The 57671-nt window shown below is 50.3% G+C and carries 51 protein-coding genes and 2 rRNA genes (2 of these 53 only partly in view); 37 read left to right on the forward strand and 16 right to left on the reverse strand.

Annotated elements, in window-relative coordinates:
• The 11 genes from ACO064_RS14975 to typA form a co-directional block, all read left to right on the forward strand.
• Positions 1-103: ribosomal RNA gene (locus ACO064_RS14975) — 23S ribosomal RNA — on the forward strand; it begins 2807 nt to the left of the window's first position.
• Between the two features lie 128 nt (positions 104-231).
• Positions 232-343, forward strand: a 5S ribosomal RNA gene (gene rrf, locus ACO064_RS14980).
• Positions 344-701: 358 nt separating this feature from the next.
• Entirely contained in the window at positions 702-1334 is a 633-nt protein-coding gene (locus tag ACO064_RS14985) for a TetR/AcrR family transcriptional regulator (RefSeq protein WP_421828074.1), read from the forward strand.
• Positions 1309-2706, forward strand: coding sequence for a TolC family protein (locus ACO064_RS14990; RefSeq protein WP_421828075.1), 1398 nt, complete (start codon positions 1309-1311; stop codon positions 2704-2706). The genes ACO064_RS14985 and ACO064_RS14990 overlap by 26 nt, the downstream gene beginning before the upstream one ends.
• Positions 2707-2754: 48 nt before the next feature.
• Entirely contained in the window at positions 2755-3885 is a 1131-nt protein-coding gene (locus ACO064_RS14995; RefSeq protein WP_421828077.1) for an efflux RND transporter periplasmic adaptor subunit, read from the forward strand.
• Between the two features lie 60 nt (positions 3886-3945).
• Positions 3946-7371 (forward strand): efflux RND transporter permease subunit, encoded by a 3426-nt coding sequence (locus ACO064_RS15000; protein ID WP_421828078.1) that lies wholly within the window; start codon positions 3946-3948, stop codon positions 7369-7371.
• Positions 7372-7441: 70 nt separating this feature from the next.
• A complete protein-coding gene (locus ACO064_RS15005) occupies positions 7442-8719 on the forward strand; it encodes a metallophosphoesterase (RefSeq protein ID WP_421828079.1) in 1278 nt (425 codons plus the stop codon).
• Between the two features lie 12 nt (positions 8720-8731).
• A complete protein-coding gene (locus ACO064_RS15010; RefSeq protein WP_421831026.1) occupies positions 8732-9580 on the forward strand; it encodes a dienelactone hydrolase family protein in 849 nt (282 codons plus the stop codon).
• A gap of 119 nt (positions 9581-9699) precedes the next feature.
• Entirely contained in the window at positions 9700-10017 is a 318-nt protein-coding gene (locus tag ACO064_RS15015; RefSeq protein WP_421828080.1) for a hypothetical protein, read from the forward strand.
• Between the two features lie 162 nt (positions 10018-10179).
• Entirely contained in the window at positions 10180-10389 is a 210-nt protein-coding gene (locus ACO064_RS15020) for a hypothetical protein (protein WP_421828081.1), read from the forward strand.
• 207 nt (positions 10390-10596) lie between these two features.
• Positions 10597-12411: a translational GTPase TypA gene (gene typA, locus ACO064_RS15025; protein ID WP_421828082.1), complete on the forward strand. Its 1815-nt coding sequence runs from the start codon at positions 10597-10599 to the stop codon at positions 12409-12411.
• 55 nt (positions 12412-12466) lie between these two features.
• Here typA and ACO064_RS15030 read toward each other — a convergent pair whose 3' ends face one another.
• The 7 genes from ACO064_RS15030 to ACO064_RS15060 all read right to left on the reverse strand — a co-directional run bounded on the left by ACO064_RS15030 (position 12467) and on the right by ACO064_RS15060 (position 19073).
• A complete protein-coding gene (locus ACO064_RS15030; RefSeq protein WP_421828083.1) occupies positions 12467-12682 on the reverse strand; it encodes a DNA-directed RNA polymerase subunit alpha C-terminal domain-containing protein in 216 nt (71 codons plus the stop codon).
• A gap of 235 nt (positions 12683-12917) precedes the next feature.
• On the reverse strand, positions 12918-13508 hold the full coding sequence (locus ACO064_RS15035) for a hypothetical protein (RefSeq protein ID WP_421828085.1): 591 nt from the start codon (positions 13506-13508) through the stop codon (positions 12918-12920).
• Between the two features lie 11 nt (positions 13509-13519).
• The gene (locus ACO064_RS15040) at positions 13520-14815 is read right to left on the reverse strand and encodes an LVIVD repeat-containing protein (RefSeq protein ID WP_421828086.1); all 1296 of its coding nucleotides are present in this window, start codon (positions 14813-14815) and stop codon (positions 13520-13522) included.
• Between the two features lie 203 nt (positions 14816-15018).
• Complete coding sequence (locus ACO064_RS15045; RefSeq protein ID WP_421828087.1) at positions 15019-15471, reverse strand: META domain-containing protein; 453 nt, start codon at positions 15469-15471, stop codon at positions 15019-15021.
• On the reverse strand, positions 15468-16715 hold the full coding sequence (locus ACO064_RS15050) for a serpin family protein (protein WP_421828088.1): 1248 nt from the start codon (positions 16713-16715) through the stop codon (positions 15468-15470). The genes ACO064_RS15045 and ACO064_RS15050 overlap by 4 nt, the downstream gene beginning before the upstream one ends.
• A gap of 124 nt (positions 16716-16839) precedes the next feature.
• On the reverse strand, positions 16840-18531 hold the full coding sequence (locus ACO064_RS15055; RefSeq protein ID WP_421828089.1) for a hypothetical protein: 1692 nt from the start codon (positions 18529-18531) through the stop codon (positions 16840-16842).
• On the reverse strand, positions 18528-19073 hold the full coding sequence (locus ACO064_RS15060; RefSeq protein ID WP_114407768.1) for an RNA polymerase sigma factor: 546 nt from the start codon (positions 19071-19073) through the stop codon (positions 18528-18530). The genes ACO064_RS15055 and ACO064_RS15060 overlap by 4 nt, the downstream gene beginning before the upstream one ends.
• Positions 19074-19210: 137 nt before the next feature.
• Here ACO064_RS15060 and ACO064_RS15065 point away from each other — a divergent pair, with 137 nt between their 5' ends.
• A complete protein-coding gene (locus ACO064_RS15065) occupies positions 19211-20089 on the forward strand; it encodes a sugar phosphate isomerase/epimerase family protein (protein WP_421828090.1) in 879 nt (292 codons plus the stop codon).
• Between the two features lie 255 nt (positions 20090-20344).
• On the forward strand, positions 20345-23134 hold the full coding sequence (locus ACO064_RS15070; protein WP_421828091.1) for a PVC-type heme-binding CxxCH protein: 2790 nt from the start codon (positions 20345-20347) through the stop codon (positions 23132-23134).
• A 92-nt stretch (positions 23135-23226) separates the two neighbouring features.
• On the opposite strand, the gene ACO064_RS15075 is transcribed toward ACO064_RS15070, so the two are convergent.
• Complete coding sequence (locus ACO064_RS15075) at positions 23227-24576, reverse strand: UDP-N-acetylmuramate--L-alanine ligase (protein ID WP_421828092.1); 1350 nt, start codon at positions 24574-24576, stop codon at positions 23227-23229.
• A 329-nt stretch (positions 24577-24905) separates the two neighbouring features.
• On the opposite strand from ACO064_RS15075, the gene ACO064_RS15080 reads away from it, so the two are divergent.
• Both ACO064_RS15080 and ACO064_RS15085 read left to right on the forward strand, forming a co-directional pair.
• Positions 24906-26396 carry an arginine decarboxylase gene (locus ACO064_RS15080; RefSeq protein WP_421828093.1) on the forward strand — a complete coding sequence of 497 codons (1491 nt, stop codon included), beginning with the start codon at positions 24906-24908 and terminating at the stop codon, positions 26394-26396.
• 68 nt (positions 26397-26464) lie between these two features.
• A complete protein-coding gene (locus ACO064_RS15085) occupies positions 26465-26596 on the forward strand; it encodes a hypothetical protein (RefSeq protein WP_421828094.1) in 132 nt (43 codons plus the stop codon).
• Here ACO064_RS15085 and ACO064_RS15090 read toward each other — a convergent pair whose 3' ends face one another.
• The gene (locus tag ACO064_RS15090) at positions 26597-27118 is read right to left on the reverse strand and encodes a D-glycero-alpha-D-manno-heptose-1,7-bisphosphate 7-phosphatase (RefSeq protein WP_421828095.1); all 522 of its coding nucleotides are present in this window, start codon (positions 27116-27118) and stop codon (positions 26597-26599) included. It lies immediately after the preceding gene.
• 180 nt (positions 27119-27298) lie between these two features.
• Between ACO064_RS15090 and ACO064_RS15095 the strand changes: the two genes are divergently transcribed.
• The gene (locus tag ACO064_RS15095; RefSeq protein ID WP_421828096.1) at positions 27299-28402 is read left to right on the forward strand and encodes an OmpA family protein; all 1104 of its coding nucleotides are present in this window, start codon (positions 27299-27301) and stop codon (positions 28400-28402) included.
• A gap of 97 nt (positions 28403-28499) precedes the next feature.
• Here the strand turns inward: ACO064_RS15095 and ACO064_RS15100 are convergent, their stop codons facing one another.
• On the reverse strand, positions 28500-31175 hold the full coding sequence (locus tag ACO064_RS15100) for a valine--tRNA ligase (protein ID WP_421828097.1): 2676 nt from the start codon (positions 31173-31175) through the stop codon (positions 28500-28502).
• Between the two features lie 215 nt (positions 31176-31390).
• Here ACO064_RS15100 and ACO064_RS15105 point away from each other — a divergent pair, with 215 nt between their 5' ends.
• The 12 genes from ACO064_RS15105 (at position 31391) to ACO064_RS15160 (ending at position 40962) form a co-directional block, all read left to right on the forward strand.
• Positions 31391-32317, forward strand: a complete 927-nt coding sequence (locus ACO064_RS15105) for a DUF72 domain-containing protein (RefSeq protein WP_421828098.1) — start codon at positions 31391-31393, stop codon at positions 32315-32317.
• A 147-nt stretch (positions 32318-32464) separates the two neighbouring features.
• Positions 32465-33133 carry a hypothetical protein gene (locus tag ACO064_RS15110; protein ID WP_421828099.1) on the forward strand — a complete coding sequence of 223 codons (669 nt, stop codon included), beginning with the start codon at positions 32465-32467 and terminating at the stop codon, positions 33131-33133.
• A gap of 175 nt (positions 33134-33308) precedes the next feature.
• Positions 33309-33896, forward strand: a complete 588-nt coding sequence (gene hisH, locus ACO064_RS15115) for an imidazole glycerol phosphate synthase subunit HisH (protein ID WP_421828100.1) — start codon at positions 33309-33311, stop codon at positions 33894-33896.
• A 62-nt stretch (positions 33897-33958) separates the two neighbouring features.
• Positions 33959-34678 (forward strand): 1-(5-phosphoribosyl)-5-[(5-phosphoribosylamino)methylideneamino]imidazole-4-carboxamide isomerase, encoded by a 720-nt coding sequence (hisA, locus tag ACO064_RS15120; RefSeq protein ID WP_421828101.1) that lies wholly within the window; start codon positions 33959-33961, stop codon positions 34676-34678.
• A 101-nt stretch (positions 34679-34779) separates the two neighbouring features.
• A complete protein-coding gene (gene hisF / locus ACO064_RS15125) occupies positions 34780-35541 on the forward strand; it encodes an imidazole glycerol phosphate synthase subunit HisF (RefSeq protein WP_421828102.1) in 762 nt (253 codons plus the stop codon).
• Between the two features lie 4 nt (positions 35542-35545).
• Positions 35546-35848, forward strand: coding sequence for a DUF6922 domain-containing protein (locus ACO064_RS15130; protein WP_421828103.1), 303 nt, complete (start codon positions 35546-35548; stop codon positions 35846-35848).
• Positions 35803-36417, forward strand: coding sequence for a nucleotidyl transferase AbiEii/AbiGii toxin family protein (locus ACO064_RS15135; RefSeq protein WP_421828104.1), 615 nt, complete (start codon positions 35803-35805; stop codon positions 36415-36417). The genes ACO064_RS15130 and ACO064_RS15135 overlap by 46 nt, the downstream gene beginning before the upstream one ends.
• Complete coding sequence (gene hisIE / locus ACO064_RS15140; protein WP_421828105.1) at positions 36410-37024, forward strand: bifunctional phosphoribosyl-AMP cyclohydrolase/phosphoribosyl-ATP diphosphatase HisIE; 615 nt, start codon at positions 36410-36412, stop codon at positions 37022-37024. Before ACO064_RS15135 ends, hisIE begins: the two co-directional genes overlap by 8 nt.
• Before the next feature lie 97 nt (positions 37025-37121).
• Positions 37122-37457 (forward strand): phage holin family protein, encoded by a 336-nt coding sequence (locus ACO064_RS15145; protein ID WP_114407755.1) that lies wholly within the window; start codon positions 37122-37124, stop codon positions 37455-37457.
• Between the two features lie 124 nt (positions 37458-37581).
• Positions 37582-38361, forward strand: coding sequence for a hypothetical protein (locus ACO064_RS15150; RefSeq protein WP_421828107.1), 780 nt, complete (start codon positions 37582-37584; stop codon positions 38359-38361).
• Between the two features lie 50 nt (positions 38362-38411).
• On the forward strand, positions 38412-38966 hold the full coding sequence (locus tag ACO064_RS15155) for a TIGR00730 family Rossman fold protein (protein WP_421828108.1): 555 nt from the start codon (positions 38412-38414) through the stop codon (positions 38964-38966).
• Between the two features lie 469 nt (positions 38967-39435).
• On the forward strand, positions 39436-40962 hold the full coding sequence (locus ACO064_RS15160; protein ID WP_421831027.1) for an OmpA family protein: 1527 nt from the start codon (positions 39436-39438) through the stop codon (positions 40960-40962).
• Positions 40963-40969: 7 nt separating this feature from the next.
• Here the strand turns inward: ACO064_RS15160 and ACO064_RS15165 are convergent, their stop codons facing one another.
• Positions 40970-41575 (reverse strand): DinB family protein, encoded by a 606-nt coding sequence (locus ACO064_RS15165; RefSeq protein ID WP_421828109.1) that lies wholly within the window; start codon positions 41573-41575, stop codon positions 40970-40972.
• Between the two features lie 220 nt (positions 41576-41795).
• Between ACO064_RS15165 and ACO064_RS15170 the strand changes: the two genes are divergently transcribed.
• The 6 genes from ACO064_RS15170 (at position 41796) to ACO064_RS15195 (ending at position 49723) form a co-directional block, all read left to right on the forward strand.
• Positions 41796-42512, forward strand: a complete 717-nt coding sequence (locus ACO064_RS15170; RefSeq protein WP_421828111.1) for a hypothetical protein — start codon at positions 41796-41798, stop codon at positions 42510-42512.
• A gap of 190 nt (positions 42513-42702) precedes the next feature.
• The gene (locus ACO064_RS15175; RefSeq protein ID WP_421828112.1) at positions 42703-44274 is read left to right on the forward strand and encodes a hybrid sensor histidine kinase/response regulator; all 1572 of its coding nucleotides are present in this window, start codon (positions 42703-42705) and stop codon (positions 44272-44274) included.
• Between the two features lie 40 nt (positions 44275-44314).
• Positions 44315-47920: a response regulator gene (locus ACO064_RS15180; protein ID WP_421828113.1), complete on the forward strand. Its 3606-nt coding sequence runs from the start codon at positions 44315-44317 to the stop codon at positions 47918-47920.
• A 45-nt stretch (positions 47921-47965) separates the two neighbouring features.
• Complete coding sequence (locus ACO064_RS15185; protein WP_421828114.1) at positions 47966-48331, forward strand: response regulator; 366 nt, start codon at positions 47966-47968, stop codon at positions 48329-48331.
• A gap of 10 nt (positions 48332-48341) precedes the next feature.
• On the forward strand, positions 48342-49151 hold the full coding sequence (locus ACO064_RS15190; protein WP_421828115.1) for a CheR family methyltransferase: 810 nt from the start codon (positions 48342-48344) through the stop codon (positions 49149-49151).
• On the forward strand, positions 49133-49723 hold the full coding sequence (locus ACO064_RS15195) for a chemotaxis protein CheB (RefSeq protein WP_421828116.1): 591 nt from the start codon (positions 49133-49135) through the stop codon (positions 49721-49723). The genes ACO064_RS15190 and ACO064_RS15195 overlap by 19 nt, the downstream gene beginning before the upstream one ends.
• Positions 49724-49740: 17 nt before the next feature.
• Here ACO064_RS15195 and ACO064_RS15200 read toward each other — a convergent pair whose 3' ends face one another.
• Positions 49741-50517, reverse strand: coding sequence for a hypothetical protein (locus tag ACO064_RS15200; RefSeq protein ID WP_421828117.1), 777 nt, complete (start codon positions 50515-50517; stop codon positions 49741-49743).
• A gap of 266 nt (positions 50518-50783) precedes the next feature.
• On the opposite strand from ACO064_RS15200, the gene ACO064_RS15205 reads away from it, so the two are divergent.
• Positions 50784-52415 carry an amidohydrolase family protein gene (locus tag ACO064_RS15205; protein WP_421828118.1) on the forward strand — a complete coding sequence of 544 codons (1632 nt, stop codon included), beginning with the start codon at positions 50784-50786 and terminating at the stop codon, positions 52413-52415.
• 70 nt (positions 52416-52485) lie between these two features.
• Here the strand turns inward: ACO064_RS15205 and ACO064_RS15210 are convergent, their stop codons facing one another.
• The 4 genes from ACO064_RS15210 to ACO064_RS15225 form a co-directional block, all read right to left on the reverse strand.
• The gene (locus ACO064_RS15210; protein ID WP_421828119.1) at positions 52486-53133 is read right to left on the reverse strand and encodes a DinB family protein; all 648 of its coding nucleotides are present in this window, start codon (positions 53131-53133) and stop codon (positions 52486-52488) included.
• 108 nt (positions 53134-53241) lie between these two features.
• Positions 53242-54042, reverse strand: coding sequence for a hypothetical protein (locus tag ACO064_RS15215; RefSeq protein WP_421828120.1), 801 nt, complete (start codon positions 54040-54042; stop codon positions 53242-53244).
• Positions 54043-54198: 156 nt separating this feature from the next.
• On the reverse strand, positions 54199-54981 hold the full coding sequence (locus ACO064_RS15220) for a hypothetical protein (protein ID WP_421828121.1): 783 nt from the start codon (positions 54979-54981) through the stop codon (positions 54199-54201).
• Between the two features lie 98 nt (positions 54982-55079).
• Positions 55080-55706, reverse strand: coding sequence for a hypothetical protein (locus ACO064_RS15225; protein ID WP_421828122.1), 627 nt, complete (start codon positions 55704-55706; stop codon positions 55080-55082).
• Between the two features lie 433 nt (positions 55707-56139).
• Here ACO064_RS15225 and ACO064_RS15230 point away from each other — a divergent pair, with 433 nt between their 5' ends.
• Positions 56140-57567: a serine hydrolase domain-containing protein gene (locus tag ACO064_RS15230; protein ID WP_421828123.1), complete on the forward strand. Its 1428-nt coding sequence runs from the start codon at positions 56140-56142 to the stop codon at positions 57565-57567.
• Positions 57564-57671: the start of an SDR family NAD(P)-dependent oxidoreductase gene (locus ACO064_RS15235; protein ID WP_421828124.1), read on the forward strand. The gene runs 723 nt beyond the window's last position; 108 of the gene's 831 nt are visible here — the first part of the coding sequence; it begins with the start codon at positions 57564-57566; its stop codon lies beyond the right edge, outside the window. Before ACO064_RS15230 ends, ACO064_RS15235 begins: the two co-directional genes overlap by 4 nt.

Below are 57671 nucleotides of genomic sequence, written 5' to 3' on the forward strand. Positions count from 1 at the left end.
GTCTTCTATGAAGGACGTTAGAGACGATGACGTTGATAGGCGGCAGGTGCAGGGCGTGAGAGCGCTAGAGCCGAGCCGTACTAATGACCTGAAGGTCGCAGGATACGACGACTTGAGAGTGCTTGCAGCAGGTTTGTGATTTCCTTTTTTCTTAAAGATACACACCAAGACACCAGCGTTGACAGATCAACCCGAATCCAAGCCGGGAAGCTAAGTCAACCCAAGAGCTGGGATGGTGGCAAGGGTGCGGGGGAACACCTCTTCCCATACCGAACAGAGCCGTTAAGCCCCGTTACGCCGATGGTACTGGAGTCACTTCCGGGAGAGTAGGTTGCCGCCACCACAGATTACCACGCTCCCCGCTACGGCGGGGAGCTTTTTTTGTGACCAATATCTACAGAAATATATAAAAAATCATATTTATTAGTTAAATTGTAATTTAATACATGCCTTGGTTACTCTGCGCAATTATTATAAGTCTCCAGGATCAATCCAATGAAAACCGGGTATTTACCTTTCGTCTCTGAAAAACCCGTGGTTCATCCGGGAAATTAGCCGCTTCACGCCTTAATTATTGATAAAAATCGGTAAGAAACTGACCTTTGTCATGTCTGTCTACTACCAGTGCCTATAAGAAACTGAGGAAACTATGAACTTTAAAATAGTTTCCTCAGTTTATGGCTTAAAATAGTCCTATAGCGTTGGAGATCAAAGAACGAATTCTGTTAAAGGCTGAAGCTTTGTTTTGGAAATTCGGTACCCGTAGTATTACCATGGACGACATCTCCCGGGATGTTGGTATCTCTAAAAAAACACTCTATCAGCATTTTACCGATAAAGATGACATTGTGTACCAGGTCATGCTGTATCGGCTGGAGAAAAATCGCGAAAATGTAAGTTGCTACATGGCAACGGCTCATGACCCGATTGAAGAAATCCTGCTGGCGTCGGAGATGATGCGGCAACATTTAGCCGAAATGAATCCGGCCTTGTGGATCGATGTGCAGCGCCATTATCCAAGAGCGTGGGAAGTTTGTACGGAATTCAAAGAGAAATTCTTGCTCGAATCGATTCGGAACAATTTGAAAAGGGGTATTGAGCAGGCGTTGTACAGACCTGAAATCGATGTAGAGATTATGGCCCGTTTGCGAATGGAATTGATACGCATGGCATTTGACACCGATGTGTTTCCCCGGGGCGTAACGGCCATGATAGAAGTTCAGATTCAACTACTGCATCATTTTGTTCGCGGCATACTTACCGAAAAAGGAATCCTTATCTACAACCAATATGTTAAAGAACACCAGAATGACCCCGCTTCTACGACTTTGTAAACCCCTCTATAGTTTAGCGTTGACACTCGGTTTTTTCGGCTCGGCGGTAGCGCAGACCCCACGCGATTTCTCATTGAATGATGCGATCAATTTTGCAACGCAACAGAATCTGAATGTCAAAAATACGCAGTTGGATGCGTTGAGTGCCGAAGCCCGTATTAAAGAAGTTAAAGGACTCGCTTTGCCGCAGGTCAACGTGGGCGGTACGGTTACGTATAATGCCATTATTCAGAAATTTATCTTTCCTGCGGGCGGTTTTGGTGCTCCGGCCGATTCAACGGGTGGTAGTGGCAGCAGCGGAGATGATGTAACGGCTATTCCATTCGGTGTAAAACTTCAGGGAAACGTATCAGCCAACGTGAATCAGTTGCTTTTTGATGCTGCGTATAAAATTGGTTTGAAAGCTGCTTCGACCTACCGGGAACTGGCTCAAAAGAACATTACGGCTTCAAAAATCAACGTAGCCGAACAGGTCGCCAAGGCTTATTATGGTGTTCTGGTCAGCGAAGAACGAATGAAACTGCTCGATTTGAATATTTCCCGGGTCGACACGCTGTTGCGCGAAACCCGGGCGATGAACACCCAGGGATTTGTTGAAAAAATTGATGTAGACCGGCTGGAAGTTCAGTTGAACAACTTGAAAACGGAACGGCAAAATGTGAAGAATCTGGTCGATCTGAGCTATTATCTGCTGAAATTTCAGATGGGATTGCCCATTAACGCGCCCATTCAGTTGACGGATCGGATTGAAACTTACAGCCAAAGGGATCTGGATCGGGCAGCGGTTTTGGATTCGGCTTTCGATTATGGCCAGCGCATCGAATTTTCGACCCTGCAGACGCAGATCAATCTGGCCGATCTGGACCTGCAAAGCATTGCAAAGCAATATTATCCACGACTAACGGCGGCCGCAACCTACGGGCATAACAACGGCCGGAACAATTTTGGCGATTTCTGGACCACGCAGTGGTTCAATTCAGCAGCTATTTCGGTAAACCTGAATATCCCGGTTTTTGACGGCTTTCAGAAGCGGTATGCGGCCCAGCAACGGAAAATAACCGTCGATAAGGCCCGACAAAGTGGCGAACTGCTCAAGAATTCCATCGATTTGCAAATCCGGCAGGCTACCGTTATGCTGTCGAATAACCTGCAAACACTTCAAAACCAGAAAAGGAATCTGGATCTGGCGCAGGAAATCGTGCGGGTGACCCGAATCAAATACAAAGAAGGTGTTGGTTCCAACATTGAAGTATTGAACGCCGAAACCTCTTTCCGGGAATCGCAAACCAATTACTTCGCTTCGCTACTGGACTACATGATCACGAAAGTCGATCTTGATAAAGCCTTAGGAAAATTGTACACCGGTCAGTAATCTCCCTTCACATTCACACTGTTCAAAACAGTTTTATTGATAACCCCTATGAAAGCATACTACATCATCGGATTGGCAACCACCTTACTTCTTTCCTGCTCATCGGAAAAGAAGTCGGATTTGGCTTCTAAAAAGCAGGAATTAGCCGATCTGAAAACGCAGCAGACCGAATTGACCACCAAAATCAAGGCACTGGAGTCGGAAGTGGCCAAACTGGACCCGACCCAGGCCGAGCAGGTAAAAGTAAAAGACGTAGTAGTGGCACCCTTGTCGGCAACCACATTCAAGCATTTTGTGGAGTTACAGGGTACGATCGATGCCAAAAACAACGTTCAGGTAACGCCCAAATCGGGCGGGGCCGTCACGGCGGTTTACGTCAGGGAAGGGGATGCGGTAAAAGCCGGTACGGTTTTGGCTAAAATCGACGATCAGATTCTGCGCGAATCCGTTGAAGAAGTCCGGAATCAATTGTCGTTAGCCAACACGGTTTTTGAAAAGCAGGCCAGTCTCTGGAAACAGCAGATCGGTACGGAAATTCAGTATTTACAAGCCAAAAATAACAAAGAAGGGCTGGAAAAACGTCTGGCTACGTTGAACGTTCAATTGTCGCAATCAAGCGTGACCTCGCCGATTTCGGGCATCGTGGATCAGGTGAACGTGAAAACCGGAGAAACGGCCATGCCGGGAATGGGCATTGTGCGGGTGGTGAACCTGTCGCAACTGAAAGTGGTCGCTAAAGTGGCCGATTCGTATGCTGGTAGCGTTCGGAAAGGGGACGCTGTCGTTGTGCGTTTCCCGGACATCAACAAAGAACTGACCACCCGCATCAGCTTCGTTTCAACAACCGTCGATCCCTTGTCCCGGACGTTCAGCATCGAGGCCCCGCTGCCATCAGATAACAGCCTGAAACCGAACATGCTGGCGCAGGTAAAGATCAACGATATTTCGAAAACAAAAACGATTGTCATTGATCAAAACCTGGTTCAAAACACGGAAAATGGCCAACTGGTTTACGTGGCGGTTTTGGAAGGAAACAAAAAACTGGCCAAAGCCCGTCAGGTAAAAACCGGGTTGAGCTACGGCGGACAAGTTGAAATTATCACCGGGCTGAATTCCGGCGATCAGCTCATTACGCAAGGCTATCAGGAGTTAGTTGATGGACAACCGATCAATTTCTAAAAACAGATCAGCACCCGGATTGAACCGCAATCCGGGTGCTGATCCCATCTAACCAAGGCCATGAAATTTGAACAATACAAAACCCTCGGTTTTACCAACTGGTGCGTTGAAAACCGGACGGCTATTTACATCTTCACGTTCATCATTACACTGGGCGGGTTGTTTGTGTACAATAACTTGCCGAAAGAGCAGTTTCCGGATATTAAAATACCGCAGATTTATGTCAATACCATTTACCTGGGAACGGCCCCGGCCGACGTTGAAAACACGATTAACAAGCCGATTGAGAAGCAGTTAAAGTCAATTTCGGGCGTTAAAAAGATCAAGTCGAACGCGCTGCAGGACGTGTCGGTGATTCTGGTCGAATTTAATCCGGATGTTCAGGTGCCGGAAGCCTTGCAACGGGTGCGGGATGCCATCGACAAAGCCAAGCAGGATCTACCCCAGAAGATGGATGCAGGACCGACGGCGCAGGACGTGAATTTCTCGGAGTTTCCGATCATGAACATCAACCTGGCCGGTAACTTTTCGCTCAAGCGCCTGAAAGAATACGCGGAGGACATGCAGGACGCCATTGAAGCCATGCCGCAGATCAGTCGGGTGGATATTGTGGGCGCACTGGAACGCGAAATTCAGATCAATGTGGATTTGGCCCGGATGCAATCGGCCGGTTTAGCCTTTTTCGACATTCAGCAGGCGGTTCAGGGCGAAAACATAAACGTATCGGGTGGTGAGCTAAATGTGGCGGGTGTGCGCCGGACGTTGCGGGTGAAAGGCGAGTTTAGCGAGATGAAGCAGTTGCAAAATCTCCAGATCCGAACCGCAACGGGTGCTACCGTTCGTCTGGGCGATGTGGCCGATGTGCAGGATAGCTTTGAGGAACAGCAGGATTTTGCCCGGCTGGATAACAAATCCGTCGTAACATTGAACGTCATCAAGCGATCGGGGGCTAACCTGATTGCGGCCGCTGACCAGATCGAAGAAACCATCAAGGAATACAAGGCAAACCGGTTTCCGGCCGGACTCGACATTCGGGTGACGGCGGATCAATCGGAACGGACACGGGCCGATATTCACGATTTGATCAACACCGTTGTGCTGGGGTTCATTTTTGTGGTGCTGGTTTTGATGTTCTTCATGGGCGTTCGCGACGCTATTTTCGTTGGTTTGTCAGTGCCCTTGTCGGCTTTGGTAGCCTTTGTCTGTATGCCCATCGTCGGGCCGGCCGTCGGCACCCTGTTTACGCTGAACACCATCGTTTTGTTTGGCTTTCTGCTGGGCCTGGGTCTGGTAGTGGACGACGCCATTGTGGTCATCGAAAACACACACCGGTTATTCAATGAGCACAAAGACTGGGACATCAAGAAGGCGGTGAAAGCGGCTGCGGGCGAAGTGTTCATCCCGGTATTTTCCGGAACGCTGACGACCATTGCTCCATTCTTCCCGCTGTTGTTCTGGCCGGGCATTGTGGGTGAGTTCATGAAGTTCCTGCCTTTAACGCTCATTCTAACCTTGTTCGCTTCGCTTTTTGTCGCTTATGTCATGAACCCGGTTTTTGCCGTAACCTTCATGAAACGGCACGACGAGGACAATCATGAAGATAACCAGGGATTTGCCACAATTCGTCGGCCGTTGATGATTCTGGCGGTTTTGGCCGGCCTGGGCTACGTGATCGACCGGGGCATCGGGAATTTGTTCCTGTTTGTGCTGATTCTGTATGCCTTCAATCACTATGTGCTGACGCCCCGAATCATCGTACCCTTTCAGGAACGCTTGTTGCCAGCGTTGAAGAATGGATACCGGAAACTCATCTCATGGATCTTAACGGGTTGGCGGCCAATCTGGACCATCGTTGCGGTATTTATGCTATTGGTCGGGACGTTTTTCCTGATGGGTGTTTTTCCGCCGAAAGTCATTTTCTTCCCCAGCGGTGATCCGGATTACGTGTACGTCTATAATGTGATGCCGATTGGGACGGATTCGCGTGTGACGGATTCAGTTACAAAAATCATTGAGAAACGGGTGTTCAAAGTACTCGATGAAAATAAAGCAACGGATATAGTGAACTCGGTAATTGCCAACGTAGGTAAAAACGCCGGGGATCCTTTTAACCCCGACCGCTCGGACACTCCGCATAAATCGAAAGTGACGATTGCGTTTGTAAAAAGTTCAAACCGGCATGGCCTCTCGTCCGAAACAATTTTGAATAAAGTGCGAGCCGCCATGCAGGGCATTCCGGGTACCGAGATTTCGGTTGAACGCGAAAACAGCGGCCCACCGACGGGTAAACCGATTGCCATTGAAATTGCCGGTGAAGAATTTGCAACCCTGCAAAAACTGGAAAAACAGCTTCGGCAACGGATTACTGCATCGGGCATCAAAGGCATCGACCAGTTGAAGTCGGATTTGATTACCAACAAACCGGAAATCGTCATCAACATCGACCGCGATAAAGCCGAACGCGAAGGTATTTCGTCGTCGCAGATTGCGCTGGCGGTTCGGACAGCCTTGTTTGGTACGGAAGTGTCGAAATTCCGGGATGCGAAAGACGAATACCCGATTATGGTTCGGCTGAAGCAGGATGATCGCAGCCAGATTGAAAGGCTGTTGAGCCTGAACATCGTTTACCGCGACATGAATGCGGGGGGGCAACTTCGTCAGGTACCGATTCAGTCGGTGGCCAACATTGCCTATTCGACGACCTTTAGCCAGATTAACCGGATCAATCAGGAGCGGGTCATTACGCTCAGTTCGGATGTGGTGCCGGGGTATAATGCCAATGAGATTGTTCAGGAAATTCAGCAATTAGTAACCGATACCGAAGTGCCGAATGGCTACACCGTCCGGATGGGTGGCGAGCAGGAGGATCAACAGGAGTCGATGAACTTCCTGGTGTCGGCTTTCGGATTAGCCATGTTGCTGATTTACCTGATTCTGGCCACGCAGTTCAACTCCGCCGTAAAACCGCTGATTATCTTCTTCACGATTATTCTTTCGTTGATCGGGGTGTTGCTGGGCTTTATGGTAACGGGCAAAACATTCTCGGTGGTTATGTCCGGGGTTGGTATCATCGCTCTGGCGGGGATTGTGGTGAAAAACGGTATTCTGCTGATCGAGTTCATCGAAGAGTTGCGCGGACGTGGGATTCCGTTGCGTCAGGCGATTATCGATGCGGGCGGTATTCGGTTGACACCAGTATTGCTGACGGCATCGGCGGCTGTCTTGGGTCTGATTCCGCTGGCGGTGGGTCTGACCGTCGATTTTGTAGGGTTGTTCCGTGATTTGGACCCGCACATCATCATTGGGGGAGACAGTGCGGTGTTCTGGAACATTCTGGCCTGGACAATCATCTACGGCTTGACTTTCTCAACGGTGTTGACGCTGGTCATCGTGCCCTGTATGTACTGGGTGAACGAACGAATCCGGGATAAATTCAAGGAAAGAATAGCGAAGAAGGAACGTGAGCCGGAATTGGTAAACGAATAAGTAAAGTACTAACTGTAAACCAAAAACCCACAGTGTCTGTTAACGCTGTGGGTTTTCTTTATGCACCATTATGAATCGCATCGTTCTTTTTTTTGTCGTATCCGCCATCCTGTTGCTCATTGACTGGTACGTATTTCAAGCCATCAAAACCGTCACCCGTTCGGCCACCGAAAACACCCAGCGGATTGTCTCGATGCTCTATTGGGGTTTTACGGGCGTAACCATCCTTACGTATCTGACCATGCAGTTATTACCGCCCGATGCCGTTGGCAGGGTGGCGCGCGGTTTTATCTATACGGCGATCCTGGTTCCCTATTTTTCGAAAGTCTTTGCTGTTCTGTTCATTTTCATAGATGATCTGGGCCGTTTTGTGCGGTGGGTGGCTTCCCTGTTTTACAGTCACGATGTTCGCGCAGCGGTCAATGATACGAGGCAACCGAACATTCCAGCCACTGATGTAATTCCACGTTCCGAATTTTTGATGAAAACCGCCCTCATTGCGGGGGCTGTTCCGCTGGTGGCGTTTACCTACGGAATTGTTTCCGGCGCACACGATTACCGCATCCGGCGCATCCGGTTATCACTCAAAAACCTGCCTTCTGGCTTCGACGGTATGAAAATTGCCCAGCTTTCGGATATTCATTCCGGCAGTTTTTTCAACAAAGTGGCCGTGAAGGGGGGCGTTGACATGCTGCTGCGCGAAAAACCGGATGTTGTTTTCTTTACCGGTGATCTGGTCAACAACACGGCAGATGAGGTGGAAAATTACATCGACATCTTCAATAAAGTGAAGGCCCCGCTGGGGGTTTATTCGACTTTGGGCAACCACGACTACGGCGACTACGTAAACTGGCCAAATGCACAGGCGAAAACCCAAAATCTGAACAACCTGAAAGCGGCTCACAAACTGCTCGGTTGGGATCTGTTGATGGACGAGAACCGCATTTTAGAACAAAATGGCGACAAAATCGCTTTAGTAGGTATTCAGAACTGGGGTTCGGGACGTTGGCCCAAATACGGGAATTTAGAGAAGGCCCGCCAGGGAACGGAAGACGCCCCGGTGAAGCTGTTGCTCTCCCACGATCCCAGCCATTGGGATGCCCAGGTAAAACCGCAGTTTTCGGATATCGACGTTATGTTCGCGGGTCATACCCACGGAATGCAGTTTGGGGTCGAAATTGGCAATGTCCGCTGGAGCCCGTCGCAATACGTCTATAAACAATGGGCAGGTTTGTATCAGGAAGGTGAACAATATCTTTATGTGAATCGTGGATACGGGTATCTGGGCTATCCGGGCCGGGTTGGGATCTTACCGGAAATCACCATTTTTGAATTGAAAAAAGCATAAACCTTCTTGATGATGAAAAAGATTTTTCTACTGGCCTGCGGGCTTTTTGGCTCGCTGACCTTGTATGCCCAGGCTCCGTCCTGCTGTGACCAGCCTGTTGCTCAGGTATCCAATGACATGGCTTTGCTGGCCAGCAACCAATCGTTTGTGATGCTGCACGAAGAACCGCTTCCGTTCACCTACCAGAGTGCGGCCGGTGAAATGGTGAAATTCAAAACGGCGGATGGCACCGAAGCCAACGGATTTCTGCTCAAAGCCGCTAATCCGTCCAACAAATGGCTGCTTGTTTATCAGGAGTGGTGGGGGCTGAATGACTACATCAAGCAGGAAGCCGAAAAACTCTACAATGACCTGAAAGACGTGAACGTGCTGGCCGTCGACATGTACGATGGCAAAGTAGCCACCACGCGCGAAGAAGCCTCCAAGCTGGTGCAGGTGCCGCGCGAACGGTTGGGCGCGATCATGCAGGGTGCTATTGCCTACGTAGGGCCACAGGCGCAGATTGCCAGCGTCGGCTGGTGTTTCGGTGGAGGCATGTCGCTGCAATCGGCCATTCTGGGCGGGAAGCAAACCGTCGGTTGTGTGATGTATTATGGACAACCGGAAAAGAACGTGGAGCGGTTGAAAATGCTGAATACCGACGTATTGGGTATTTTTGGTGCCAAAGACTCCGGGATTCCGCCCGCAACCGTAGCCGAGTTTGAGAAAAACATGAAGGAGGCCGGCAAGCAAACGACCATCCAGATGTATGATGCGCCCCATGCTTTTGCCAACCCGAGCAATCCGGGTTTCAACAAGGAAGCCACGGCGGATGCGTACCAGATTACCTTGAATTATCTGAAAACCAAGCTAAAAGTCTAGCTGCGGATTTGGGGTCGACTCCGAAAAACGAACAACTTTTTCAGTTTATGCGTTAAACCTATGTGTACCAAACGAGTCTAACAGACATTGATAAAGTGAACCTGTAGACTGTTATCATCATGAAAACGCATCATCTGATTTCAATGCTGGCGATTGTCCTGATCGGTTCTGTTCTGACCAGTTGTGCGCCCTCCGTGGGTGTCGGCGTCAGGACCGATTATGGCTATGGACCCAGTTACGGGTATGGATATAGCCCTTACCGGTATGGTTACCGTCGTCCGCCGATTATCGTAACCCCTCCGCCGAGGGTCGTTTACAAGTCGCATCCCCGCCGGTATCGCGAACCGCAATACCGCAATAGCTATCGAAATAACAACCGTCGCGGAGCTCCGCAGCAATATGGCTATCGTTCACAACGGAGTCGCGGACCCCGGTAAGAACTTCAAAAACCGTCTCGAAAGGGGCGGTTTTTAGTTTTAAACCGGATCGGTCCGGTAGAAAGGACAAATGCAGCCGGGAGGAATAGAAAAAACTTGCTCTTTTTTACGTACTTTTCGTAAGTCTTTGCGTTTATAGAGATAGAAAGGCCGATAAAACGTATGAAAAAGCTATTGTTGCTGGGAGTTACCCTGTCTATGCTGCTGCCACTGGAAGCACCGGTTGAAGCAGCCGTTGTAAAATCAGCCCAGAGCGAACTAAAAAGTGAGTTAGTCTATAAACGGAAGAAAGCACGCGGTTACAAGAAGAAAAAAGGCTTCATGTGGGGATTGTTTCGCAAGAAAAACTCGTGCGGTTGCCCAAAGTTTTAATTCGTACGGATCGTAAATTGTACTTATAGCCGGGGCAACCCGGCTTTTTGTTTTTCAGTAGGTTAATAAATTGTAAAATACTACTATTCAGCTAAAAAATCCGTATCTTTGCACTTTAATTGAAAAGACAAAAGAGAATAGCGAAACGACTGATGAGTTTGCTGGTTTCTGTGCTCTCTTGTCTAAGTGCTATTGTCTCAAAAAAGTATGCAATCCATTCGCAACATAGCTATTATAGCGCACGTTGACCACGGTAAGACTACGTTGGTTGACAAAATTATTCATGCTTCCAAGCTCTTCCGGGACAACCAGGAGTTTGGTGACCTGATATTAGATAATAACGATCTGGAACGGGAGCGGGGCATCACCATTGTCTCCAAAAACGTTTCAGTCCGGTACAATGATGTTAAAATCAACATCATCGATACACCGGGTCACTCCGATTTTGGCGGAGAAGTAGAGCGCGTGCTGAAAATGGCCGATGGCGTTTGCCTGCTGGTCGATGCGTTTGAAGGCGCTATGCCGCAGACCCGGTTTGTATTGGGCAAAGCCCTGCAATTGGGCTTGAAACCCATTCTGGTTGTTAACAAAGTCGATAAAGAAAACTGCCGCCCGGAAGAAGTTCACGAAGAGGTGTTCGATCTGATGTTCAACCTGGGAGCAACGGAAGAACAATTGGATTTTCCGACGGTTTACGGATCATCGAAACAAGGCTGGATGGGTCCGGACTGGAAAACACCGACCGACAACATCACCTACCTGCTGGATACGATTGTTGAGCACATCCAACCCGCGCCCGTTATTGAAGGAACCCCGCAAATGCAGATCACGTCGCTCGATTACTCGGCCTTTGTAGGTCGGATTGCCATCGGGCGGGTGGTTCGCGGAACGCTGAAAGAAGGTGCCAACATGGCGCTGGTGAAAGTTGGCGATGTGATTAAGAAAGTGAAAATCAAAGAACTGCAAACGTTCGAGGGCCTTGGTAAACAAAAGGTAGCGGAAGTGCAGTGTGGTGATATCTGTGCCGTAACCGGTCTGGAAGATTTCGAGATTGGCGATACACTGACCGATCTGGAAAACCCGGAAGCCATCGAACGGATTGCCGTCGATGAGCCAACGATGAACATGTTGTTTACGATCAACAACTCACCGTTTTTTGGCAAAGAAGGCAAGTTTGTAACCTCGCGCCACCTGCGGGAGCGGTTATACAAGGAAATTGAGAAAAACCTCGCCCTGCGGGTTGAAAATACCGACAGCGAAGACCGGTTCCTGGTTTATGGACGCGGGATTCTTCACTTGTCAGTTTTGATCGAGACCATGCGTCGGGAAGGCTACGAATTGCAGGTTGGTCAGCCCCGGGTGTTATACAAGTATGATGATCACGGAAACCGTCTGGAACCAGTCGAAACCCTGGTCGTGGATGTTCCGGAAGAAACCGCCGGAAAAGTGATCGAACTCGCAACCCAGCGGAAAGGCGAGTTGCTGATTATGGAACCGAAAGGCGATTTACAGCACTTAGAATTTGAAATTCCGTCGCGTGGGCTGATCGGGTTGCGTTCCAACGTCCTGACCGCTACATTCGGTGAGGCCGTTATGACCCACCGGTTCAAGAGCTTTGAGCCGTATAAAGGAGCCATTCCGGAGCGGATCAACGGTTCACTGATCTCGATGACGAGCGGAGCGGCTACGGCCTATTCGATCGACAAATTGCAGGATCGCGGTATTTTCTTCATCGAACCGGGCGACGAAATCTACACCGGTCAGGTAATTGGTGAACACAACCGCCAGAATGACATTGTCGTAAACGTGCAGACCGCCAAGCAGTTGACCAACATGCGGGCTTCCGGCTCCGATACCAACGTTCGGATTGCGCCGAAAGTGTCGTTCTCGCTGGAAGAGTCGATGGAATACATCCAGAAAGATGAATACCTGGAGGTGACGCCGAAGTCGATGCGGATTCGTAAAATTTTCCTCGATGAAAACGAGCGGAAACGGAATCAGAATAAATTTGAAATGGCCTAAAATAGAAAGCCCCGGAACACACACCGGGGCTTTTTATTTACCGACTTTCTTGATTTTACTTTCTCCCGCCCTGCGCGAATGAAAGATTTCGGTTCGTTAAGGCGGTTTTCAGGGTTTGTAGTGCATTTTTTCCAATGCCGTGCAGTGCCATGAATTCCGTTTCACTTAGGTTGACCAGTTGTTCCAGTGTTGTAATTCCGGCATTCGCCAGAGCGCGTTGGGCCGGTTTTGCCAGTTGATCGAACGGGTGACTTTCAGCTTTTCCTTTCATATCCGGGTTTGTTAGCAACCCCCAAATGTACCCTCCCGAAAGCATACGAATGCGGTGCGAATGCGACACATTGCAGGTGATTTGCGTCAGGAACGGGTGATTAAAGCTGCTTTACGACTTGTAAACCAATGGCCGATCCGGTTTCGACAGCAGGACTATACACTTTTTGATCGCTGCGTTTTTTTGTACGCACTCACGATAAGTAAAGAGCGAAATTTCATACGGAGAAGAGTTTTCAGAAACTGAGTCCCAGTCGAAAAGCAATCCGGTTATAAACCCGGCTCTCGTATTTATGAATTTCATTCCACCCCAGCGGTTTGTCGGCAGTGGCTTCCTGCCGTTTGTAATTGAGTGACAGAATGAAATTCGTATTCTGCGGACGCCCGATCCGGAAGCCAATGCCGGGAGCAATCACCCATCCTCCCCGGGTTTCATAGCCTGTCGGGTCTTCGTTCAGCCACGCAAAACCGTAGCCGGTATCCAGGCTGGTGAATACCCGCAGATTCTTCTGGCCCGGCTGGGCCAAATCGTACCGTACTCCCGCGCAAACCGGCATCAGCAGGGCCGCATTGTACCAATCGACGCCCACCGTTCCGCCTACGGCCAGTTTGGGGCGGAGTTGAACGCCGTTAAACGTCTGTGCGGTGATGTTGTGTCTTTTGCTGACGTTTTCAGAGGCCGTATTGACGTTATAACGGACTTGTCCAAACAAGACACCGAATTCGGTCATGTTCGTAAAAACAGGCTTAAACGGGCTTTTTTGTGCGTAAAGCGGAAGCGCGAACAGGCACAGCAGCCAAACGGTTTTGCTACCAATCTTTTTCATGGATGAGTTGGTTAGCTGGCCGGATAAGGGCGTTGTACGGGAATTTTGCTCAACAGTTTCAGTTTGCGCGGATTGCTGTAGTCATACTGGTAAAAACCATCCCGGCCGATCAGCAGCAGTGATTTCCCGAGCGGGATTACATCGTAAGCCTGAAATCCTTCCAGATGCTCCAGTTGATCGATTTTCAGCGGGTCGGCAGCATTGAACGTTTTCAGACCATAGGCTCCTTCGCAGATGAACAAGTTTGGAAAATCGATGCCCAAACCGTGCGGATTTTTCATCGCATAACTTTTCAGCAGACGGGGGCTATACAGATTCGACACATCCACCACATCGAGTTGATTGGTGAAGCCCTGACAGGTAGTTCCTGAACGCAGGGTTACATAGGCTTTGTCTTCATGAACCACCACCGGATCGCAGACGGTGGCGTGCGCGAAGGTCGACATCCGTACCGGTTTTTCGGGGTTGCTGTTGTCGTAAATGTGCATACCCGACTGGGCGCCGATGAAGAGTTTATCTTTGTAGGGGAAAATCGTTTCAATACCCCAGCCCATGCTGATTTTATTGCCTTTCTTTGGGTCCGAAGGGGTTTTGATGTCGAACAACTGCATTTCCGACTGGCTAACGGTATACAGGTAGTTGTCATAGAGCGTAAACCGGGCCATCGAACCGCCGGTTCCGTTCGTGCTGGGAGCAGGTGAACCGGTCGCACTGTTGAAATTCTGAATACCGCCCCGCATATCGGTCGCCCAAAGGCAGTTGGTGCAACCGCCGTTATTGACACTGCTTTCGCAATCTGTATTGACCGTTTGCGTAACGTACTCCACTTTCTGATCGTTGATGATTGCCTGCTGAGCGTTCAGGCTCCAGTAGCCGCCGTCGAACTGCCCATTTTGAAAGACATCGGTAACCCGGTTGAGTTCGCGGATGTTCTGCGGGTCGCGGATGTCGAACGCCACCAGGTCCATGAAACTGTCGGCATACAGAATGTTGTTGCGGATGGCCATGTCGCCGTTGCCCGGAATGCGCAAAAACGCGACGGTTTTCGGGGCCGACGGATTCCGGTTGTCGATCACATGGATGCCTTCCTTGATTTCGTTAATCAGCAGAAAACCGTCTTTGGTATAAATTTTACCCGGATTGACCAGCGTCCGGGGTTGTTCGGCCTGTACGCCCTGGCGGATTTGGGCTACAGTGAACGTTCGGGGTGTGAATTGTCGGAAAGTGCGGGTTTCTTTGCATTTGTCGGTGCAGCCGTTCAGCCCCACCAGCAGAACTCCGAGCAGGAAGTAAAGAGTACGTCTCATAGCAACAGGTTGTTTAGGGATATGCTCCACTGACCCTATTGACACTGAAAGAGTTGGAATAAAAGCATAAAAAAATTGCCCGGCAGGCAGAGCCGCCGGGCAATCCGGTTTGCACAATGAATCAGAGGTCAAAGTTTTATTGGAGGAGACCGGCAGGTAGGTGTGGATACGTACCGGCCCCGTTCCATATTTTTCAGGTTGTATTATTTTTCTTTTTCGTAAACCAGTTCGCCGGAAGCTTCTCCTTCCGCAATCAGCCGCAGCCGGTTACCGGCAAATTCGTATCGTTTTACGGCCTGTAGTTTTTTGAAATAATCGGTTTCAAACTGCATGGCATCCGCCGGACCAGCCATTTTAGTAGCGCCAATGGCACTCATCTGCACGGCACTGGAAGTCGACGAACCCGTCAGCGTGGCAAAGTAGTGGTTGACCGATGAACGTCCCCCCACTTTGTAAGCCACCCGGTTAGTGATTTCGCTACTCGCCGAATCGGGAGCCAGCACCAGCGTTACCGCAAAGTTGGAAGCCGGTTCAATCAGCTTATAGGTGCCGGCAATGGCGGTGGTGGACAGAGGTTGAATAGTGGTTTTGGTTTTATCGTTGCAGGAAGCTGCGATGAACAGAATACCGGCAACGAGAAGGGCGATGATTTTCATGGCAGTGTTGTTTCCGGATTGACAATTTTACCCATAAACAAGACCGAGCCCGTTCCTTTTTCCGTAATCAAAAAGACAAAAGGACGATCACAAATGAGCGACGGTCCCGCAGACGTAACTTCAACACCAATGCTGGTTACAGCAGCGGCTTCGGTGCCTTTTTCATCGACGGCCACGTAGGTGTTTTGCTTCACGTAACTCACCTGCAAACCCTGGCCGGCGCTGATGCCTGAAAAGTTGGCAGCGTTCGAAAAAGCCGACGGCATTCCCATTTTCGACAACGCGTCGTTGAGGGTCGCTTCATACTCCATCGTAAACTTCGGCAAGCCCACCGCCACTTTGCTTTCGCGCATGTTCTGCTGCAAGTCGGCCCATTCGGTTGCGTTCAATGTGTTGATGATCGCATCGGCTGAGGAGCTTTCAGTCGGCACCAGAACCGTCATTGAATACGTTCCATCGCCATACGGCAGTTCAAAAGCGCCGTAGGTGGGGCGGAACGCATGGCGAAGGCTGGTCGTCATGTTCATCATCTTCACCTGTTTCTGCGAACCGGAAACCAGGGTAAAAGGAGAATCAAAAGTGTTTTTCGTCTCAAACTGGTATTTCCAGTCGCCTTTGAAATACAGCGCATTGAGCAGAAACAGAACTTGCTCGGGCTTGATCTCCTGAATGACTTTTTTAATCTTAGCGTTCGTATTATCACTGGCCCACTGGTTGATTTTGTTGATAACCGGGGTCGGATTGCTGAAATCCTCACCGGAAATCCGGGCATTGAACGTTTTCTTCGTGACGTCGAGATACGACGGTTCAACGGAAAAACCGTTGCGGTACCAAATGGAGTTGGCCAGTTTTGTTGTTACTTTCGGATCAGCGGTGGGCAACCCTTTCAATAAAAACTCATAGGTTTGGTTTGCATCAGCCAGCGAAACCCCTTCCAGGTGCATCGCTTTTTTCATTTCATCCGCCGTTTGACCCGCGGCCCCGTTCAGCAACATGCCGAGGGCCATGTGCAGACTCAGCGGTGAAACAAAAATATTTTCGTCCTTCTTCTGATCTTCGTTGACACGCTTCAGAAAGTCGAAGGAAAAATCATTGGTTTTTTGAGCAAAGGCACGTGCTTCCGGAGTCGACGTTAAACCGCCGGTTCCCGGATTATTCGGTGTCGTATCGTTTTGGCAACCGCTTATTGTCAACAGCGAAACCGTTGCCATCAACAGGCTGGAAACAAAAGGTATTCTTCTCATCACAATCGGGTTTTGTTAAACCATGTGGAGCGCTCACAATACAAAGACCCGATTGGAAAAGAATTGGTTGGAAGGGGGTTGAAAAAAAGAGAAGAAAAATGAGAATTTGTCTGATAACTACCTTTTAGAAGTGGTAATTCAGTCCAAACCCAACCCCGACAGCCTGCGGACGAACCTGGAGTTGCGCGTCGGATTGCGTACCATTTTGCAGCGATTGCTGGTAGGACCCCGTCAACGAACCGGACCAGTGGTGGGTGGGGTGGTAGCTGACGCGTAAACCGGCCGTACCCGCCAGCGACATGGGGCGATAGACCTGGTCGCCGGGGTTGACTTCCAAAGCCCCATTGACCGTATTTTTCAGAAACACATTGGCCATCAAACCGCCCAGCACGGAATAGCTGATCTTGCGCTCGGGCAAAATGTGGTAGCCGATCTGAACCGGAACCTGCAAATACTGAAAATCGTTGGAAACCACCTGATCAGAGGGAGTTGGAACGACTACCAGCGATGACGGATTGTTCAGATTCGCTTTGTCGGCATAGGAGGGCAAAAAGTTGTTATTCGGGGACGACGCCAACTGCGGAACTGATGGGCTACTGTTTCGGATGGCGTTTACGAGTAAATTTTCGGTTTGGTTCGTAAATACGTTGGTGACCGTTGCATTGTTCCGGGCCTGTGACCGGCCATTCAGATACTGAACCCCGGCTTCGACCGACCAGTGTTTGCTAAACTGAAGACCAGAACTGGCCTGCCACGCCATTGAAATCTGCGCCTGGTTTTGCAGCGGAGAAACCGCCTGGCGACTGCTCTGCTGAACTGCATTACTGGCAACATAGGCCTGATTGAAACTGGACTGAACGCTGGTCATCGGATTGAACGACATCGGCGTTGCGGTTAAAGCCGCCCAGTACTCATTTTTCGATCGGCCTTTTTCCTGTGGTTCGATCGTGGTTTCCGGAGCGCGATACCAGATGATCCGGCTAATCGGAGCCGGGTTCTTCAAGGTTACCAGCTTGCTTTGTATGTACGAAGCTTCGTAGGCCAGTTGTGTATCGGCAAGCCCGTTGCCGGTTTCGCGCGGTAGGGCGGCTTGGACTGGTGTTGCCGTTTTCGTGATTCGTTCTGACGACTGAAATGTACCCGTCGTGAGGTCCGGCGAATTGGTTCCGGTTCCCCGGCTGACTCCCGAAGGTTGATTCGCCCGGCGGTTTTCAGCAAGCCGGTTGGCATTGGAGCGGCCGCCGGTCAGCGACCCACGCGCAGTCAGAGGTGATCGCCGGGTTGACAGACGTTCCGGTGCAGCGGTTTTTCGTTCTCCCGTCAAAACGGACTGGTCTTTGATCATTTGATCAATCGTCGTGGCGGTTTCCGAGTGTTCCAGTTCGGGGACAACGGGGATGCCGGACGGCGTATTTTTGGCATCAGCCCGGCGGTTTGCGGCCAGGGCTTCATCGGTTTTACCAGCGTATTCGGGCTTGCGGTCTGCGTCGGACGTGGTTGTTGCTTTCTCTTGTTTGGCGAGTTGATCCGCCGTTGCGCTGGATGACGAATCGCTTTGGCCAGCCACCGGCTGAGTCGTATCCGTCGTGTCGATGGACTGTATGGCCCACCAGCCGATCAAAAGAGCCATAATAGCAGCAGCCACACTGTAGAACCAGGGTTTTGCCCGGGGCCAGAGTGGGATGATCGGTTCCGTTTCTTCTTCGTCTAACCGACGCGCAATCCTGTCCCAAAGCTCATCGGATGGGCTTTCGGCAGCATCTTCGAAGATACTTCGCCACTCTTCATTTAATTCTTCTTCTTTAGAGAGACTCATTTCGGAATTGGACGCTCGTTCTGAATCTTTTGTTGCAGCAGCATGCGGGCACGCGAAAACTGCGATTTGGATGTTCCTTCTGAAATATCTAATAATTCCGCAATTTCCGGGTGTGTATACCCTTCAATGGCGTACAGGTTAAATACGGCCTGGCATCCCGGCGGGAGTTCCTGCACCATCTTCAGTAGTTGCTGGTAGTGCAGACCCGATAGGCTGTCTTCCGTCTGCGGTAATGTATTGGGCGGCACATCCTCCAACTCGGCCGGGTTCTGCCAGGGCTTTTGTTTGCGGATGTGCTTCAGTGCCGTATTGATCACAATGCGTTTCAGCCATGCTTCCAGCGGGCACTCAAACCGAAATGTATCAATATGTTGGAACGCTTTCACGAAGGAATCCTGCAGCACATCTTCGGCGTCGTCGCGGTTTTTGGTATACCGTTGGCTGACCACAAAGAGCTTCCGGGCGAATAACTCGTAGAGTTTTCGCTGAGCAGTTCGGTCCTTATGTCGACAGCCGTCAACTAACGCTCGTTCATCCAACATACTAATGCAACACTACTGACCCCAACGCAAGTCTGACGGTTGGAAAGGAATTAAAATAATTTTTGGCCTAACCCGCTGGCAACGAGTGAATATAACTTTTAGCCTGTACTTTTGAACAAATCTATTCCTGAACATTCATGAACCGACGTACGGCTCTTCGGCAAACTCTGGGTTTCATTGGGTTGAGCACCACGGCTTCCCTGCCCGGATTGAACGCTAAAAGTAGTTTACAAAACCCAAACAACCAACGGTTTCGGGTCGGGGCCTGCGACTGGTCGATCGGTCAATCCAGTAAAATCGAAGCCTTCGACGTGGCCAAAACCATCGGCCTCGACGGCATTCAGGTGAATCTGGGTTCCGAAAAAAACGACATGCACCTACGCCGGAAAGACCTCCAGAAAGCCTGGCGTGAAGCCGCCAAACGAACCGGCGTTCAGATCGGTGGTCTGGCCCTGGGCGAACTCAACAACATTCCCTACAAATCTGATCCGCGGGCCGAGCAATGGGTGCAGGACAGCGTCGGGGTGGCCAAAGCCCTTGGTGCCAAAAACATCCTGCTTGCCTTCTTTAACAAAGGCGATTTGAAGAACGATCCGCAGGGAACCCAGGTAGTGATTGAACGGTTGAAGGCCGTGGCTCCCAAAGCCGAAAAAGCGGGCATTGTTCTTGCAATCGAATCATGGTTGAGCGCCGAAGAACACATGGCCATCATCGACGCGGTGGCGTCGCCCGCCGTGAAAGTATATTACGATGTATGTAACTCCACGGTTATGGGATATGACATTTTGAAGGAAATCCGGTGGCTTGGGAAGCAAAAACAGATCTGTGAATTCCACTTTAAGGAGAATAGCTATCTCCTCGGGCAGGGCAAGGTGAATTACCCGGAGGTTCGGAAGGCCATCGACGACATTCAGTATGGTGGTTGGGTTCACATCGAAGGTGCTGTGCCAGAGGGGAAAAACATGTTGGAAAGTTACACTTATAATAATAAGTTTGTAAGAGAAATTCTGGCGTAGCGGATTAATGTTACTGTTCCACGGTTTTCTGCAATTAGTACTTATTATAATAAGTTTGACTGGTCTTAAATGTTGTTTTTCAGGTAATTATTCCACGTGGAACACTAAAAGATGAAGATTACTATTCCTGCCCCCTCCCGGTTTTTAAGCGCATCAATCCTATTGGGAACCCTGATTTGGGTCCTTCCACTACGGCAACAGTCACTCCCTGCCGTTAGCCTATTTTCGGAACCGGTCGAGCCTGCCCGCCGGGGAATGATCGTTGGATCCGACTCCAATACACTCTATCTGCCCGACGATCTGGAAGCGACGGTTTGGGCCGAAGCGCCGATGTTCTACAACCCGACGAATATCGACGTCGACGCCCGGGGCCGGATCTGGGTAACCGAAGCCGTCAACTATCGGAACTTTAACAACAAACCCGAAACCCGGCTCGACCACCCGAACGGCGAGCGCGTCATGATTCTGGAAGACACCAATGGCGACGGAAAAGCCGACCAGTCCAAGGTCTATGTCGAAGATAAAGACCTGGTGTCGCCCCTGGGCATTGCGGTAATTGGCAACAAGACCATCGTCTCCGCAGCACCGAATCTCATCATTTATACTGACGAAAACGGCGATGATAAACCCGACAAAAAAGAGGTTTTTCTGACCGGTTTTGGCGGACTCGATCACGACCATTCGCTGCATGCCCTCGTGGCCGGGCCAGATGGCAAATGGTATTTCAATACCGGGAATGCCGGGCCGCATATCGTCACTGATAAGTCCGGCTGGACGCTCCGGTCGGGGAGTCTCTACACCGGCGGAACTCCCTACAATAAACTCAACAAAGGCAACCGGATCAGCGACGACGGCCGGGTTTGGGTAGGCGGTTTAGCGCTCCGCGTCAATCCCGACGGAACGGGTCTGAAAGTGATGGGTCATAATTTTCGGAACAACTACGAAACCGCCCTCGATTCCTACGGGAATATGTGGCAGAACGACAACGACGATCAGGTGGTCGCGTGTCGGACGAGCTGGCTCATGGAGGGCGGGAACATGGGGTATTTTAGCCAGGATGGAACCCGGTATTGGCAGGGCGACCAGCGGCCGGGTCAGGACATTCCGACGGCCCACTGGCACCAGGAAGATCCTGGCGTGATTCCGGCGGGCGACATCAGTGGGGCCGGTTCGCCAACGGGCATGGTTTTCTACGAAGGCGACCAACTTGGTGAAAAGTACCGGGGAATGCTGCTGAGTGCCGAAGCCGGCCGGAACGTTATTTTTAGCTACAAGCCCGAACCGCAGGGCGCTGGCTACCGGATGCCCCGGACCGACTTCATCAGCACCTTTCCGAAAGTGGATGAAAACTACAAATGGAACGACATCACTGACGACATCCGCAAATGGTTTCGCCCGAGCGACGTGACGGTCGGAACCGATGGCGCGTTGTACATTGCCGACTGGTTCGATCCGGTGGTGGGTGGACACCAGATGAAAGACAAGAAGGGGTACGGACGGATTTACCGCATAACGCCCAAAGGCAAAAACCTGAAAGTGCCGGTGATCAATACCGACAAAACGAAAGGGCAGATTCTGGCATTGACGAACCCCGCCACCAACATTCGATTGCTGGGTTTTGAGAAATTGAAGGTGCAGGGCGACAAAGCCGTAAAACCTGTTTCCAAACTGTTGACCGATCCAAACCCGTATCACCGCGCGCGCGCCATCTGGCTGCTTTCTCAACTGGGGCCAAAAGGGCAACGGAAGGTTGAAGAATTGTTGAAATCGGATCAGGTGGACTTGCGTATCACCGCGTTCCGGGCGCTGAAGCAAACGCAACCCGATGTGGTGGCGCTGGCCCGGAAGGTGGTCAATGATCCGTCGTCGGCGGTGCGTCGGGAAGTGGCCATTGCCTTGCGCGATGTGCCGTTTGAGCAGTGTAAAGACTTGCTGGTCAAACTGGCGAATGGCTACGATGGCATCGACCGGTTTTATCTGGAAGCCGTCGGCATGGCAGCCGATCAAAAAGAAGAAGCCTTGTATGCCGCGTTGAAACCGGCCATTCCGGCGAACCCCGTCCAGTGGGATCAGAAAACCGCAAACCTGATGTGGCGGCTTCATCCGGCCAGCACAGCGGAGTTGATGAAGCAACGGGCTATGGCGCCAACCTTGACGGCTGATGCCCGTAAACAGGCCATTGTGGCCCTCGGATTTATGAAAGACCCGGTAGCCGCCCGGGCCATGATCGATTTGTCGAAACAGGCGGACAAAACCGTTGCGCAGCAAGGCGAGTACTGGGCCAATTTCCGCCGGTCGAACGACTGGGCGACGTTGCTGAACTGGGAGGAGGTGATGCCGCCGAAATTGTCGGAACCGGAACAGAAGGCCCTGGCCATGCGGCAAAAACTGATGGAAGAATACACCAGTGCCGAAGATAAAGTGAAACTGGCCAAAGAAATGGCGGCTAGTCCGGAAGGCGGGAAACTACTGGTGGGGCTGGCGGCCGAAAAGAAATTGCCCGAAAATCTGAAACCGGCGATCAGCGAGGTGATTTTTACCAATTCCGATCAAAGCGTGCGGACGATGGCGGGCGACTACTTTACGCGCCCCGGCGGTTCGGCGACATTTTCGCAGAAAAAGATCGAATCATTGTCTGGTAATGAAACCGCCGGACTAACGGTTTTCAAAGCGAACTGCGCGACCTGTCACCGGCATGGGCAGCAGGGAAAAGACATCGGCCCGGAGCTAACGAAGATTCACCAGAAGTTTGATCGGAGCGGTTTGCTGGATGCCATCCTGAATCCCAGTGCGGGCCTGGCATTCGGCTACGAACCGTGGTTGATTACCACCAAAAATGGCCAGACCTACTATGGTTTTCTGATTAGCGACGGACAAGAGGCCCTGGTGGTGAAAGATGCCGCCGGGCAGAAGCACACGCTGCCAACAGCCCAGGTTGCGTCCCGCAAGCAGTATAGCACGAGCCTGATGCCTGACCCGGCTTCGCTTGGGCTTTCGGAGCAGCAACTCGCGGATTTGGTGGCGTATTTGTTGAAAAAGTCTTGAACCGGGATTACGCGGATTAAAGGATGAAGAGGATGGCTGCCGCAATCTTACTTTTTATATCCTCTTCATCCTTTAATCCGCGTAATCTTAGTTCAAGACAGTTTCAGCCCGCCGAACGTTCCGGAACTCATAAACAGGTAAACCGTAGGTTGGTCGTTCGCCAGACTTTTCAGATAGTTTTCCAATTCTGCGGAATCCGTAAAGACCTGCAAATCGGGGCGGTCGAAAGCGGTTGCAATCTCGGCTGCGTCGATCGGGTCGAGGTGTTTGATTTCCAGCGTGTGCGGGCTGTAAAAAATGACGGCCACATCGGCTTTGTCCAACTTATCCCGGTATTGTTTCAGGAAGGTTTTGTTCAAACTGCTAAAGGTGTGCAACTCGACACAGGCGACCAGCCGCCGGTCGGGGAACTGCGCTTTCACAGCCGCCGTGGTGGCTTCCACTTTGGAAGGAGCGTGGGCAAAATCCCGGAAGACGAGGGTTGAGCCATTGTCTTTCACTTTCTCCAGCCGCTTGCTGGCACCTTTAAACGTCTGAATGGCCGCGTAGAACATTTCCTCCGTAATGGCGAGGTGGTCACAAATGGCCAGCGCACCGCTGATGTTCTTTAGATTATGTTCGCCAAAAACCAGAACCGGGATGTCGCCGTGTTGTTTGGAGACCAATACGGTTTTGCCGTTTTCGATCCGGTACGGATGCACGTCATACGGCTGGCGGGTCACATCTTCCCGTTCTTTCAGTGCAATAACATCCAGCATATCGTCCGTATCATCAAAAACGATGGTACCGGATTTCGACATGGCATCGGCCAGGAGTTCAAACTGGTGGACATATTGTTCATACGTCGGATACAGGTTGACATGGTCCCAGGCAATTCCGCTGATGAGAACCATGTGCGGGTGGTAATGCAAAAACTTCGGACGCGGGTCGATCGGGGAGGTGCCGTATTCATCCCCTTCGATAACAATAACGGGCGCGTCGGTGGTCAGTTTGACCATCGTCTCGAATCCTTCGATCTGTGCACCCACCAAATAGTCAAAATTCCGCTTATGATAGTGAAGTACATGCAGAATCATGGCCGTAATGGTGGTCTTGCCGTGGCTACCCGCGATAACGATACGCTGCTTGTTCTGGCTTTGCTGATACACAAATTCCGGGTACGAATAAACCGGCAGCTTTAGTTCCTGCGCTTTTTGCAATTCCGGGTTGTCGGCGCGGGCGTGCATGCCCAGAATGACGGCATCCAGTCCGCTGTGAATGGCATCGGGATTCCAGCCGATTTGCGCGGGCAGCAAACCGTACTGATCAAGCCGTGCGTGGGAGGGTTCGTGAATTTCATCGTCGGAGCCGGTAATCTGGTGTCCCTGTTTGTGCAGCGCAATCGCGAGATTGTGCATGACGCTGCCGCCGATGGAAATAAAATGAATGGTCAATGGCTTCATTCTGTCGAATATGTGGCGCTAAAAATACAAGTTCTTTTCATTTGAAACCGAAAAGTTGACGAGATGGCTGAAAAACCGTTCGTTCTTTTAGCGACCCTGACACAACGCCGTAAAATTTAACATAAACTCCCGAATCAAAACCCCCGTTTTTTCGTTTTTAGTACTGCGAGTAGACATCCACGCAGCAGCTTGACAATCAGGCGCGCAGTCTGTGTTACATTTTGTTTTTGTAAACCGGTTCCTGCCCCATTGCAAAGCTGCTCTTTTTATGCCATTTTCGCAGTCTTTTTTCGAAACCAACAAAACTCTTTTATGCTTCTGCCGAAAGGATGAAAAGCTACAACGACCTGATCGAACAGACCTTTGAATTCCCGACTCTCGAATTCAAAGTTGAGAACAATCATCTGCTGTTCAACAACGTTCCTTTGATGGAAATTATCAAGCAGTATGGAACACCGCTTAAACTGACTTACTTACCCAAAATTACCGAGCACATTGAACACGCCCGCATGTTGTTCAAGAATGCCATGAAGCGGTATAATTACAAGGGAACGTATACCTACTGTTACTGCACGAAGTCGTCGCATTTTCGTTTTGTGCTCGAAGAAGCCTTAAAAAACAAGATCCATTTAGAAACCTCATCGGCTTTCGATATTCCGATTATCCGGGAATTGCACAAAGACGGAAAGGTGGACAAGAATACATTTATCATTTGTAACGGTTACAAAAGACCGTTGTATACGCAGTACATCAGCGAATTGATTAATGAAGGTTACAACGTTGTTCCGGTGTTGGATAACCTGAAAGAAATAGAAGCCTACGAAGATGCGGTGACGGCCGAAACGGTCAATCTGGGCATCCGGATTGCCACCGATGAAGAGCCAAACTTTGCTTTTTATACCTCCCGGCTCGGCATTCGCTACAGCGACATCAATGAACTCTACCGCTCGAAGATTCAAAACAGCGGAAAGTTCAAACTAAAAATGCTGCACTTTTTCATCAATACCGGGATTAAGGACAGTGCCTATTACTGGAGTGAACTCAGCCGGTTTATGTATAAATACTGCGAACTGAGCAAAATCTGTCCCGATCTCGATTCCATCGATATTGGCGGGGGTATGCCGATTCAGACCTCGTTTCAGTTTACGTACGACTACCAGGCGATGGTCGATCAGATCGTGGAAAGCATTCAGTGGATTTGCAATAAAAGCAATGTTCCCGTGCCGCACATCTTCACGGAGTTCGGCAGTTATACGGTAGGAGAGAGTGGCGCCGTTATATACAAAGTGATCGACCAGAAATTGCAGAACGATAAGGAGTTGTGGTACATGATCGATGGTTCGTTCATTACACAATTGCCCGATTCGTGGGGTTTGGGACAGAAATACATCATGCTGTCGGTCAATAACTGGGATAATCCCTATCAGAAAGTCAATCTGGGCGGTTTGACCTGCGACTCGCACGATTTTTACAATACGGAAGCCCACAGCGCCGATTTGTACCTGCCTATTTTTGAACGGGATACGGAAGACCAGTACATCGGGTTTTTCCACACGGGTGCGTATCAGGAGTCGTTGGGCGGTTACGGTGGCATTCAGCATTGCCTGATTCCGGCACCGCAGCACGTGATCGTGGACCGGGACAGTGAAGGCAATCTGACCACGCGGCTTTTTGCACCCGAACAGGATAGCGAAGTAATGCTGAAAATTCTGGGTTTCAAACAAACCGCCACGCCGGTGACGCTTGAGATCGAAGCCGCTAAAGCAGCGGACGAAGAACTGGAACAGCCGGTTGAAGAATTAGAAAAACAGGAAAATTAAAGTAGCACAGTTTTTGCCCTGTCCACAAAAGCCACCCGGTTTTTGTGGACAGAAAAAATTAACCAGCAATGAAAAAGATCAGCATGATTCTGGGTCTGATGGCCCTTGTATCGCTCAGTTCGTGTGCACGCAGAGCGTGTCCGGCTTATGACAGCCATTTGCAACAGAAGCAACCGGTTTCGACCGAACAACTCGCTTAATCAGCAGGCAGCGTTAACCACCATTTTTGACGCTTCCAGCAGATTGGGAGCCTGTTGGTCGCCAAAGGGGCGCTCCGGCATTTCGTGCGTAATATGCAGCGTCCGGACACCGACCCGCTGACCGGCCTGTATGTCACGGGGTGCGTCGCCAATCATCCAGGATTGGCTGACGTCGATATTGTATTTGGCAATGGCTTTTTCCAGCATCAACGAATCGGGCTTCCGCAACAGCGACTGCGAATCGAAATCGGGGTGGTGCGGACAATAATAAATGTCGTCGATCAGGTTACCGCATTGATCCTGGAGGTACTGATGGCACTGCATGACATCGTTCCGCGAGTACAGACCACGGGCAATACCGGCCTGATTGGTAACGACAATTAGTAAATAACCGGCATTTTTCAGGAGTTGCAGGCCTTCAACAACTCCCGTCGGAATAATAAAATCTTCAATCCGGTAAACGTAGTCAGTCCGGTCTTCATTCAAAACGCCATCCCGGTCTAAAAAAATGCACTTGCTCATGTGTGTGGAATTGTGGGTTCCGATCGTAGTCCTATCAATATCGCCAATAATACACTATAAATAGTATTTTAAGCGAAACAACTAGAAATAAAAGAATAATTTTTCACTTTTTGTTAACAAAAAGTGAAAAAGACCGCGTTTAGTAAGAGCAGGTCTATACGTTACAACGGGCGAGAGGTGATGAACGACATGATAAAACGGAGCTTTTTGATTTTGTGGTTGCTCAGCCTGGGTTGGCTGTTGCCTGCTCAGGCTCAGAAAATCATTCAGCGTGATCTTAATCCTCCTCAACGAATGGTGGATGGCGGTGGGCAGGTGACAAAAGTGGAGTATACCAACCATAAAATGATTGTCTATTTTGTCTCTGACAATCAGATCAGGGCGCCCCGGCCCCGGTTGCAGTATGCACAAAGTTCTCAGACGGTATACGGACCGGGTCATCCCAATTCCTGGCGGCTTTACGATAAAAAGGGAAACCGTGAATACGCCCTGCTCTACGTTAAAAATATAAAGGCGGTTTTGGAAAATGGACAAATTGAAGAAGTTGCTATTTTAGACCAACCGGAAGCTGCCCAGTTTGATTTTGCGGTCAAGATATCCTGTGAAGCGCATTTTGAACGACCGGGCAAAGGGGTGCAGTTGGTTGATCTGGTTGAGGAAGATGTCCGGTTTTACAAGAGCCAAACCCGTTCACAACAACCTTACAATGTTTATGATTTGCGTATAATCGCCTACAAAGACGATCTGCGAAATGCAACGCCACCCGCTCGAAAACCGCCGGTAAAACCGAAACCCAAGGCAACAACGCCACCCGTTCAAAAACCGGCCCCGAAACCGGCTCTGAAGGATTCAGTTGTGGCCCAGACACCACCGAAAAAAGAGACACCCAAGCCGGCACCCGCCGAAAAAGTGGAAAATTTTGGATCAAAGGTTGAAGCGGGCCGGACCTACCGGTTGAATAACCTGCTGTTCAAGCAGTCGGCGTATGAAATCGAACCGGAATCGTATCCCGAATTGGATTCCCTTCTGTCCATCATGACGCGAAACCGTACGATGGAAATCGAACTGGCGGGTCATACCGACAATGTAGGCGATCCGAAATTGAACGTGGCTTTGTCGCAGAAACGCGTTGATGCCGTTAAAAGTTATCTGACCAACAAAGGCATTGCGCCATCGCGGATTCAAACCCAGGCGTATGGGGGCAGCAAACCGATTGCCGACAATTCGCGCGAGGAAACCAAGCGGCTGAACCGGCGGGTGGAGGTGAAAATATTAAGGGAATGAAAAATGTTAAATGATGAACGCTAAATGTAAAAGTTAGGAGGCTAAGCACTCGTTAACTTTTACATTTAGCGTTCATCATTTAACATTTGAAATTTCCTTACAATACCGCCAGATTTTCCTCCAGCGTTTTGATTTTCGCTTCGGCATCGGCGAGTTTCTGCCGTTCGCGGTCGATGACATCCGGTTTGGCATTGGCCACGAATTTCTCGTTTGAGAGCTTTTTCAGAACCGACTCCAGAAACCCTTTCGTATAAGCCAGCTCCTTTTCAATGTTCGCCCGTTCCTGCTCCACGTCAATTTCGCCCGCGATGTTGACAAAAAACTCGACGCTGCGGATCATGAACGAAAGGCCGTCGGCTTTTTCAGTCACGTAACTGATATCAGAAACCACCGCCAGCTTTCGAATCAAACCTTCCAAAGGTGTAAACCGGTTTTTATCGTCCGTTTTGATGGCTACGGGCAACTCAGTTTTTGGGTTGATCTGCTTGCTGTTGCGAACATTCCGAACGGTAGAAATGATCTCGAACAGCATGTCAAAATCGGCGAGCAGCGCTTTGTCGACGGTTCCAGCGGTTGGATACGTTGATACGCAAATGCTTTCGCCGGGCTGCCGTTCGCTAATTTCCTGCCAGATTTCCTCCGTAATGAACGGCATGAACGGATGCGCCAGCTTCATCAGCCGTTCGAAAAAGTCGATGGTCGCGTCGTACGTGACTTTGTCGATTGGCCGAACCTGATCCTGTTGCGCGTAGCCCGGTTTGATCATTTCGAGGTATTGGGAGCAAAAATCATCCCAGATCAGCTTATAAACCGTGTGCAGCGCATCCGACATGCGGTATTTGCTGAAATGGTCTTCCAGGTCGGTCAGCGTCTGATTCAGTTTCGATTCAAACCACAAAACCGCTAAGGGCGGCTCAACAACGCTCGTATCGTCGCTCACTTTCCAGCCTTTGACCAACCGAAACGCATTCCAGATTTTGTTGCAGAAATTCCGGCCCTGCTCCACCAGTTTCTCGTCATACAGCAAATCGTTGCCCGCTGGTGAACTGAACAACATGCCCGTCCGGACGCCATCGGCTCCGAATTGATCGATCAAATCCAGCGGATCGGGCGAGTTGCCGAGCGATTTCGACATTTTTCGCCCCTGCTTATCCCGAACGATTCCCGTCAGATACACATTTTTGAACGGTTCACGGCCCTGGTATTCATAGCCGGCGATGATCATCCGGGCCACCCAGAAAAACAGAATTTCGGGGGCCGTCACCAGATCGTTGGTCGGGTAATAATAATCGAGGTCGCCCGGTGCGGCTTTCGGGTCGTTGGGGTCGTACGAAGGCTTGAAAACCGCCATGGGCCAGAGCCACGACGAAAACCAGGTATCCAGCACATCCTCATCCTGCGTCAGATCCGCTTCACTCAACGCAAACAACTGGTATTTTTCGCGGGCAATCCGCAGGGCTTCCTGTTTGGTTTTCGCCACAATAATCCGCCCGTCCTTCATGTAAAATGCCGGAATCTGGTGGCCCCACCACAACTGGCGGCTGATGCACCAGTCGTGAACGTTCTCCATCCACGAACGGTACATGTTCTTGAACTTGGCCGGATGCAGTTGAATGGTATCATTCATGACATTTTCCAGTGCCGGTTTCGACAAGTCGCCCATTTTCAGGAACCACTGCAACGACAGTTTCGGCTCGATCACGGCATTGGTGCGCTCCGAAAAGCCAACGTTCGATTTGTAATCCTCCGCAACGACCAGATAACCCTTTTCGTCCAGCTCTTTGATGATCGCTTTCCGGGCGGCAAAGCGATCCACGCCGACGAAAATCTGCGCTTTTTCGTTCAACGTGCCGTCGTCGTTCAGAATGTCGATCACCGGGAGGTTGTGTTTTACGCCCAGTGCGTAGTCATTTGGATCGTGGGCGGGGGTCACTTTCAGACAGCCCGTACCAAAATCCATCGTTACATACTCATCCGTGATGATGGGAATGGCGCGGTTAATTAACGGAATAAGCACTTTTTTGCCGTGCAGATGCGTATACCGTTCATCGTTGGGATTGACGGCAATGGCCACATCAGCCATGATCGTTTCCGGGCGAACCGTCGCAATCGTTACGTAGTCTTTTTCGAGCGTCGATCCGGCACCGTCTGAATGGCTACCCTGAATTTCATACCGGATGTAGCACAGCTTCTGCTGCACTTCTTTGGTAATAACTTCCTCATCCGAAACCGCCGTTCGGCCCTGTGGGTCCCAGTTCACCATCCGGATGCCGCGGTAAATCTGGCCTTTGTTGTATAAATCGACGAACGTTTCGATTACGGCATCGTACAGCGCCGGTTCCATCGTAAACCGGGTCCGGTCCCAGTCGCAGGAAGCGCCGAGCTTGCGGAGCTGCGACAGGATGATACCGCCGTATTTATAAGTCCACTCCCAGGCATATTCCAGAAACTTTTCCCGGCCAATCGACAACTTGTCGATCCCGCGTTCCTTCAGCATGGCCACCACTTTCGCTTCGGTCGCAATCGACGCATGGTCCGTACCAGCAACCCAGCAGGCATTTTTGCCTTCCATCCGGGCTTTCCGCACCAGCACATCCTGAATCGTATTGTTCAGCATATGACCCATGTGCAACACCCCCGTTACGTTCGGGGGCGGAATGACGATGGTATACGGTTCGCGGTCGTCGGGCGTGGAATGAAAAAAGCGGTTTTCCAGCCAATACTGATACCACTTGGCCTCAATGTCTGTGGGATTATACGTCTTTGAAATCATGTTCTGTTTCTCTGCTAAACTCTGATGTTCTCTGCTTAACCGCCGGGCGGCCCCGTCTGTGAAATAACTTTTAAGCTGTTACACAGGGCTTATCAGAGAACATCAGAGGTAATCAGAGTTTATATTCGGTACAAAATTAGTCAATTCAGAACGGGCGCGAAAACGAAATACCGAGTTTGCTAGTTTTACGTTCAAACGACCCTCTCTTTACGCGCATGGACTTTGGAAAACTGCCCTCCGTCGATCAGGTCGACTTCACGCTGCCGCCCGATTCGCCGTTCAACCAGACGGTTTGGGACAAGGTCGAGCCGACGGCGGTTCCGGAAGTGTACATCGGTGGCCCGATCTGGGCGAATAAAAACTACGTGGGCCGGATTTATCCGTCTCAAACCAAAGAGAAAGATTTCCTGTACCATTATACCCGGCAGTTTAACACCATCGAACTGAACAGCACCCATTACCACAGTCCGACGCCGGGCATGATTGAAAAGTGGAAAACAGAAGCCGCCGGTTCGCCGATTCGGCCCCGGTTTGTGTATTGCCCCAAATTTCCGCAGGCCATCAGCCACGACCGCGCTTTGGTGGCGGCTGAATCGCTGACCGAAGCGTTTGTCAATGCGGTTTTGAGTCTGGAAGAATTTCTGGGAACGACGTTTCTGCAACTGCCGCCCACGTTTGGGCCGGACAAATGGCCGGTTCTGGAAACCTACCTGAAAAACCTGCCCGACGATCTGGAAGTGGCCGTCGAGTTCCGGCATCCCGACTGGTTTGCCAGGCCCGAAATCTGGCAGCGAACCCTCGAACGGCTGCACGTGCTCCACCGCGATCTGGTGATTACAGACGTAGCTGGTCGGCGCGATGTCATGCACATGAGCCTGACCAGCCCACGGCTGGTGCTGCGGTTTGTGGCCAACGAAGGCCATCCGACTGATTACGAACGCGCCGACGCCTGGGTGGACCGATTGAAAACATGGTTTCAAAACGGCCTGCAAACCGCCTACCTTTTCATTCACGGTGGGGGTGATAATGACACCGCGCCCGAACTGATTCGCTACTGGATTCGGAAACTCAATGCGGTTTGCGGACTGAATTTGCAGGAGCCAACCATCCGGCCGGAGGTTGTACAGGGAAGTTTGTTCTAGCCAATGAATTGATAATGAATGTTTCCAGTTGGCAAAAAACGACTTCGGGTAAAAAGTAAAGATCGGGAGGTTAATTAGACCTAAATTGACATATTTACAATTCGGATCATTGTATCAACTCCTAAACCAATCCGAATACTGTAAAGCGTGAAAAAAACACTACTTGTTATTATTTTGACCGGTTTTATCGGTGGATTCCGTAGTTATGCCCAGGATTGTATTCTGGGGTATCAGACTAAAATGGATCAGTTGCTGCCGCTCGCGGCAATTCAAAAGCATTATAAAGGCGATCTGTCGAAAGCGGAATTAAAATACCGAAAATCAGAGCCTAAATATGCCAAACGAGATACTTACGAATATGTCTGGAAAAGTGGCCGAACCCGGAAAATGACCGTTGCAGGGCGCGAAATGGAGGTTCCGGATCATAACCGAATCGGCCTGTGCTGGATCAACGAAGTAGATACCAAGCGTCATCCGGACCCGGTCAAGTATTTCAAAAGCTTTTATCGCACCGCAACTGAAGCTGAAAAGCAACAGATTGCAGCGTCGATTGATAAAAAACTGAAGGAGAGTGGAAAAACTACATCCGAACAGGCTGCGGGCAACGCGGTTGGGAATACCGTGCTGAGTTCGCAGGGCTACGAAACCATAACCGCCGTGGGTGATGCCGCAGCCTGGGATATAACGGGTAGCCAACTGGTCGTTCTGAAGGGCCGAACAACATTCAAGGTGATTTCTTCCGTTGGTACGGATGTAAAAGCCAATCAGGAACTGGCGAAAAAACTGGCTGGTGAAATTTTGGCAACCTGCCAGTAATTTTGAATTTAGAATCAGCCGGTTTACATTTGTCCCATGAATCCCGCAAAAACCGTTCGCAATCCTCATCATTCTGTCTGTTAGCACGGCAGAACGGATGCGTTTTTGGGGTTGAACAAGAAACAACGAATTCCCGATACCAAACCCGGTTCTGCCACGAGCCGGGTTTTTTGTTATGAAAACCGTCATTATCAAATACAACGCAGGCAACGTGCAGTCGGTCATGTACGCCCTGGAGCGCATCGGAGCCAGTTATTTGCTGACCGACGACGAAGCCGAAATTCGCTCGGCCGACAGGGTGATCTTTCCCGGCGTGGGGGAAGCCAGCACCGCCATGGCTTATTTGCGGCAACGTGGTTTGGATAAAGTCATTCCGTCGCTGAAACAGCCGGTTTTGGGAACCTGCGTGGGCATGCAACTGCTCTGCCGGTATTCCGAAGAGGGCAACACGACCTGCATGGGCGTTTTCGATGTCGATGTCCGGCGGTTTCCGGCAACACCCGGTTTTAAAGTGCCGCACACGGGCTGGAACAACCTGATCACGATGCAGGGGCCGCTGACCGCAGGATTGACGGAAAATCCGTATGTTTATTTTGTCCACAGCTATTGCGCTGACGTTTGCCCGGAAACCATCGCGGTCTGCGACTATGTTCGTCCGTTCAGCGCAATGTTGCACCGGGATAATTTTTATGCCGCCCAGTTTCACGCCGAAATCAGTGGAAACGTTGGTCAGCGAATTTTGGAGAATTTTTTGAAATTATAAAACAGGACGATTGACGATTGACAATGGTCAGCGGTCAATCGTCAATCGTCAATCGTCAGCGTATGCACATTATACCCGCCATCGACCTGATTGAAGGCAAAGCCGTCCGGCTGACGCAGGGCGACTACAACCAGAAAAAAGAATACAATGCCCGGCCCCTCGACGTGGCGCAGCAGTTTGAAGACGCCGGTTTGACCCGTTTGCATCTGGTCGATCTGGACGGCGCGAAGGAAAAACGCGTCGTCAACTGGAAAGTGCTGGAGCTGATTGCCGCCAAAACCCGCCTGCACATCGACTTCGGCGGTGGCGTGCAATCGGACGAGGATTTGCGGATGGTTTTTGAATGTGGTGCCAAACAGGTGACGGGCGGAAGCATTGCCGTGAAAAAACCGGATATCTTTGAAAAGTGGCTGTCGCAGTTTGGCCCGGAAACGATCATTCTGGGCGCGGATGCGAAGAATGAGAAAATTGCCGTCAGCGGCTGGGAAGAGGATACGCAGGTCTGGGTGTATGATTTTGTGGAAAAGTATGTGGAAAAAGGCGTTAAATACATCATCAGCACCGACGTGGCCAAGGACGGTTTGCTGGAAGGGCCTTCATTCGACCTCTACCGGAATTTGCAGGATCGTTTTCCCGATCTGAACATCATCGCCAGCGGTGGCGTCAGTGGTATGCAGGATCTGGAAGTGCTGGCCGACATGAATCTGTTCGGCGTCATCGTCGGCAAAGCGATTTACGAAGGGAGAGTTACCTTGAAGGAGTTATCGATGTTTTTAAAATGATTTATTACACAGGGTTGATCAGAGGAAATCAGAGTTTATCAAAGTGTTTCTCTGATAAACTCTGATTTCCTCTGATCAACCCTGTGTAACAACCCTCAATTATGCTCACAAAACGCATCATTCCCTGCCTCGACATCAAAGACGGGCGGACGGTGAAAGGAACCAATTTCGTCAACTTGCGCGACGCGGGCGACCCGGTGGAACTGGGCGCGATCTACGCCCGCGAAGGGGCCGACGAGCTGGTTTTCCTGGACATTACGGCCACGGTCGATGAACGGAAAACACTGATCGAGCTGGTTCGCAAGGTGGCGCATACCGTCAACATTCCATTTACGGTCGGGGGCGGTATTTCGTCTATTGCCGACGTTTCGGCCCTGCTCAACGCCGGAGCGGATAAAATTTCAATCAATTCGTCGGCGGTTCGGAATCCGGATCTGGTCGATGAACTGGCGCAAGAGTTTGGTAGTCAGTGTATTGTGGTTGCCATCGACACCCGGTTTGTGGATGGAGAGCACATTGTTCATACGCACGGGGGACGCCGACCAACAGAACTGCGAACCCTGGCCTGGGCGAAGGAAATCGAAAACCGGGGCGCGGGTGAAATCTTGCTGACGTCGATGGATACCGACGGAACCAAAGCCGGTTTTGCCATTGAGCTGACCGCGCAAATTTCGGGCGCAGCCAACATTCCCATCATTGCGTCGGGCGGAGCGGGCTCGATGGAGCATTTTGTGGAGGTGTTTACGACCGGCAAAGCCGATGCGGGCTTGGCGGCCAGTATTTTTCACTTTAAAGAAATTGAAATACTGGCTCTGAAACGGTTTCTGAGCCAGCAGGGAATTCCGATGCGAACGACAGCGTAAATCGATGAAAACGAGCTCTAAACCTAATCTTCGTCAAACCTTATTCTGGGATGTCGACTACGAAAAGATTCAGTGGAAGAAGAATTATCGATTTGTTATTGAGCGCGTTCTGGAGCGGGGGACATTTGAAGATTGGCAGGAAATCAAGCGATATTATGGCCTGGATAAAATCAAAGAAGCAGCTTTACAGGCGAGATGGTTAGATCAGACTACTTTGTCATTTTGTAGTGCCTATTTTAAAACGCCAGTTGACCAGTTCCGATGTTACACACTGCGGTTATCGAACCCGGCACCCTGGGTATTCTGAAATATATCTCCTCTCAGGATATATTTGAGTCATTCTGTTTGGTAGGAGGTACGGCACTAGCTTTGCAGATGGGTCACCGATTGTCGATTGACCTTGATTTTTTCTCACCGGAATCTTTCGATAAAGAATTGTTCAAAACCGAATTGAGTGAGTATGGTGACTGGATTACTTTTAGTGAAAACAAGATTGGACTTCGTGGACAGTTGAATAATGTCAAGGTCGATTTCGTAACCTACCGTTATCCTTTGTTAGAACCGGCAACTTCAGAAGACGGGATTCGGATGTTTTCAACAAAAGATATTGCTGCGATGAAACTTTCAGCAATTACTAACCGTGGTGCAAAAAAAGACTTTTACGACATTTACTTTCTGATGCGCCAATACGGACTTTCTCAACTTCTGGAGTGGTACCAGCAAAAATATCAAACCAACAATTTATTTATGGTATTGAAAAGCCTCACTTATTTCGATGATGCTGAACTGACGGAAACACCGGTTCTTTTACAGAAAAAAACAGGCTGGACAACGGTTAAGAAAACGATTCTTGAGGCCGTAACAAATTATGTCTGACTCGAACATGAACATTGACTTCTCCAAAAATACCGACGGCCTGATTCCGGCCGTCATTCAGGACGCCGAAACCGGGAAAGTGCTGATGCTGGGCTACATGAACGCGGAAGCCTACGAAAAAACCGTACGAGAAAACATCGTGACGTTTTACAGCCGCAGCAAGCAACGCTTGTGGACCAAGGGTGAAACGTCCAGTAACTTCCTGCACGTCAAAGAAATGCTGGTCGATTGTGATGGTGATACGCTGCTCATCAAAGTGCACCCCGCCGGGCCCACCTGCCACACCGGTGCCGACACGTGTTTTGATGAAGTAAATCAGGGGAAAGGATTATTCATCAACTACTTACAGCGGATTATCCGCGACCGCAAGGAAAATCCGACGGAAAAATCATATACCTCGTCACTTTTCAGGAAAGGCGTTAACAAAATCGCCCAGAAAGTGGGCGAGGAGGCCGTTGAGCTGGTGATTGAAGCCAAAGATGACAACGTCGACCTGTTTAAAGGCGAAGCCGCCGACCTGCTGTATCACTATTTAATCCTGCTCGAACAGAAAAATATTGACCTGGATGAGGTGATTGCGGTATTGCAGCAGCGACATACCAAATAATTTGGCAAACAATGGTTTAAAGTTTCCGGTTTGAAGATTGGAGTTGCTTATTTTTTCATACAACTTTAGACGTCAAACTTTAATCTTTAAACGCACTATGGGTCTTATCATACGTATTCTGATCAGCGCCGTCGCTGTTATTGTCGCCAGTTATGTCATTCCGGGGGTTGGTGTCGACGGTTTCGGCACGGCTTTGATTGTCGCCATTGTACTGGGTTTGCTCAATGCCTTTCTGAAGCCCATTCTGGTTTTTCTGACCATTCCCATTACGATCATCACGCTGGGGCTGTTTTATCTGGTCATCAACGTCTTGATGGTATACCTGACGGATTATCTGGTGGGCGGTTTTCAGGTTAGTGGATTCATCGCTGCGTTGTTGTTCAGTATTCTGGTATCCGTCGTAACCTGGCTGATCGACTCCATTGTCAGCTAATCCATCATTTCTGTGCTGAAAAAGTCAGGCTTTCGGGTCTGACTTTTTTGTTGCGAGACCGGCAAATGCATAACTTTTCTGAACCAGGTCAGTTGTTAGGATGAATCATTAGATTTGCAGCCCCATGAAAAAACTATTCTCAATACTCCTTGTCATTCAGGTCATTAGTATTCACCAGACCCGGGCGCAGTGCGATCCGGCCACGCCCCAGCAAAATGCCGCCTATGAAAAAGTGGTGAAAGAATTGCAAAACCAGTTCCGGAAAAACCCACCGGCGGGCAACTGGCAGGTGTTCGACGAACGGCATTCGCTCGGCAAACTGGAATTGAGTGACGAATACGGCAAGATTTTCCGCATCTGCGGGGATCGTTATGATCTGTCCTTCCTTCAGGCGTCGGCTGCCAGCCAGCAGAAGGCCCGCGCGGATAGTGCCAAAGCCATCGGCGATACCATCACGCAACAGCAACGGTCTTTTGTGATGAGCACGGATTCTATTTACAAAGAATCGGACCCGAACCGGACGACCGATCTGGCGCAATCGACGGTGGATATCAACGTTGAAATGAATGCCGGAAATTACCGGGTCGAAGAACCCATCAGCAACCGGTTTGCAGCTTCTTACAAAACCATTCCCGTCGACGGCGCCCCGTTGGCCCTCCAGATCATCCTGAAACCCAACGACGCCGGTATTGCTGCCCGGCCCGAAACCGTGGTGTTGCTTGGAAACTGGAAAAATAACCTTCAGAAAAACCCGCGCGGAGACAAGCTCTACCATTATTCCTACAAAAAAGGCGGTACGCTGATCGAAAACATGATCGTTACGATCAAAGCACCCCTCGATGTGGCCAGCGAAATTGTGAAGAAAATCGACTGGCGGGCGCTCAGCAACACTCTGACCAAATAGTTGCCCGAAAAGTAACGCGAAATCCCGTTTCACAATCGTATTTTTGTGGAATGAAAAGCATCGTCGTCTACTGCGGGTCGAACCCCGGATCGAATCCTGTCTATAAAGAAGTCGCCCGGGAATTGGGCCAGAAATTTGCGGAACGCGAAATCCGGCTCATCTATGGTGGCGGCAACATGGGCCTGATGGGCGCAGTTGCCGATGCCGTGATGACAAATGGTGGGCAGGTGACGGGCGTTATTCCTAATTTTCTGGCCGCGCTGGAAGTCGCTCACGAGACCTTGACCGAGTTACACTTCGTTGAAACGATGCACGAGCGGAAGTTCAAGATGGTGCAATTTGCCAAAGGGGTAATCGCACTGCCCGGTGGCTACGGCACGTTCGACGAGCTCTTCGAAATTCTGGCCTGGCGCCAGCTTCGACTCTACGAAGGCCCCGTTGGTGTTCTGAATGTCAACGGTTTTTACGATCTGCTTTTGCAGCAGATGGATCGCATGGTAAGTGATGGTTTCCTGAAAGCCGAAAACCGGGAATTACTTATCGTATCAGATTCGATCGATGAGTTGCTCATGAAGATTGAAGAATTCTGGGAACAGACGATTTAAATATCGTAATCGGTCGGCCTGGAGAATTGAACCAGTAGGAAAAAGGTGAAAGCTGCGATGAGTAACCAGCCTATTACCAGTCCCTTAATTAAGTAAATAAAACCAAATACCAGGCCCGTCACGCACAGCACCACATTGATCAGTAACCGCAATAGTTCACGCGGGGACGACACGGCATGGAATGGCGTAAGTTTCTTTTTTCTTCTTTTAAAGGGGTCCATCTCGGTAAATATAACTAGGAATATAAAGGTGAAAAAAATAGTTAATATAAACTGGATTTAGAAATCTATTTTTATAAATAATCCTAGCAAAAAGCAGGCCGATAAATGAATGTGGCATTTGATTTGACTTAAACAGACGGTAAACTAATCCTGATTGGTTCTTCGTTCTACTTATATTCACTTCTACACCGTAATCAATGAAATTTTGGAAACTCACGCTGATGGGGCTTTGGGGTATCACCATACCGATGGCTGTTGCGCAGCAGAATCCAGCCACAAAGGCGGAAAGCCTGGGGAACCAGGTCAATTCGGAATACAATGAGGTCAATCCAGTCATTTCTCCCGACGGCCGGACGTTGTTTTTTGCCCGAATCAGTCACCCTCAGAATACGCATGGTAACAAAGGCAGTCAGGACATCTGGTATTCCGAACTGGGTCAGGGCAATACGTGGGGACCAGCCAGGCGAATGGCTCCGCCCCTCAACAAGGATGAGTATAATTGCGCATACAGCATCACGCCCGACGGAAACACGATGTTGATCAAAGGTGCCTATACGAACGGCACCTACGAAACGCGCGGTTTTTCGACCAGCAAACGAACCGCCACGGGCTGGTCGGCTCCGCAAAAACTGACCATCCCCGGCTACGAAAAAATCAGTAAAGGTCAGTACGATTGTGGCTATCTTTCGGCCGATGGCAAAGTGCTGGTGATGGCGTTTAGTGAAAAGAAAAACAGCAAGGAAGATGACATTTACGTCAGTTTGCGGCAGAAAGACGGTTCGTGGAGCAAACCGATGAGTCTCGGCCCCGAAATCAATACGGACGGTACCGAAACCACGCCGTTTCTGGCGGCCGATGGAGCTACCCTGTATTTCTCCAGCGACCGGCCCGGTGGTTCGGGCAGTAACGACATTTACGTTGCCAAGCGTGTCGACAAAACCTGGAAACATTGGTCGAAGCCAGTCAATCTGGGTCCGACCATCAATACAGACGGCTATGATGCCTATTATTCGGTGGCGGCTTCGGGCGAATATGCCTACATGACGAGTTTCAAAAACACACTGGGCAAAGGCGACATTGTCCGGATCAAACTCATCGATACCACCAACCCGAACGATAAAACCGCCCCACCCGCGACCAGCCCCGATCCGGTGGCGCTGGTAAGCGGAAAAATAATTGACCAGAAAACCGGTAAACCCATCGAAGCCCGGGTAATTTACCAGACGCTGCCTGATGGCCTCGAAGCGGGGGAAGCGACGTCGGACCCGGTTACGGGCGAGTATAAAATCGTGCTGCCCTACGGCAAGCAGTACAGCATGAGGGCCGTTGCGCCCAGTTTTATTTCCGAAGGCGGTAATATTGACCTTCGGGAAACAAAGGGTTTCCAGGAAATAAAAGGCAAAGAGCTGACTCTGATTCCGATTGAGGTGGGTCGCGCCGTGCGGCTCAACAACATTTTCTTCGACGTCGGCAAAGCTGTGCTGCGCGACGAGTCGTTTCCGGAACTGGATCGGATGGTGGCCACTTTCAACGAGAACCCGAAAATGGTCATCGAAGTTGGCGGGCATACCGACAACACGGGTTCCAACGAAATCAACCTGAAACTCTCCCAGGACCGCGCGGATGCCGTCCGTGAGTACTTCATCGGCAAAGGCATCGAACCCGACCGCGTCGCCAGCAAAGGCTACGGCGAAGCCAAACCCGTGGCCGGCAACGACACCGACGAGGGCCGACAAACCAACCGGCGCGTGGAGTTCGTGATCAAGAAGAAATAACTTTTCATTATAACTTGCCCGGATAGCCCGGATGTGCTTTCACCTTTCGGATTTGCCGCAGATGGCGGTCGACGTGGCCCCACTGGTAAATGTAAACCTGGTGCATGTTGCGGGGTGAATTACCGGCGGCCGTGAATTCGAAATGAGCCCGCATGTCGGTTCTGGTCGTATCGGCATGCCCAATCGCCTGATCGCGAAGCCGTTTGAAGAAGGTCAGGTTGTCTTTTCCCCGAATAAAACCGGTTGGTTTGGCCATGTCCGGCGTTTTGTGCGGGGTGTCCTCCATGATGAAATTACTGTAATAGCTGTCGGGTCGGCTGGTCTGGTTGAGTTCGGGCTGTGGTTTGCTGCGGGCTCCGATGCTGATTTCCCGTGCCCAGATAATTTCCCAGAGTGCCAGATGCTCCACCACCTCGGCAATCGACCAGCGTTCGGGTGTTTCGTGAAAATGCCACTGGGCATCGGTCAGGTTTTCCGTTTCCCGGATCAGCTCATCGCGGGTTCGTTTCAGGTTTTCGACCGTATACTTCTGGTCGGCTGCGGTCCAGAGTCGGGATTGCGCCTGCGCTGAAACCGTTGCCAGGAAAAAGAGGAATGAGATCATTTGTTTCATGGTGTGACTGTCTGTTTTGGTTGACGGATCAAAACTAAGGCACGTTGAAACCGCGATATTGTAAAATTGCGACATTGTTCGGCAGCAGGAAGGCCGACACTGGCAAGTATTTGGTGGACCTAACCGTTCAGTCAAAACCGCCTGATTGATTGGTGAATACGATTTTAAAAACCGTATACTTACCGGCCTTTATCACTCAAATCCTTAACCAAATAGAGACATGGGACTTGCAGCACAATTTGAATCCATTATTGAGCGGCAGCTTAACGTGCATGCCGCGTGGGTGCCGATTACGACACCTTATAAGCTCGGTGATTATGGCCTGATTTCCGACGGAGTATTCCAGAAATTAGGCAATATCCAGGATGATTTCGATGTCACTTTCACGGAGGGAACCGGCCCGGAAGCCACCCTGAGTTTTGTGTCGGATAACACCACTGTGGTTGATGCCAGCACGGGAGCCGCCATCAACCTGAATCCGCAGGGTGAGCTTCAGGCGAATGTTACCTACAAATTTCACCAGGATAAATCCTTTCTGGTCAAAGCGCCCATCATTACGGTTTCGGTAATCGAAAACGTGAATCAGGTTGCGAAGCAACTCAAAAAAGCCGACGACTGGCGGAACAAGTTCAAAGTCGTATTCCAGGTGTTCGTTGCGCAAAATCCCCTGATTCTGTCGACCGTCGAAGGCGGAACGGAAGTGACGATTGGCGCGGAAGGCAGTGCGTTAAAAACCTTCAATGTCGGCAGTGCTTCCGTCGGTTTTAGTATGAAAACGACGAAGGAACTGGGCCTGAACATCAGCGGTAAAACCGGTGTGATCGCACTCGGGCTGTTTAAGCTGAACTTCTTCAGCGGCAATACCGAATTTATGAGCATCGGTGACGAAGGGAAGGTCGAGGACCTGAATGGGGCCACTTTGACCGACGATCTCTGAGCAGCAGGCAAACCAAACGCATAAACTGGCGGTGGGTAATGGATAAAGAATCGAAATGCCGATTTATTTATCCACTGCCCACCGCCAGATTTGGATGCACCCGTCTTGACGCCCTATCTTCACGTTTCCATTTAAGAGGAAACGGAAACACGTGAACGGCCTTTTTGTAGCCTGAAAACCTGCATGGTGTATGATTTTGATTGTTGATGACAGGCCGGAAAATATTTTACCCTTAAAGAAAATTCTTGAGTTGCACAGCTTTTCGGTCGATTCGGCCGAATCGGGTGAGGAAGCCCTGAAAAAAGTGCTGAAGACCAACTATGCCGTTATCATTCTGGATGTTCAAATGCCCGGAATGGATGGGTTTGAAGTGGCCAACGCCATTGCCGGTTTCAGCAAAGCGAAAGATACCTCCATTATCTTTCTTTCGGCGGTCAATACGGAGAAAAAATTCATTACCAAAGGCTATACCTCCGGCGGGGTCGACTACTTAACCAAACCGGTTGATCCGGATATTCTGGTTTTAAAAGTAAAAACCCTGCATCGGCTGTATAAACAACAGCAGGAGTTAAAAGAAACTCACAAATCGTTACAGAAAGAAATCGAAGTCCGAAAACAGGCGCAGGAAGAAATTGCCGGGCGTATGCAGGAACTGCAATCGGTTCTGGCTTCGCTGCCGCAAATGGCCTTTACGATTGCACCGGATGGCCGGATCGAATACGTCAACGAGCACTGGTTTCGCTATTCCGTCGATTCAACGACGTTTCCGCAAACTCATGCCGACGATGACGTTTGTAAGGAGTGGGAAAACTATTTTAAAAACGGGATTGAATTTACGCGTGAAATTCGCCTGAAGGAGTTGACAACGGACGATTACCGTTACCATTTGCTGCGCATATTACCCATCAAAAAGCAGGGAATAGCGGTGCGTTGGGTTGGCACGTTTACGGATATCCACCCGCAAAAACTGGCCGCTGATTTACTCGAACAAAAAGTAGAAGCGCGAACGAAAGAACTGCTGATTAAAAATCTGGAACTGGAAAGAAGCAACCACGAATTGCAGCAATTTACGTGGGTTGTTTCGCATGATTTAAAAGAACCGCTCCGGAAAATACAGATTCTGAACGATCTGATTAAAGAAAAATATTTAACCGGGAATGTTGAAGCAACGGCTTACCTCGACCGCTCCATTAATTCATCGGCGCGGATGTCGGCATTGATCAATGATTTGCTGGCCTATTCCCAACTATCAACGCCCGCCCTGTTTCAACCGACGGATCTGAACAGTTTACTGACAGAAATCCTGGCCGATTTTGAGGATGTCATCATCCGAAGCAAGGCCGTGATTACGGTCGATCCGCTGCCGGTTCTGGATACCATTCCGGGGCGGATTCGGCAGGTTTTTCAGAATCTGATCAGCAATGCGCTGAAGTTTTCCAAGAAAGAAATCGCTCCGGTCATTCACATTCAGGCAGAATTGATCGAAGAAAAAGAAATTGATAGCAAACCATCCCCTGAGGGTAATTTTTGCCGCATTGTGGTGAGTGACAATGGCATCGGTTTCGATGAGAAATTTATGGACCGTATTTTTGTGATTTTTCAACGATTAACCGACCGGGCCAGCTACGAGGGAACCGGTATTGGTCTGGCCATTGCCAAGAAAAATATGGATAAACACAATGGCCTCATCACGGCCCGAAGCCGGGTCAATGAAGGAAGCCAGTTTATTCTGATTCTGCCCGTCCATCAGGTTAACGAATAAGAAGACACGTCAGCCATAAGTTATTTTCAAGAGCATACCTATGCCGCAAACCCTTTCCAATTCCGTCATCCGACAATTACAGATTGTCTTTTCGATCTCGATCCTCTTGCTGCTGGTCAGCCTGGTGGCGTCGTTTTACAGCACCCAGAAATTGATCAGCAATTCCAAATTAGTCAATCACACCAATCAGATTCTGATCGAGTCCGAGAACATTATCTCGTACGTGAAAGATGCAGAAACCGGGCAGCGGGGCTATCTGCTAACCCGTGATCCTACGTTTTTAATGCCGTATAATGGTGCATACGAAAAAGTCGAAATAAGTTATAATACGATACGGGATCTGACCCGCGATAATCCGGCGCAGCAAAAAAGTTTATTGGAAACCAAGGCGTTATATGATGCTAAATTCGTCCAGATGCGCCGGGTTATTGAACTAAGTCGCCGGAACAAAGCATTTGTCAGTGATACGGTTTCGCGTCATGCGGAAATGGTTCGGGGGAAAAAAATAATGGACGATCTCCGGGCTTTGGTCAACCGGATCAAAACGGATGAAAACAACCTGCTCAACGAGCGTCTGGAGCAACAGCAAATTTACATTACCTATACGCCCTACTTACTGGTTGTGGCGGCTCTGGTGTCTATCCTGATCACAGCCAGCGCGTATATCCGGATAAAAAGGGATCTGGATATACGGATTGCCCAACAGATTCGGGCTGAAGAAAAATACCGGGAAACCGCCGAGCGCATTTCCGTCATGGAAGACATTACCTCCGACATTGCCGAAGGGAATTATGCGGCCCGAAGCCAGGATACCAAAGACGATGAACTGGGGCAAATTGCCAAAGCGCTCAATGTGATGGCCGAGTCGCTGGAAACAACGTTCACGGATCTAAAAAATAGAAACTGGCTGCAAGCGGGAACGGTTCAGTTAAACGAAGCCATTCGGGGCGAGCGCGATCTGGAAAAACTGGCGAACAACCTGATTGCCACGCTGACCAGCTACATCAACGCGCCCATTGGTACGGTGTATATTATCGATGACGACTCCAGTTTTAAACTGGCCGGAACGTTTGCGGCCACGCAGGCACCGGCTAGCGTCAGGATCGGGGAAGGGCTGATCGGCGAGGTGATTAAAAGCCGAAAACCGGTGATTATTCACGACCTGCCTCCACAGTATATCAGCGTCAGTTCATCGCTGGGAAACACGCCACCCGTTGCCCTGGTCATCGTTCCGCTGGTCTATGCCTACCGTTGTATCGGCGTGATTGAGATCGGGCTGTTGAAAAAACCGGATCCGCTGGAGGTCGAGTTTTTGGAAGCCAACCTGGAAACCATCGCCATTGGGGTGAATGCCGCGCTGGATTACGCGAAATTGCAGAACTTCCTGGAAGAAACGCAGGCCCAGTCGGAGGAATTGCAGGCCCAGCACAATGAACTGGAAAATGTCAACGCGGAGCTGGAAGCACAATCGCTGAAACTCCAGGCGTCGGAAGAGGAATTGCGGGTGCAGCAGGAAGAATTGCAGCAAACTAACGCCGAACTCGAAGAACGGAGCTTTCTGCTGGAAGAAAAGAACGAAGAAATCCAGCGAAAAGCCGAAGAACTGGAGTTGACGACGCGGTATAAGTCGGAGTTTCTGGCCAATATGTCGCACGAACTCCGTACGCCCCTCAACTCAATCCTGCTCCTGAGCCGGTTATTGGCCGAGAATAACGAGAAAAACCTGTCGGACGACCAGATCGATTACGCTAAAGTGATTCAGTCGTCCGGCAACGGCTTGCTGGGGCTGATCGATGAAATTCTGGACCTTTCCAAGATCGAAGCCGGTCAGATGAAGCTCGAATACCTGGACGTTTCGATTCCCGAAATAACCGATGAGCTTCAGGCAATGTTTGCCCCACTGGCGAAAGAGAAGGGCCTGGACTTTACCATTACCGTCGCGAATACGGTGCCTTCGGTCATTGAAACCGATAAAATGCGACTGGGTCAGATTCTGAAAAACCTGATTTCCAACGCGCTAAAATTCACTTCGAAAGGCGGTATTACACTGACCGTGAAACGTTTGAACCCGACGGATTCGACGCTCAGTTTTGTCGTGAAAGACACCGGGATTGGCATCCCGCCCGAAAAACAGCAGCTTATTTTTGAAGCGTTTCAGCAAGCCGATGGTTCCACCAAACGAAAGTACGGCGGAACCGGTTTGGGCCTGTCGATCAGCCGCGAACTGGCGAAATTGCTGGGTGGCGAAATTGTACTTTCCAGCAAAGTGAACGAGGGTAGTGAATTTGCCGTGAATATTCCCCTAACGGGCAAACCGTTGGATGAGGGGTCGGGAAGTTCGGCCCCGTATGTCAACCGCAGCCCGGAGCCGACGCCGGTCAAAGAAGCCGAACCGGCGAATAAATACCTCAGTACCACGATTCCGGAAAGCATCCCCGACGACCGCAACGCCATTACGGAGCGGGATAAAGTCATCCTGATTGTGGAAGACGACACGAACTTTGCCAAATCGCTGCTCGATTATGCCCGCCGGAAAGGGTATAAAGGCATCGTGGCTGTTCGGGGAGATGAAGGCCTGAAACTGGCCGGTATCTACAAACCGCTCGGTATTTTGCTGGATATTCAGTTGCCCATCCTGAGCGGCTGGCAGGTGATGGATGCGCTGAAAGCCGATCCGCAAACCCGGCACATTCCGGTTCACATCATGTCGTCACACAAATTAAAAAACGAAAGTTTGCTGAAAGGTGCCGTCGATTTTGTGGATAAACCAGTGGCATATGAGCAGATGCATGAAGTATTTAAAAAGATTGAATATGTATTGAACCGGACGAGTAAAAAGGTGCTGATTATTGAAGATAATCCCCGACATGCCAAGGCCCTGGCCTATTTTCTGGAAACCTTCAATATCCATTCGGAACTGAGAAGTAACGTTTCGGAAGGCGTCAATGCCTTGCAGATCGACGAAATTGACTGCGTAATTCTGGATATGGGCATTCCGGATGTAAAAGCATACGAAACGCTGGAAGAAGCCAAGAAAAATCCGGGTCTGGAAAACCTGCCGATCATCATCTTTACCGGCAAAAGCCTGTCGCTGGCCGAGGAGTTGAAAATCAAAAAATACGCCGACTCCATTATCATAAAAACCGCCCATTCGTACCAGCGGATGCTGGATGAGGTGTCGCTTTTTCTGCATTTAGTAGAAGACACGAAAAAAACGGATTCGGTACAGAGCGACTATAAAAAACTGGGAGCTTTGAGTCAGATCCTGGCCAACAAAACCGTACTGATTGCCGACGATGACGTGCGGAATATCTTCTCGCTTTCGAAGGCCCTGGAGAATTATAAAATGAATGTCATCACGGCGCTGGATGGGAAAGAAGCGTTTCAGAAATTGCAGGAAAATCCGGCAATTGATGTCGTTTTGCTGGATATGATGATGCCCCAAATGGATGGTTATGAAACCGCAAGAAAAATCCGGGAGAACTACCAGTGGAAGAACCTGCCGGTTATCGCCGTGACGGCCAAAGCCATGACCGGCGACCGCGAAAAGTGCATTCAGGCGGGGGCATCCGATTACATTACCAAGCCGGTGGACATCGACCAACTGATGTCGTTGCTACGGGTCTGGCTCTACGAACGTTCCTGAAACGGGCTTTTCACGGCACGAATAGAATTCAATAAAAAGGAGATCATGGGTAAGAAAAGGGTATTGATCATTGACGACGATTCACGGAATATTTTTGCCCTGAGCGCCACGTTACGGGCGAAAGCGTTCGATTGTGTTTCGTGTACGAATGCACAGGATGCCCTCGACCTCCTGAAAACCGACGAAGAGGTGGACGTGATTCTGATCGATATGATGATGCCGGAAATGGACGGCTACGAGGCCATTCCGCGCATCAAAAACATCGAAAAGAGAGCCAAAACGCCCATTTTTTCGGTGACGGCGCAGGCCATGGTGGGCGATCGGGAAAAATGCCTGCGGGCGGGTGCGACGGATTATATTTCGAAACCGGTGGATGTTGATCGGTTGTTGGAACTGCTGTCACGTGTTTAATCACTGGAGAATGATTGAGGAGGCTGACATTGATCTGGTGTTGAATGACCTGTTTGAAGTATACGGGTATGACTTCACCAACTACGCGCGGGCATCATTGAAACGCCGGATTAGCCGGTTATTTCTGCTGGATAAATTCCCCAGCTTTGCCGAGTTTCGATACCGCCTGAAGTCCGATCCGGGTTACCTGAAACGGGTGATCGAAGGATTGACGGTAACGGTTACCGAAATGTTCCGGGACCCGCTGTTTTACAAGGCACTGCGAACGGAAATCATACCGACCCTGGCGGCCAAACCGTTCATCCGAATCTGGCACGCGGGTTGTTCGACCGGGGAAGAAGTGTTTTCGATGGCGATTGTATTAAAAGAAGCCAATTTGCTTCATAAATCCCTGCTCTATGCAACCGATTTAAACCCGCAGGTTCTTGAAAAAGCGCGCCGGGGAGTTTTTCCGTTGGTTCAAATGAAACAGTATTCGGAAAATTACATCGAATCGGGCGGAAAAAATGACTTCTCGGCTTATTATACCGCGCAATACGGGCAGGTTAAATTTGAGGAATCATTAGCCGAAAAAATGATCTTTTCGACGCATAATTTAGTCTCCGACCGATCTTTTAATGAGTTCGATCTCATTCTCTGCCGCAACGTGTTGATCTATTTTGACAAGCAGTTGCAGGAACGAACATTAAACTTATTCGATGAAAGCATTGGAACACTTGGTTATCTGGCGTTAGGCTCGAAAGAAACGTTGAATTTCTCATCCATTAAAGCGAAATACCGGCAGTTGAATAAAGAAAAAATATGGCGGAAAATAGGCTGACTACCTCTTTTAAAGTCGTCGTTATCGGCGGTTCGGCCGGAAGTATCGAAGTGCTGTTAAAACTCCTCCCGGCCCTTTCTTCACCCTTGTCCCTGGCTATTGTTATCGTTCTGCACCGCAAAAATTCGACGGATTCGTCGCTGGCCGATCTGTTGTCTTCCAGAACGCTGATTCCGCTCCACGAAGTCGAAGACAAAGATCCGGTAATGCCCGGCACCATTTACCTGGCACCGGCGGATTACCATCTTTTAATTGAAAAAGAAGAAGTGTTTTCGCTCGATGGCTCCGAAAAGGTCAACTACAGCCGTCCCTCGCTGGATGTGACGTTTGAGTCGGCCGCCGATGTCTACGGTTCTTCGCTGGTCGGGATTCTTCTGTCGGGGGCCAACGCCGACGGCACCGCCGGATTGAATCTCATTAAAGCAAGGGGAGGAGTGCTTATTGCTCAAAAACCGGAAACCGCTCAGACTGCTTTTATGCCCCAGCACGCCATCCAGCATGCCCCCATCGATCACGTGTTGAGTGTCGAAGAGATGGCGGTTTTTATCAATTCGCTCAGCCGGGCCAACTGAGTCGAAACCGGGTTCGTTCATTGTTCTTCCACGTTGCCCGCGCCCAATTCCTGAAACAACGTCTGCCAATACTGCGTCACGGCCGGATTATTCTCTTTCACCGACGCATTTGGCGCAAACGGCAGGATCATCGACACCTCCGGACTTCCAATCGTATAGCGTTTCAATTGTTCGGCATCGGCTTTGGCCCAGCTATCGGCCTGCGCATTGTCTTTGGGGGGCGTTTTGTGAAAATCCCGGCGACCGGCACTGTACACGCTCTCAACCATGTCGCTGAGGTAATATACTTTAACGGTGGCACCGCTCTCATTGGCTTTGGCAATTACCGGCAAACTGGCCCAGATGTCGGTTTCTTTGTTCGACGACGACGCGTTCGGGGCGACCAGTTGCTGCAAAACGCGTTGACGGATGGCGGCTTTTTCGCGGCCCAGCGACAAATCGAAGCTGGTTTGGGCGGCTTCGCGGTCGGTAGCATTGGCACTGCTGATGTCCTCCATTTCGGAGCGGGCAGTCACCGATAAGGCGCGGGCTTTTGAGGTGTTTTCGTGGATGAAATACACATCGAGTTTATCGCCCTTGTTGCGGATATTCTGTTCGATGATCTCGTTGACCGCCCCCTGGTATTTCTGGGAAACAAAGGCTTTGTTGGCATTGACGCTGACGGATTTGTCGAGGAAAATCAGGGTGTAAAGCGGTTCGGATTTCGCCGTGGTGGAGTCCGCTTCCTTGCTGTTGTCGGACGAGCAGGCTGCGAGTGTGAGGAGCAACAGGCAGCTAGAAAGAAAATTTTTCATAAGAGCTTAACAGTCATCCGATTTCCGGACTCAAATCGCTGGGCCGGTGCAGGATCGGAAAATGGTTTTTTGTAAAACGTCGCCTACGGTGAGTTGTTTGCTTACGGGACGCCGGATTCGGAATAATTTGTACTTTATCTTTCAATATTTATCTGAATCACAGCTTTTTCCGGTTGACGGCGAAAACCGGGTTTCCGAAAATCAAATGTACCAACAAACTCTGTATCTTGCTTACTCTGCTGATTCATCAACCCCCTCCTTACGATATGAACCACGTTTTTACCCGACTGTTCACGTTCGTCGTCGTCCTGGTTTCCCTTTCCCGCCTGCATGCTCAGGTCACCAATGCTCCCGCCCGCAACGAAGGCGATGGCCCCCACAAACGACTCATCATCCGGGGCGTTACGCTCATCAACAGCACCGGTGCGCCCCCGATGGGCCCGGTCGATATTGTGGTGGAAAAAAACCGCATCACCCAGATCCGGCAGGTCGGATTTCCCGGTGTTCCGATCGACGCGGCCCGACGTCCGCAGGCTGGTGCGGGTGATAAAGAACTGAATTGTGAAGGCATGTATTTGATGCCCGGTTTTGTCGATATGCACGGCCACATTGGCGGCAAGGCGCAGGGAACGCCCTCCGAATACGTTTTCAAACTGTGGCTGGGACACGGCATCACCACCATTCGCGACCCATCGGCGGGCAACGGCCTCGACTGGGTGCTCGACCACCGCGGAAAAAGCGAACGCAACGAAATTACGGCCCCGCGCATCAAAGCCTATACCGCATTTGGCATGGGGGCCAAAGAAGTCATTTCGACGCCGGAGCAGGCCCGCGCCTGGGTGCGCGAGAACGCTAAAAAAGGCGCCGACGGCATCAAGTTTTTTGGTGCCGAACCGGAAGTATTCAAGGCGGCTCTGGAAGAAAACAAAAAACTGGGCCTGCGTTCGGCCTGCCACCACGCCCAACTGGAAGTGGCCCGGATGAACGCGCTGGCGACGGCCAAAGCCGGTCTGACGTCGATGGAACACTGGTATGGGTTGCCCGAAGCGCTTTTTGAAGACAAGACCATCCAGACCTATCCCGCTGATTACAACTACAACAACGAACAAAACCGCTTTGAGGAAGCCGGCAAACTCTGGCAGCAAGCCGCCAAACCGGGAACGGAAAAGTGGAATAAGGTGATGGACGAACTGATTGCGCTCGATTTCACCATCGACCCGACGTTCAACATCTACGAAGCCAACCGCGAACTGATGCTGGCCCGCCGGGCCGAGTGGCATGACGAATATACACTCCCGGCCCTCTGGCGGTTTTATGGCCCCAGCCGGATTTCGCACGGTTCCTACTGGCACAACTGGGGAACGGAGCAGGAGGTAACCTGGAAACGCAATTACCAGCTCTGGATGGCGTTTATTAACGAATATAAAAACCGGGGTGGCCGCGTCACGGCGGGGTCCGATTCCGGATTCATTTACCAGCTCTACGGTTTTGCCTACATCCGCGAACTGGAACTGCTGCGCGAAGCCGGTTTTCACCCGCTCGAAGTCATCCGGGCGGCCACGCTGAAAGGCGCCGAAGCCCTCGGGATGGCCGATCAGATTGGTTCTGTGGAAGTCGGCAAACTGGCCGATTTTGTGATTACCGAAGAAAATCCACTCGCCAATCTGAAGGTTTTGTACGGCACCGGTGCGATTCACCTGAACGACAAAAACGAAGTGACGCGGGTCGGCGGGGTGAAATACACTGTGAAAGACGGTATTGTCTACGACGCTAAAAAACTGCTGGACGATGTGAAAAAGATCGTCGCCGATGCCAAAGCGAAAGAAAACTTCGAAATCACGCAGCCCGGTGTGGCTCCGAAAGCTGGCAAACTGTCGGGTGGAAAACCGCAGGAGTAAGTCGGCGATTTGGCTGAGGTTACACTATTCCCTACCTATCAAATAAGGGCTTTCTGGATCCAGAAAGCCCTTATTTGATTACATCCGGTTTCGGGAAACGGGAATCGGCCAGTGTCCGCTTCAACTGGTTTGTGTGCCGAACGGTGTGTGCGATCATCATGAGGGCGTTCTGGTGTAGGTCCCGGATATCCCGTTTTCCGCTGCCACTTTTCCGAAAAATATAGAAGGATCGCATATCGACCGTTGCATTTTCGGTGAAAAAGTCGACGGACTGATCGCGGGCAGTATTGAAGATGCGGACGCAGGTTTCCTTTGAGGCATAGCGGTGCAGTGGCAGGTTCGTACCCCGGGCTTCGCTTTTGTTTGGTGACGTGGCGTAATCCCGTATTCGCTGATCGGCACCCGCCGTAGAGTCGCGGTACGAAGCAGGCATGGTGGGTTGCGCAAGTGCCCACCAGAATTCCCGAACATACCCTTCTTCAATGAGTCCGAGGTGCTCGACGATATCGTTGGCCGACCAGCTTTTTTCATCTAACCGATAGAAAAACTGCTTTTCGGTGAGTGATTTAACGGTGTTGAGCAGTTCCTGACGACTTTGCTCAAGCATGGTCATGATTTCCTTTTTGTCGGTTTCCGACCAGCGTTCACCGGGTTTTTGGGCCAGCACATTTTCTGACCAAAGCAGGCATATCACGACAAGGGTAAAGACGGTTTTCATAAAAGAGGGCAGTTTTAGAACAAAAATGGAATTGATCCCCCAAAAATGTCCTTTCCCGTCCGTTTCGCATTGTATAAATGCGACATTCTGGTGTTTCCACCAAAGCCATTATTGTGCGGGATTGGTGGTTGGTGTGGCATTCGGGCACCCAATAAGCAGTTCGATAGGTCGCGTTAATAGGGTATCGGCAGCAAAAGGATTCGGACCGATCAGGACCAGTTCAATATCCAGACGGTTATTGAGAGGTATGATCTGCGTAGCTCCGGTACCAGCGGCCAGAACACCCTGAGCAACCGGGAAACCGCTCACATTAAGGATCTTAAAATCCAGAGCCAAGTCCGCTGAGGCAAATCTTATCCCTTCCAGGGTGGTATTTTTGCAAATGACTGCGCCCGTCTTCTTTTCATCCAGAACATCGGAAAGGCTGATGGTCACAGGGTTTGTTCGGTTTGAAGCGACCGATTGACTTCTAAAAACGGGTCGAAAGGTGATGATTCCGCCAGTTGGGCCCAAAAGCGTAACGGTGCGTTCCTCTTTAACTTCCCCCGCAAGCCCTCCGCCGGTGACCGCTACGGTGAATATGTATTCACCGGGTCCGTTAAAAATACGGTTATCACCAGCGAAGGATTGACTGAACGAGAGAGAGCGGTCAATAATCTGTTCGGAATCATCGGGCCTTTTTACGGATAAGAGTACATTGAACGCCCGGCCACCAGTCGTGTCAATCTCGTATTGAATCGTAACGCTACAGAAAGCTGTGGGGCAGATGAATTGCCGGTCTATTACAAATTTTTTGATCCGTTCACGGGGAAATACATGAACGCGAACTTCGGTGGGATTATTCAGCAGAACGTAGCCAGCAACAGCGACTACCAAGGTTGTAACGACTACCAGTAGAGCAATTTCCATGATTTTGATTGTGTAAGTGAAAAGAAGGATTGCACAGGTATAGTCGTAGAAAGAACAGGGTGTGGAAACACTTGAACCGCTTATTAATCTCAATGGGGCGATACCGGATTGGGGGTGGGTTGGATGTCACTCCGAATTAGGAGCTTTTGAATAGAGTTACTTCGCTCGGGCAAACACTTCCCGCAGCGTACCCTTCCAGCCTTCCTGGATATAGGTGTCTCCCTGCTTCGTAACCCTGAAGTCGTTTTTCACACCCTTCTGAGTCACATCCCAGGAGAAAAATTCATTGGTTTCGGTCAGGACTTTCCCGTCATACTGGTACGTTCCGGCGCCTGCCCCGTTAAAGTGGCCGGTTTTCGGATTGTAATAGGCATACACGACCAGGGGGTAACTGAAGATTTTTACCACCTGAATGCCTTTGTAGGGTCCTTCGCCCAGGCGGGTTTTGCCCCAGGTTCCTTCCTGCATGAGCCATACGCCTTCCAGCCCGTTATTTTTTAGCGATTCTTTGGGCGTAATTCGCTCGTCGATTTCACTGACTTCGTAGTTTTTATATTTCTCAGAGTTCAGAAAACCGGTTTGCTGAAACGCCTTTGAATCAACCTGATAATCCATAGCCAATACACTGCCTACGGCGGTTGAATCCCAGGAGTAATACGCGATTTTCTCCAGATATTTACCGTCTTTCAACGCATACGTACCTCCACCGACGCCATCGAAGGCTTTGCGTCCGTGCCGTTTGTCATCATACCAGCCCGAAAACCAGTACCCATCTTTAAAAACCTTGATCACCGTGACCGAGTCGCGGGTGCGCCAGTCGGTCATTTTTCCAAATTTATACGTTGTTTGGCGGTACGCGCCATTGAGTTTGCTAACCGGCTCGTCGGCTACAAAAGCACTCAGAACACCCAGAAAGAACAGAAATACCAGCTTTTTCATCGTCATACAGAAGTTGATGGAACGAGTCAAAAGTAACAGTCTGCCCGGTGCCCGTATTGTACAAGTGCGACATTCGGCGGATTGTAAAGACAGAAAGATTAACCGGCGTAATCCAGCCCCGGACGCCGGAAATGCCGGGCTTCCGGGAAGGCAGTTTCCATTTGCCGCCGGATGCGATCCAGCAGAATCAGCATGTCCAGCACATCATCGGTTTTTTCGGGATAGTTTTCCAGCAGCGTGTGCCAGGCTTTCAGCGAATAGTCGATGCTGACCAGCACCAGTTTCGCTTTTCCGTTGAAATACGCCCGCAGAACCGCATCCGGCGTCATCCCGTTGTTGATCTGCAAAGCCGAAACCACTTTAACCGGAATCAGCGTCCGGTACCATTTGAGGGTTTCCCAGGCATCTTTCAGCGTACTCAGCAACGCCGTTGCTTCGGCCTCCGTCCGCAGCCCCAGATTCGTTTCAAACGCCTGCTGATGACCGGCCTTTTCGAGCAGATTCTTTTCCTGCTTCAGCCATTCGGCCGTCTGGCGCAGGTAGTCGTCGCACAAGGCCGTTAGCGGATTTCGAACCGCTCCTTCCGTTTGGAAGGTAACAGCCTTGGTTTCCTGTTCAACGGCCCGGTGTTCGGGCAAAAGCCGTTGCTGACGGGCCTTGTCGACGTAGGATTTGGTCAGTTCCAGCGTTTCCATGAGCCGTTTCACCAGCGTTTCCGCGTCCATGGTTGGCTGCTTCAGTCCGTCGGGATATTGTAACGCAAAATTCTGACACCTTTTTGTAAACGGGCAACGTTCACACCACGAATCGCAATAGTTGTAAATGCCCGGTATTAGCGCCACTTCCTCTTTCATACTTAATAAATCGTTACGGTGGGTTTATAAACTTATAAAGATTAGTATAATAGGCTATTCAGATAGATTTGTTTGTGAATATAGCTTTTGGGCTGTAAAAAGCAAATAGTTTTCCTAAAATAAAGAGGATTATTCCGCTTATTTGCTTTTATATAGCTAATTCTTTTGCTTGGAAGTGTGTTCCGAGAGTTGTTAAAATAGTATTTTGGCTACTATTGACTTCCGATCAAAGAATTCATTCCAAACCCTACTCCAGCGTTTTCGCCCGGATGCGCTATTTTTGGTGATTCCACTTCCTCTTTCTATGAAATACAGTATCTTTTTTCTCTTTTTGGTTACCTGGTCGGCGGTGGCCCAAACGCCCGAAACCGCCCCCCTCGACTCGCTCACGGAGCGTTCCAAACGGTATTTGAATGCCCAGCAACCCGACTCGCTGTATGCCCTGATGGGGGAAGCGTTTCACATCCAGATTTCGGCGGCCCAGTTTACCCAGATTTCGCAGGGACTGAAGGCGCAGTTGGGCCGGTGGCAATCCGCAGAGCGAAGAAGTGTGAAAGATGGCGTTGCGCGGTACAAGGCGGTTTTCGACAACGGGCTGATCGACTTCTACATCAGCCGGGATAAAGCCGGCAAAATTTATACCTTCCTTTTCAAGCCCTACGAAGCCGATGTAGCCGACAAAACCACGCCGGTTTTAACCAGCAATCCGCTGCGGACGGCTTTTGATAAACAGGTCGATGCGGTTGCGCGGGCCTACATCAAAAAACAGAATACTGTCGGCCTGAGCCTTGGCATTCTGCGAAACGACAGCCTGGTTACCTACGGCTATGGCGAAACTGCCAAAGGCACCGGTCGAATTCCGGATGCCAACACGCTTTTTGAAATTGGCTCGATCAGCAAAACCTTCACGGCAACGCTTTTGGCCGATGCCGTTCAACGCGGACTGGTAAAATTGAATGATCCTGTGAATAAATACCTGCCCGATTCGATTCCGGCTTTGCAAAAAGATGGCGTTCCGGTGACGCTCCAAACCTTGTCCAATCACACCTCCGGTTTGCCCCGGCTGCCGTCCAATTTGTTTTCGACGGCGACGGATGTGACCAATCCCTACAAACACTACGACCGAAAATTGCTGTATACATACCTCAAAACCGCTACCTTATCGCGTCAGCCGGGCAAAGAATACGAGTATTCCAACCTGGCCGTTGGGCTGCTGGGCACAATTCTGGAAACGGTGAACAAGAAGTCATACGAAGCGTTGATTCAGGAGCGCATCGCCAAACCGCTGGGCATGGCGCATACCGTGATTACCTTGAGTGAGGACGACAAAAAAGTATTCGCGCAGGGTTATGATGGAAAAGGCAACCCGGTCTCCTCCTGGGAGTTTCAGGCACTGGTGGGCGCGGGCGGCATTCGTGCGTCGGTCAACGACTTGTTCCACTATGTAAAAGCAGAGTTAGGCAAAGGCCCCAAAAAGATCTCGGAAGCAATGCAACAAACCCAGGAAACGACCTTTGTAAACGGGACCACCACCCTCGGTTTGGGCTGGCACCGGCGAACAGAAACGTCCCGACCGTGGTTCTGGCATCAGGGCGGAACGGGTGGTTTTGTGACGTACGTCGCCTTCAATCCGTCGCGCCAAACCGCCGTGATTCTGCTGACCAACAGCCAGACACCCATCGAAGAACTAACCGCCGGATTTCTCACCCTTACAGAACAAAACACCAAATGAGCGTCGAAACCATCAGTATTCTAGGCTGTGGCTGGCTGGGTTTTCCACTGGCCGAGTCGTTTCTGGATGAAGGCTACATCGTGAAAGGCGGTACAACGTCCAAA

The sequence above is a fragment of the Larkinella sp. genome, from assembly GCF_965227735.1.
Lineage (GTDB): Bacteria > Bacteroidota > Bacteroidia > Cytophagales > Spirosomataceae > Larkinella.

Excerpts from the sequence above, each read along its gene's own strand:
- ACO064_RS15050 (WP_421828088.1), bottom strand. The coding sequence starts at position 16,715 with ATGAGAAGAATACCTTTTGTTTCCAGCCTGTTGATGGCAACGGTTTCG.
- ACO064_RS15150 (WP_421828107.1), top strand. The coding sequence starts at position 37,582 with ATGAAAAAACTATTCTCAATACTCCTTGTCATTCAGGTCATTAGTATT.
- ACO064_RS15155 (WP_421828108.1), top strand. The coding sequence starts at position 38,412 with ATGAAAAGCATCGTCGTCTACTGCGGGTCGAACCCCGGATCGAATCCT.
- ACO064_RS15170 (WP_421828111.1), top strand. The coding sequence starts at position 41,796 with ATGGGACTTGCAGCACAATTTGAATCCATTATTGAGCGGCAGCTTAAC.
- ACO064_RS14995 (WP_421828077.1), top strand. The coding sequence starts at position 2,755 with ATGAAAGCATACTACATCATCGGATTGGCAACCACCTTACTTCTTTCC.
- ACO064_RS15090 (WP_421828095.1), bottom strand. The coding sequence starts at position 27,118 with ATGAGCAAGTGCATTTTTTTAGACCGGGATGGCGTTTTGAATGAAGAC.
- ACO064_RS15195 (WP_421828116.1), top strand. The coding sequence starts at position 49,133 with ATGGCGGAAAATAGGCTGACTACCTCTTTTAAAGTCGTCGTTATCGGC.
- ACO064_RS15040 (WP_421828086.1), bottom strand. The coding sequence starts at position 14,815 with ATGAGACGTACTCTTTACTTCCTGCTCGGAGTTCTGCTGGTGGGGCTG.
- ACO064_RS15080 (WP_421828093.1), top strand. The coding sequence starts at position 24,906 with ATGAAAAGCTACAACGACCTGATCGAACAGACCTTTGAATTCCCGACT.
- ACO064_RS14990 (WP_421828075.1), top strand. The coding sequence starts at position 1,309 with ATGACCCCGCTTCTACGACTTTGTAAACCCCTCTATAGTTTAGCGTTG.
- ACO064_RS15220 (WP_421828121.1), bottom strand. The coding sequence starts at position 54,981 with ATGAAAAAGCTGGTATTTCTGTTCTTTCTGGGTGTTCTGAGTGCTTTT.
- ACO064_RS15105 (WP_421828098.1), top strand. The coding sequence starts at position 31,391 with ATGGACTTTGGAAAACTGCCCTCCGTCGATCAGGTCGACTTCACGCTG.
- hisIE (WP_421828105.1), top strand. The coding sequence starts at position 36,410 with ATGTCTGACTCGAACATGAACATTGACTTCTCCAAAAATACCGACGGC.
- ACO064_RS15190 (WP_421828115.1), top strand. The coding sequence starts at position 48,342 with ATGATTGAGGAGGCTGACATTGATCTGGTGTTGAATGACCTGTTTGAA.
- ACO064_RS15070 (WP_421828091.1), top strand. The coding sequence starts at position 20,345 with ATGATCGTTGGATCCGACTCCAATACACTCTATCTGCCCGACGATCTG.
- ACO064_RS15135 (WP_421828104.1), top strand. The coding sequence starts at position 35,803 with ATGTTACACACTGCGGTTATCGAACCCGGCACCCTGGGTATTCTGAAA.
- ACO064_RS15095 (WP_421828096.1), top strand. The coding sequence starts at position 27,299 with ATGAACGACATGATAAAACGGAGCTTTTTGATTTTGTGGTTGCTCAGC.
- ACO064_RS15225 (WP_421828122.1), bottom strand. The coding sequence starts at position 55,706 with ATGGACGCGGAAACGCTGGTGAAACGGCTCATGGAAACGCTGGAACTG.
- ACO064_RS15015 (WP_421828080.1), top strand. The coding sequence starts at position 9,700 with ATGAAAACGCATCATCTGATTTCAATGCTGGCGATTGTCCTGATCGGT.
- ACO064_RS15065 (WP_421828090.1), top strand. The coding sequence starts at position 19,211 with ATGAACCGACGTACGGCTCTTCGGCAAACTCTGGGTTTCATTGGGTTG.
- ACO064_RS15000 (WP_421828078.1), top strand. The coding sequence starts at position 3,946 with ATGAAATTTGAACAATACAAAACCCTCGGTTTTACCAACTGGTGCGTT.
- ACO064_RS15145 (WP_114407755.1), top strand. The coding sequence starts at position 37,122 with ATGGGTCTTATCATACGTATTCTGATCAGCGCCGTCGCTGTTATTGTC.
- ACO064_RS15215 (WP_421828120.1), bottom strand. The coding sequence starts at position 54,042 with ATGGAAATTGCTCTACTGGTAGTCGTTACAACCTTGGTAGTCGCTGTT.
- hisF (WP_421828102.1), top strand. The coding sequence starts at position 34,780 with ATGCTCACAAAACGCATCATTCCCTGCCTCGACATCAAAGACGGGCGG.
- hisA (WP_421828101.1), top strand. The coding sequence starts at position 33,959 with ATGCACATTATACCCGCCATCGACCTGATTGAAGGCAAAGCCGTCCGG.
- ACO064_RS15005 (WP_421828079.1), top strand. The coding sequence starts at position 7,442 with ATGAATCGCATCGTTCTTTTTTTTGTCGTATCCGCCATCCTGTTGCTC.
- hisH (WP_421828100.1), top strand. The coding sequence starts at position 33,309 with ATGAAAACCGTCATTATCAAATACAACGCAGGCAACGTGCAGTCGGTC.
- ACO064_RS15055 (WP_421828089.1), bottom strand. The coding sequence starts at position 18,531 with ATGAGTCTCTCTAAAGAAGAAGAATTAAATGAAGAGTGGCGAAGTATC.
- ACO064_RS15085 (WP_421828094.1), top strand. The coding sequence starts at position 26,465 with ATGAAAAAGATCAGCATGATTCTGGGTCTGATGGCCCTTGTATCGCTC.
- ACO064_RS15075 (WP_421828092.1), bottom strand. The coding sequence starts at position 24,576 with ATGAAGCCATTGACCATTCATTTTATTTCCATCGGCGGCAGCGTCATG.
- ACO064_RS15160 (WP_421831027.1), top strand. The coding sequence starts at position 39,436 with ATGGCTGTTGCGCAGCAGAATCCAGCCACAAAGGCGGAAAGCCTGGGG.
- ACO064_RS15210 (WP_421828119.1), bottom strand. The coding sequence starts at position 53,133 with ATGAAAACCGTCTTTACCCTTGTCGTGATATGCCTGCTTTGGTCAGAA.
- ACO064_RS15165 (WP_421828109.1), bottom strand. The coding sequence starts at position 41,575 with ATGAAACAAATGATCTCATTCCTCTTTTTCCTGGCAACGGTTTCAGCG.
- typA (WP_421828082.1), top strand. The coding sequence starts at position 10,597 with ATGCAATCCATTCGCAACATAGCTATTATAGCGCACGTTGACCACGGT.
- ACO064_RS15230 (WP_421828123.1), top strand. The coding sequence starts at position 56,140 with ATGAAATACAGTATCTTTTTTCTCTTTTTGGTTACCTGGTCGGCGGTG.
- ACO064_RS15035 (WP_421828085.1), bottom strand. The coding sequence starts at position 13,508 with ATGAAAAAGATTGGTAGCAAAACCGTTTGGCTGCTGTGCCTGTTCGCG.
- ACO064_RS15130 (WP_421828103.1), top strand. The coding sequence starts at position 35,546 with ATGAAAACGAGCTCTAAACCTAATCTTCGTCAAACCTTATTCTGGGAT.
- ACO064_RS15205 (WP_421828118.1), top strand. The coding sequence starts at position 50,784 with ATGAACCACGTTTTTACCCGACTGTTCACGTTCGTCGTCGTCCTGGTT.
- ACO064_RS15100 (WP_421828097.1), bottom strand. The coding sequence starts at position 31,175 with ATGATTTCAAAGACGTATAATCCCACAGACATTGAGGCCAAGTGGTAT.
- ACO064_RS15060 (WP_114407768.1), bottom strand. The coding sequence starts at position 19,073 with ATGTTGGATGAACGAGCGTTAGTTGACGGCTGTCGACATAAGGACCGA.
- ACO064_RS15175 (WP_421828112.1), top strand. The coding sequence starts at position 42,703 with ATGATTTTGATTGTTGATGACAGGCCGGAAAATATTTTACCCTTAAAG.
- ACO064_RS15180 (WP_421828113.1), top strand. The coding sequence starts at position 44,315 with ATGCCGCAAACCCTTTCCAATTCCGTCATCCGACAATTACAGATTGTC.
- ACO064_RS15185 (WP_421828114.1), top strand. The coding sequence starts at position 47,966 with ATGGGTAAGAAAAGGGTATTGATCATTGACGACGATTCACGGAATATT.
- ACO064_RS15010 (WP_421831026.1), top strand. The coding sequence starts at position 8,732 with ATGAAAAAGATTTTTCTACTGGCCTGCGGGCTTTTTGGCTCGCTGACC.
- ACO064_RS15020 (WP_421828081.1), top strand. The coding sequence starts at position 10,180 with ATGAAAAAGCTATTGTTGCTGGGAGTTACCCTGTCTATGCTGCTGCCA.
- ACO064_RS15045 (WP_421828087.1), bottom strand. The coding sequence starts at position 15,471 with ATGAAAATCATCGCCCTTCTCGTTGCCGGTATTCTGTTCATCGCAGCT.
- ACO064_RS15200 (WP_421828117.1), bottom strand. The coding sequence starts at position 50,517 with ATGAAAAATTTTCTTTCTAGCTGCCTGTTGCTCCTCACACTCGCAGCC.
- ACO064_RS15030 (WP_421828083.1), bottom strand. The coding sequence starts at position 12,682 with ATGAAAGGAAAAGCTGAAAGTCACCCGTTCGATCAACTGGCAAAACCG.